This is a genomic window from Crateriforma spongiae, from assembly GCF_012290005.1.
GTDB lineage: Bacteria > Planctomycetota > Planctomycetia > Pirellulales > Pirellulaceae > Crateriforma > Crateriforma spongiae.
The window spans coordinates 346,029-403,699 of sequence record NZ_JAAXMS010000006.1; the positions used below are offsets into that span (position 1 = coordinate 346,029).

Annotated in this window: 49 protein-coding genes and 1 pseudogene (2 of these 50 cut by a window edge); 23 read left to right on the forward strand and 27 right to left on the reverse strand. The window is 57.5% G+C overall.

All coding sequences use genetic code 11. The features are described from left to right. From HFP54_RS17755 to HFP54_RS17780, 6 genes are all read left to right on the forward strand, one after another. Positions 1-1,003 carry the 3' portion of an SCO family protein gene (locus HFP54_RS17755; protein WP_315853926.1) on the forward strand. It extends 5 nt beyond the left edge of the window, so the window shows 1,003 of its 1,008 coding nt (coding positions 6-1,008); its start codon lies beyond the left edge, outside the window; it ends in the stop codon at positions 1,001-1,003. Between the two features lie 114 nt (positions 1,004-1,117). After that, positions 1,118-2,188 carry a cytochrome c oxidase subunit II gene (locus tag HFP54_RS17760; RefSeq protein ID WP_146414542.1) on the forward strand — a complete coding sequence of 357 codons (1,071 nt, stop codon included), beginning with the start codon at positions 1,118-1,120 and terminating at the stop codon, positions 2,186-2,188. 71 nt (positions 2,189-2,259) lie between these two features. After that, positions 2,260-4,020, forward strand: coding sequence for a cytochrome c oxidase subunit I (locus HFP54_RS17765; RefSeq protein WP_145296511.1), 1,761 nt, complete (start codon positions 2,260-2,262; stop codon positions 4,018-4,020). 193 nt (positions 4,021-4,213) lie between these two features. After that, positions 4,214-5,437, forward strand: a complete 1,224-nt coding sequence (locus HFP54_RS17770) for a cytochrome c oxidase subunit 3 (protein WP_146414541.1) — start codon at positions 4,214-4,216, stop codon at positions 5,435-5,437. A 66-nt stretch (positions 5,438-5,503) separates the two neighbouring features. Beyond that, positions 5,504-5,866, forward strand: a complete 363-nt coding sequence (locus HFP54_RS17775; RefSeq protein WP_145296516.1) for a cytochrome C oxidase subunit IV family protein — start codon at positions 5,504-5,506, stop codon at positions 5,864-5,866. A 250-nt stretch (positions 5,867-6,116) separates the two neighbouring features. Continuing rightward, positions 6,117-6,788, forward strand: a complete 672-nt coding sequence (locus HFP54_RS17780; protein WP_168566188.1) for a 3-keto-disaccharide hydrolase — start codon at positions 6,117-6,119, stop codon at positions 6,786-6,788. 182 nt (positions 6,789-6,970) lie between these two features. On the opposite strand, the gene HFP54_RS17785 is transcribed toward HFP54_RS17780, so the two are convergent. From HFP54_RS17785 to HFP54_RS17795, 3 genes are all read right to left on the reverse strand, one after another. Beyond that, complete coding sequence (locus tag HFP54_RS17785; protein WP_168566189.1) at positions 6,971-7,750, reverse strand: sulfotransferase family 2 domain-containing protein; 780 nt, start codon at positions 7,748-7,750, stop codon at positions 6,971-6,973. 261 nt (positions 7,751-8,011) lie between these two features. Continuing rightward, the gene (locus HFP54_RS17790; protein ID WP_146414533.1) at positions 8,012-8,449 is read right to left on the reverse strand and encodes a Dps family protein; all 438 of its coding nucleotides are present in this window, start codon (positions 8,447-8,449) and stop codon (positions 8,012-8,014) included. A 170-nt stretch (positions 8,450-8,619) separates the two neighbouring features. Then, positions 8,620-10,134, reverse strand: coding sequence for a nucleoside hydrolase-like domain-containing protein (locus HFP54_RS17795; protein WP_168566190.1), 1,515 nt, complete (start codon positions 10,132-10,134; stop codon positions 8,620-8,622). A 231-nt stretch (positions 10,135-10,365) separates the two neighbouring features. Here HFP54_RS17795 and HFP54_RS17800 point away from each other — a divergent pair, with 231 nt between their 5' ends. Then, positions 10,366-11,817, forward strand: coding sequence for a sulfatase (locus HFP54_RS17800; protein ID WP_168566191.1), 1,452 nt, complete (start codon positions 10,366-10,368; stop codon positions 11,815-11,817). 75 nt (positions 11,818-11,892) lie between these two features. Here HFP54_RS17800 and HFP54_RS17805 read toward each other — a convergent pair whose 3' ends face one another. Next, positions 11,893-12,369: a hypothetical protein gene (locus HFP54_RS17805; RefSeq protein ID WP_146414530.1), complete on the reverse strand. Its 477-nt coding sequence runs from the start codon at positions 12,367-12,369 to the stop codon at positions 11,893-11,895. A 379-nt stretch (positions 12,370-12,748) separates the two neighbouring features. Then, on the reverse strand, positions 12,749-13,759 hold the full coding sequence (ahr, locus tag HFP54_RS17810; RefSeq protein WP_146414529.1) for an NADPH-dependent aldehyde reductase Ahr: 1,011 nt from the start codon (positions 13,757-13,759) through the stop codon (positions 12,749-12,751). Positions 13,760-14,032: 273 nt separating this feature from the next. Here ahr and HFP54_RS17815 point away from each other — a divergent pair, with 273 nt between their 5' ends. Continuing rightward, positions 14,033-15,691 (forward strand): arylsulfatase, encoded by a 1,659-nt coding sequence (locus HFP54_RS17815; protein ID WP_206036278.1) that lies wholly within the window; start codon positions 14,033-14,035, stop codon positions 15,689-15,691. A 51-nt stretch (positions 15,692-15,742) separates the two neighbouring features. Here HFP54_RS17815 and HFP54_RS17820 read toward each other — a convergent pair whose 3' ends face one another. From HFP54_RS17820 to HFP54_RS17830, 3 genes are all read right to left on the reverse strand, one after another. Then, entirely contained in the window at positions 15,743-16,393 is a 651-nt protein-coding gene (locus HFP54_RS17820) for a DUF502 domain-containing protein (protein ID WP_168566192.1), read from the reverse strand. A gap of 102 nt (positions 16,394-16,495) precedes the next feature. Then, positions 16,496-17,884, reverse strand: a complete 1,389-nt coding sequence (locus tag HFP54_RS17825) for a Gfo/Idh/MocA family protein (protein ID WP_168566193.1) — start codon at positions 17,882-17,884, stop codon at positions 16,496-16,498. Positions 17,885-18,008: 124 nt separating this feature from the next. Continuing rightward, positions 18,009-18,980 carry a formylglycine-generating enzyme family protein gene (locus HFP54_RS17830; RefSeq protein WP_235951987.1) on the reverse strand — a complete coding sequence of 324 codons (972 nt, stop codon included), beginning with the start codon at positions 18,978-18,980 and terminating at the stop codon, positions 18,009-18,011. A gap of 649 nt (positions 18,981-19,629) precedes the next feature. Between HFP54_RS17830 and HFP54_RS17835 the strand changes: the two genes are divergently transcribed. Together HFP54_RS17835 and HFP54_RS17840 are read left to right on the forward strand one after the other, a co-directional pair. Beyond that, complete coding sequence (locus HFP54_RS17835) at positions 19,630-21,204, forward strand: sulfatase family protein (protein WP_235951988.1); 1,575 nt, start codon at positions 19,630-19,632, stop codon at positions 21,202-21,204. 100 nt (positions 21,205-21,304) lie between these two features. Beyond that, positions 21,305-22,267 carry a D-2-hydroxyacid dehydrogenase gene (locus tag HFP54_RS17840; protein ID WP_168566194.1) on the forward strand — a complete coding sequence of 321 codons (963 nt, stop codon included), beginning with the start codon at positions 21,305-21,307 and terminating at the stop codon, positions 22,265-22,267. A 25-nt stretch (positions 22,268-22,292) separates the two neighbouring features. On the opposite strand, the gene HFP54_RS17845 is transcribed toward HFP54_RS17840, so the two are convergent. From HFP54_RS17845 to HFP54_RS17855, 3 genes are all read right to left on the reverse strand, one after another. Then, on the reverse strand, positions 22,293-23,213 hold the full coding sequence (locus HFP54_RS17845; RefSeq protein WP_168566195.1) for a TerC family protein: 921 nt from the start codon (positions 23,211-23,213) through the stop codon (positions 22,293-22,295). A 182-nt stretch (positions 23,214-23,395) separates the two neighbouring features. Then, entirely contained in the window at positions 23,396-24,151 is a 756-nt protein-coding gene (locus HFP54_RS17850) for a TSUP family transporter (RefSeq protein ID WP_168566196.1), read from the reverse strand. Between the two features lie 93 nt (positions 24,152-24,244). Further along, on the reverse strand, positions 24,245-25,402 hold the full coding sequence (locus HFP54_RS17855; RefSeq protein ID WP_168566197.1) for an ABC transporter ATP-binding protein: 1,158 nt from the start codon (positions 25,400-25,402) through the stop codon (positions 24,245-24,247). A 179-nt stretch (positions 25,403-25,581) separates the two neighbouring features. Between HFP54_RS17855 and msrB the strand changes: the two genes are divergently transcribed. The 3 genes from msrB (at position 25,582) to HFP54_RS17870 (ending at position 29,920) form a co-directional block, all read left to right on the forward strand. Further along, a complete protein-coding gene (gene msrB / locus HFP54_RS17860) occupies positions 25,582-26,238 on the forward strand; it encodes a peptide-methionine (R)-S-oxide reductase MsrB (protein WP_146414521.1) in 657 nt (218 codons plus the stop codon). Between the two features lie 213 nt (positions 26,239-26,451). Further along, positions 26,452-27,339, forward strand: coding sequence for a hypothetical protein (locus HFP54_RS17865; protein WP_168566198.1), 888 nt, complete (start codon positions 26,452-26,454; stop codon positions 27,337-27,339). Positions 27,340-27,751: 412 nt separating this feature from the next. Beyond that, positions 27,752-29,920 carry a TolC family protein gene (locus HFP54_RS17870; RefSeq protein WP_168566199.1) on the forward strand — a complete coding sequence of 723 codons (2,169 nt, stop codon included), beginning with the start codon at positions 27,752-27,754 and terminating at the stop codon, positions 29,918-29,920. Positions 29,921-30,049: 129 nt separating this feature from the next. Here HFP54_RS17870 and HFP54_RS17875 read toward each other — a convergent pair whose 3' ends face one another. Together HFP54_RS17875 and HFP54_RS17880 are read right to left on the reverse strand one after the other, a co-directional pair. After that, positions 30,050-33,265, reverse strand: a complete 3,216-nt coding sequence (locus tag HFP54_RS17875; RefSeq protein ID WP_235951989.1) for a DUF5060 domain-containing protein — start codon at positions 33,263-33,265, stop codon at positions 30,050-30,052. A 67-nt stretch (positions 33,266-33,332) separates the two neighbouring features. Next, positions 33,333-34,553, reverse strand: coding sequence for an exonuclease/endonuclease/phosphatase family protein (locus HFP54_RS17880; RefSeq protein WP_168566200.1), 1,221 nt, complete (start codon positions 34,551-34,553; stop codon positions 33,333-33,335). A gap of 416 nt (positions 34,554-34,969) precedes the next feature. Between HFP54_RS17880 and odhB the strand changes: the two genes are divergently transcribed. Both odhB and HFP54_RS17890 read left to right on the forward strand, forming a co-directional pair. Next, positions 34,970-36,319 carry a 2-oxoglutarate dehydrogenase complex dihydrolipoyllysine-residue succinyltransferase gene (odhB, locus tag HFP54_RS17885; protein WP_146414517.1) on the forward strand — a complete coding sequence of 450 codons (1,350 nt, stop codon included), beginning with the start codon at positions 34,970-34,972 and terminating at the stop codon, positions 36,317-36,319. Then, entirely contained in the window at positions 36,319-37,164 is an 846-nt protein-coding gene (locus HFP54_RS17890; RefSeq protein WP_168566201.1) for a DUF1559 family PulG-like putative transporter, read from the forward strand. The genes odhB and HFP54_RS17890 overlap by 1 nt, the downstream gene beginning before the upstream one ends. An 85-nt stretch (positions 37,165-37,249) precedes the next feature. Here the strand turns inward: HFP54_RS17890 and HFP54_RS17895 are convergent, their stop codons facing one another. Continuing rightward, the gene (locus tag HFP54_RS17895; protein ID WP_146414515.1) at positions 37,250-37,702 is read right to left on the reverse strand and encodes a hypothetical protein; all 453 of its coding nucleotides are present in this window, start codon (positions 37,700-37,702) and stop codon (positions 37,250-37,252) included. Between the two features lie 13 nt (positions 37,703-37,715). After that, entirely contained in the window at positions 37,716-39,299 is a 1,584-nt protein-coding gene (locus HFP54_RS17900; RefSeq protein WP_168566202.1) for a hypothetical protein, read from the reverse strand. A 428-nt stretch (positions 39,300-39,727) separates the two neighbouring features. Here HFP54_RS17900 and HFP54_RS17905 point away from each other — a divergent pair, with 428 nt between their 5' ends. Together HFP54_RS17905 and HFP54_RS17910 are read left to right on the forward strand one after the other, a co-directional pair. Continuing rightward, positions 39,728-40,006: a hypothetical protein gene (locus HFP54_RS17905; RefSeq protein WP_235951990.1), complete on the forward strand. Its 279-nt coding sequence runs from the start codon at positions 39,728-39,730 to the stop codon at positions 40,004-40,006. Further along, entirely contained in the window at positions 40,007-40,819 is an 813-nt protein-coding gene (locus HFP54_RS17910) for a TatD family hydrolase (RefSeq protein ID WP_146414513.1), read from the forward strand. Here HFP54_RS17910 and HFP54_RS17915 read toward each other — a convergent pair. Together HFP54_RS17915 and HFP54_RS17920 are read right to left on the reverse strand one after the other, a co-directional pair. After that, positions 40,803-41,660, reverse strand: a complete 858-nt coding sequence (locus HFP54_RS17915; protein ID WP_146414512.1) for an aminotransferase class IV — start codon at positions 41,658-41,660, stop codon at positions 40,803-40,805. The two genes, HFP54_RS17910 and HFP54_RS17915, sit on opposite strands and share 17 nt — an antisense overlap. Positions 41,661-41,675: 15 nt before the next feature. Then, entirely contained in the window at positions 41,676-42,719 is a 1,044-nt protein-coding gene (locus HFP54_RS17920; RefSeq protein WP_168566203.1) for a hypothetical protein, read from the reverse strand. Positions 42,720-42,938: 219 nt separating this feature from the next. On the opposite strand from HFP54_RS17920, the gene HFP54_RS17925 reads away from it, so the two are divergent. Beyond that, positions 42,939-43,577 (forward strand): hypothetical protein, encoded by a 639-nt coding sequence (locus HFP54_RS17925; protein ID WP_146414510.1) that lies wholly within the window; start codon positions 42,939-42,941, stop codon positions 43,575-43,577. Positions 43,578-43,878: 301 nt separating this feature from the next. After that, the gene (locus HFP54_RS17930; protein ID WP_168566204.1) at positions 43,879-44,892 is read left to right on the forward strand and encodes a transglutaminase-like domain-containing protein; all 1,014 of its coding nucleotides are present in this window, start codon (positions 43,879-43,881) and stop codon (positions 44,890-44,892) included. Positions 44,893-44,934: 42 nt separating this feature from the next. Here HFP54_RS17930 and HFP54_RS17935 read toward each other — a convergent pair whose 3' ends face one another. Continuing rightward, complete coding sequence (locus tag HFP54_RS17935; RefSeq protein WP_168566205.1) at positions 44,935-46,527, reverse strand: hypothetical protein; 1,593 nt, start codon at positions 46,525-46,527, stop codon at positions 44,935-44,937. Positions 46,528-46,783: 256 nt separating this feature from the next. Here HFP54_RS17935 and HFP54_RS17940 point away from each other — a divergent pair, with 256 nt between their 5' ends. Continuing rightward, entirely contained in the window at positions 46,784-47,590 is an 807-nt protein-coding gene (locus HFP54_RS17940) for an ATP-binding protein (RefSeq protein ID WP_168566206.1), read from the forward strand. Here HFP54_RS17940 and HFP54_RS17945 read toward each other — a convergent pair. Beyond that, positions 47,541-48,212: a response regulator transcription factor gene (locus HFP54_RS17945; protein ID WP_165701178.1), complete on the reverse strand. Its 672-nt coding sequence runs from the start codon at positions 48,210-48,212 to the stop codon at positions 47,541-47,543. The genes HFP54_RS17940 and HFP54_RS17945 overlap by 50 nt on opposite strands. 529 nt (positions 48,213-48,741) lie before the next feature. On the opposite strand from HFP54_RS17945, the gene HFP54_RS17950 reads away from it, so the two are divergent. Then, positions 48,742-48,939, forward strand: a complete 198-nt coding sequence (locus HFP54_RS17950; RefSeq protein WP_168566207.1) for a YciI family protein — start codon at positions 48,742-48,744, stop codon at positions 48,937-48,939. Between the two features lie 2 nt (positions 48,940-48,941). Further along, complete coding sequence (locus tag HFP54_RS17955) at positions 48,942-49,397, forward strand: VOC family protein (RefSeq protein ID WP_197137717.1); 456 nt, start codon at positions 48,942-48,944, stop codon at positions 49,395-49,397. Between the two features lie 140 nt (positions 49,398-49,537). Here the strand turns inward: HFP54_RS17955 and HFP54_RS17960 are convergent, their stop codons facing one another. From HFP54_RS17960 to HFP54_RS26450, 3 genes and pseudogenes are all read right to left on the reverse strand, one after another. After that, on the reverse strand, positions 49,538-50,527 hold the full coding sequence (locus HFP54_RS17960; protein WP_168566208.1) for an alpha/beta fold hydrolase: 990 nt from the start codon (positions 50,525-50,527) through the stop codon (positions 49,538-49,540). 76 nt (positions 50,528-50,603) lie between these two features. Beyond that, positions 50,604-51,017 (reverse strand): nuclear transport factor 2 family protein, encoded by a 414-nt coding sequence (locus HFP54_RS17965; protein ID WP_390657752.1) that lies wholly within the window; start codon positions 51,015-51,017, stop codon positions 50,604-50,606. 36 nt (positions 51,018-51,053) lie between these two features. Then, positions 51,054-51,200, reverse strand: a pseudogene (locus HFP54_RS26450) (Cys-every-fifth RiPP peptide CefA); the annotation flags it as partial. A 278-nt stretch (positions 51,201-51,478) separates the two neighbouring features. Between HFP54_RS26450 and HFP54_RS17970 the strand changes: the two are divergent. Beyond that, on the forward strand, positions 51,479-53,101 hold the full coding sequence (locus HFP54_RS17970; RefSeq protein ID WP_168566210.1) for a sigma-54-dependent Fis family transcriptional regulator: 1,623 nt from the start codon (positions 51,479-51,481) through the stop codon (positions 53,099-53,101). Positions 53,102-53,128: 27 nt separating this feature from the next. Here the strand turns inward: HFP54_RS17970 and HFP54_RS17975 are convergent, their stop codons facing one another. The 5 genes from HFP54_RS17975 to HFP54_RS17995 all read right to left on the reverse strand — a co-directional run. Continuing rightward, positions 53,129-53,581 (reverse strand): hypothetical protein, encoded by a 453-nt coding sequence (locus HFP54_RS17975; protein WP_168566211.1) that lies wholly within the window; start codon positions 53,579-53,581, stop codon positions 53,129-53,131. A gap of 140 nt (positions 53,582-53,721) precedes the next feature. Continuing rightward, positions 53,722-54,138: a globin family protein gene (locus HFP54_RS17980; protein WP_146414500.1), complete on the reverse strand. Its 417-nt coding sequence runs from the start codon at positions 54,136-54,138 to the stop codon at positions 53,722-53,724. A 66-nt stretch (positions 54,139-54,204) separates the two neighbouring features. After that, positions 54,205-54,834, reverse strand: coding sequence for a Tll0287-like domain-containing protein (locus HFP54_RS17985; RefSeq protein WP_197137714.1), 630 nt, complete (start codon positions 54,832-54,834; stop codon positions 54,205-54,207). Between the two features lie 24 nt (positions 54,835-54,858). Further along, positions 54,859-56,286, reverse strand: a complete 1,428-nt coding sequence (locus HFP54_RS17990) for an ammonia-forming cytochrome c nitrite reductase subunit c552 (RefSeq protein ID WP_168566212.1) — start codon at positions 56,284-56,286, stop codon at positions 54,859-54,861. A 4-nt stretch (positions 56,287-56,290) separates the two neighbouring features. Further along, on the reverse strand, positions 56,291-57,671 hold the 3' portion of the coding sequence (locus tag HFP54_RS17995) for an FAD-dependent oxidoreductase (RefSeq protein ID WP_235951991.1). The gene runs 698 nt beyond the window's last position; the window shows 1,381 of its 2,079 coding nt (coding positions 699-2,079); the start codon falls outside the window, past its right edge — the gene reads right to left on this strand; its stop codon occupies positions 56,291-56,293.

Genomic DNA, 57,671 nt, shown 5'->3' on the forward strand with positions numbered 1-57,671 from the left:
TGTAAAGCTTCCCCAACAACGAATCGGCAATCTCGGCGACACGCCGGGGCGACGCGCACGACAGGTTTCGTGCGCCCGGCCGGGCTTCATCGCGGCCTGGGCCGCGATGATCGTGTTGCTGGGGGTGGTCATGTTCGTTGGGACCGCGTCCGCCCAACCGCTGCAAAGCGGCGAAGGGGTGTCGCTGAACAACTCGATTCCTCGCGAGGTTCGTTCGGTCACCGTGACGCAAAAGCTGGGTGAAAACATCCCCGCCGACGTCGTGATGACGGACTCGTCAGGAAAGTCCCTCTCGACCGGCGACCTGTTGGATGGTGAAATCCCGCTGTTGATCACGCTGAATTACAGCGACTGTCCGATGCTGTGCAACGTCCAGTTGAATGCTTTGGTTCAGTCGCTTGACGAACTGGAATTGAAGATCGGCAAAGACTTTCGGCTCCTCTCGCTCAGCATTGATCCGACCGAACCAACCGAAAAGGTCGCGCAGACCAAAGACCGTTATCTGCAGGAGGTGCCCCGTCAAAGCGGTGCCGCCGAAGGATGGCGGTTCTGTACCGCCCAGCAGGAACAGATCACCAAATTGGCCGATGCCCTTGGGTTCAGTTACGTCTACGACGAGCAATCCGGTGAATACTACCACCCGGCCATGTTGGCTTATGTCAGCCCCGATGGCGTCATCGTCCGTTATTCGCTGGACGTCGGTTTTCCGGTCGACCAGTTGAAGCTGTCGATCGTCGAAGCGGGCCAAGGCAAGGTCGGATCGGCCGTCGACCAGTTCGTGCTGTGGTGTTACAGCTACGACCCGAACAAGAACAGTTATGTCCCGCAAGCTTGGAAACTGATGCGGCTGGGCGGTTTTGTGACCGTCGGCGCGTTGGTGACGGCCCTGTTGCCGTTTTGGGTGGGACGACGTCGCCGCCCCGCCGGTGACCCGGCGAATGCATCCAGCGTTCCCCACGGTTCGCAACCCGATTCCGATTCCGACTCCGACGCGGCAAATTGACGCACAAGCCCCGCCGGACCATTGAATTATTTGGCGTCAGACGTGATCGTCGCACGATAGCAACGCGGTTCAATTTGTCGCACCGCCACGCAACCAACCCCATTCCGAAAAGAAATGTTGGACCACAATCAACTGCCGCTGGCTGATGTCAACAAAAGCCTCTGGTTCCCCGAGCAAGCGTCGTCGTTTGCCGAAGGTGTGGACTGGGTCTATGACACGATTCTTTACATCAGCCTCGTTTTCTTCGTCGGCATCGTGATCGCCTTGGTTTGGTTTGCGATCAAGTACCACAAGAAGAAGGGCGAACCGGCCGAAAGCCAGACTTCGCACCACACGCCTTTGGAATTGTTGTGGTCGATCGGTCCGTCATTCCTGTTGGTCTACATGTTCGTCGTCGGTGCGATCAGCTACCTGGACATGCGGACTCCGCCCGAAGGATCGTACGAGATCGGCGTCGAGGCCTACAAATGGGGCTGGACGATGGATTACGGCGGCGGGACCTACCACCCCGAACTGCACCTGTTGTTGGATGAGCCCACCAAGCTGTCGATGCGCAGCAGCGACGTGATCCACAGCCTGTTTATCCCGGCCTTCCGAGCCAAGAAGGACATCGTGCCGGGGCGATACAACTACATGTGGTTCAAGCCGACCGTCGCCAGCGAAAAGGTGTCCGACGAGGAACTGGCCAAGGCCAAGAAGGCAACCGGTACCGACGCTTGGGACTACGACGAGTATCAATTCACGCCCGACGGTTATCGCTTCTTCGATCTTTACTGTGCGGAATACTGTGGCAAAAGTCACAGCGAAATGCAGACGGTCGTGGTCGTTCACGAAACCCAAGAAGAACTGGACGCCTGGATCAAAGAAAAGGCATCGCGTCCTGACGATGTGGCACCCGAAGCTTGGGGAAAGACGCTCTACAACCAACGCGGTTGTGCCAGCTGTCACTCCATCGACGGCAGCAAGCGTGTCGGTCCGTCGTTCAAGGATTTGGCCGGTTCCACGCACGCGTTGGCCGACGGATCCAGTGTGACGGTTGACCCGAACTACATCCGTGAATCGATCCTGGAACCCAAGGCGAAGGTGGTCGCAGGCTACAACCCTGTGATGCCCAGCTACAAAGGCCAACTGAGTGACGACGATATCGATTCGATCATCGCTTATCTGAAAACCCTGGCTGAGTGACGAAAATCGTTACCCCGCCCGATAACCATTCATCGTATTTGTTTAAACCGTTTATCGAGGTCCGCTGAAGTATGTCTGCCGGCACCCTGCCCAGTAACGTTCGCGATCCGGGATTCCCGACCGAGCGTGAAAACTATCTGACCAACAGCAAAGGGTTCCTCAGCTGGTTCTGCACGTTGGATCACAAACGGATCGGCGTGATGTACCTGATTGGTACCGTCACCGCGTTTTTGATCGGCGGTTTGCTGGCCCTGGGAATTCGCTTGCACCTGTTCAGCCCCGAAGGATGGCTGTTCACCGACAACTGGTTGGGATCGTCCGTCGACAAGAACACGATCTACAACCAGGTGTTCACCCTGCACGGGGCGATCATGGTGTTCTTGTTCATCATCCCCAGTATTCCAGCTGCCCTGGGAAACTTTCTAGTTCCGGTGATGTTGGGGGCCAAGGACGTCGCGTTCCCGCGGCTGAACCTCAGCAGCTTTTACCTATGGATGTTTGGCGCCCTGTTCTTCATCGGCGCTTTGCTTTCCAGCGGTTTGGATACCGGTTGGACGTTCTATACCCCGTACAGCACGACCACCGACAGCAGCGTCATCCTGGCGACGTTGGGGGCTTTCATTCTTGGATTCAGTTCGATCTTCACCGGGTTGAACTTCATCGTGACCATCAACACGATGCGTCCGCCGGGAATGACTTGGTTCAAAATGCCGTTGTTCCTGTGGGCCACCTACGCGACCAGCATCATCCAGGTCCTGGCGACGCCGGTTCTGGGGATCACGCTGTTGTTGCTGATCGCCGAACGCGTCATGCAAATCGGGATCTTTGATCCGGAATTCAACGGCGACCCGGTCACCTATCAACACTTCTTTTGGTTCTACAGCCACCCCGCCGTTTACATCATGATCTTGCCGGCCTTCGGCGTGATCAGTGAATTGATCAGCGTTCACAGCCACAAGCACATCTTCGGCTATCGCTTCATCGCTTATTCGTCGATCGCGATCGCCTTGCTGGGCTTCTTGGTCTGGGGGCACCACATGTTCACGGCCGGCATGAGCTCGCTGACCACGATCATTTTCAGTGCGTTGACCTTTACCGTTTCGGTCCCCTCGGCCATCAAGGTCTTCAACTGGCTGGCGACGATGTACAAGGGCTCGATCAGCCTGACGACGCCAATGTGCTACGCCCTTTCGTTCATCTTCCTGTTCACGATCGGTGGTCTGACCGGATTGTTCCTTGGAACGCTGGCGACAGACTTGCACCTGCACGATACCTACTTCGTCGTCGCACACTTCCACTACGTGATGGTCGGCGGAACACTGATCGCCTTCCTGGGCGGTGTGTTCCACTGGTGGCCCAAGATGTTCGGACGCTTGTACAACGAATGGGGCGGACGTTTGTCCGCGGCGATCGTCTTCATCGGTTTCAACCTGACGTTCCTTCCTCAGTTCGTGCTCGGAAGCCGCGGGATGCCACGTCGTTATGCAACGTACGATCCGGAATTCGCGTACCTGCACCAGATGAGCACCATTGGCGCGTTGATCTTGGGTATCGGATTGTTGATCGCATTGGTGGTGCTGATCGCATCGCTGGTCAACGGCAAGCGATCGCCGGCGAACCCCTGGGGAGCCGCGACGTTGGAGTTCGCGTGCACCAGCCCGCCGCCGTACTACAACTTTGAACGTGCTCCCGTCGTGGGGGACCCCTATGATTTCCACGACATTTTCTGGGACGCCGAAAACGAACGTTACGTGACGGCCGAGCCGGAGCGAGAGATCGTTCCGCAGACCGTACCGGAAGAATCACCGGCCCACGCGGGTGGTCAGAACTGATCATTGATCGACGCGGTCCTATCCGCGTCTTAAACATGGGCCGCAGCGATCCGTCCGTGGTTGTTGTGGTCCGCTTCGTAGCCGGCTTGACCGGTCGTGCGAAAACACTTGCATTGGCTATAACTTTCGATCATCGCTGCGGATCAAGACGACCGCATCCTACAAATGTCGACGACCATCGACGCGAAAAGGCATGTCAACCACTGATGTTCAAACGACGGAGACCGGTGCTTCAGCGTCCGCGTCGTCCGATTCGACCCACGGGCATGATCACGATCACCCGTCGTTCCTGGCTCACCACTTCGACACGCCCGAGCAGCAGTTCGACAGTGGAAAGTTGGGCATGTGGCTGTTTTTGGTCACGGAAGTCCTGTTTTTCAGCGGGATGTTCTGTGCCTATGCGATCTTTCGGATGTTGCGGCCGGAGGTCTTTGAAGGCTGCAGCCAGTTCCTGAACACCAAGCTGGGCGCGATCAACACGGGCGTCCTGCTGTTCAGTTCGCTGACCATGGCGTGGGCCGTTCGATGTGCCCAAACGGAAGAGTACAAGAAGCTGACCGCCCTGCTGGCCACGACGCTGTCCTGTGCGATGGTTTTCTTGGGCGTGAAGTCGATCGAGTACTCGCACAAGTGGGGCATGGGTCTGAACCCGGCCGGTCTGTTCACTTACGACCCGGCCAACCCTCATCCCGGCGGTCACCCCAACTATTTGTTGTGGCTGTGCATTCCGTTCATCGCGATCACGATCGGCGTGGCCATCTGGTTGGTCGTTTCGTTTTTGAAGAAGAACACGTTCCAGTTTGAATGTGCCAAGCCGCTGTTGGTCGTCTGCCTCAGCTTCTTCGCCGGCGTCGGGCTGGGAACGATCTTGGAAAGCGGCGAATCTGCCGAACACCACGCCGCCGCCGGTGATCACGGCGACGGGGATGCCCACGCGGAACATGGTGATGGCGACCACGCGGACCACGCAGTGGCGGATCATGATGCCGATGTGGATTCGGCCGTTGCCGCAATGGAAGATTCGGGCGATCTGGTTGCTCTGGAAACCCTGGCGGCCGACGAATCCAACACCGGGCTTCAAAACCAACTGGACGCCCGACGTCGACAGTACGAAGTTGCCGGCAGTTCCGTGGTCAGCGACGTTGACGAAGTGGACGGTACGATCGAGAAGGCGACACAGAACGTGTTCACGCCTCGGACCGCCGGAGTCTTCTTCAGCATCTATTACTGTATGACTGGCATCCACGCGATTCACATCTTGGCGGGGATCGGTGTTTTGGTTTGGTTGCTGGTGCGTTCGATTCGCCAGGACTTCAATCGTCAATACTTTGGCCCGGTGGATTACGTCGGACTGTATTGGCACTTGGTCGACTTGATTTGGATTTACCTGTTCCCGTTGCTGTACTTGATCCGCTAATCCGCAGGTCAAAAACACCGGTCTCTCATTTCTTTTTGACGTTCGATTTCACTAAGCGACTTCATCATGTCAGGTCACGGACACAGCGACGACGGAACCGATTTTGCGCACCCGATCCCGCTGCCACTGCTTTTCGGTGTTTTCTTTGCGTTGGTGTTTTTGACCATCGTCACCGTGGCACAGGCCAGCTTCGATCTGGGCAGTCTGGATGTGGCGGTCGTGATGGCCATCGCGACGATCAAAGCGATCTTGGTCGCGTTGTTCTTCATGCACCTAGCATTCGACAAACCCTTTAACATCATCGTGTTCGTCGGCTCGTTTGTTTTTGTCGGACTGTTTGTGATTTTCACGCTCAGCGATAGTCAGTTGACGTCGGATTCTTTCGAACCAAAGATCGACGAACCGGTCGTCGCCGAAGCATCGATGTGATTGTCGGGCCGCGCCGAACGATCGGAGGTTTCTGAATCGTCGCAGGTGTCGCCTAGTCCGCCGGTTCTGCGGGCCGTTGTCGATCGACCGGCCAGCACTTGAGTACAATACGAAGCGTCACTTTGCGAAATGCAGAGTGACGTTTTTTCGTGGACACGTCCGATCGATTCGTCTGGTCGAAATCCGCGACGCCTTCCACCGATCCATCCTTCCTGCACCTTTCTCCCACCTGTAACGTTTGGAACCCATCATGCCCGTTGTGCGTTTGACTTGCTTGTTTGCTTTGGCCGTCTGTTCTTTCACCACCGCGTTTGGCGAATCAACCGCAACGAAATCCGGCTGGACCGTGCTGTTCGATGGGGCCAACACCGACGCGTTTCGGAATTACCAGTCCGACACGATCTCATCGGGATGGAAGATTCAGGATGGCGCTTTGGTGCGTGCCGAAAAAGGTGCCGGTGACATCATCACCAAGGAAAAGTTTGGCGCATTTGAGTTGGAACTGGAGTACAAGATCTCACCCGAAGGCAATAGCGGCGTGATGTTTCATGTCACCGAAGACAACCCGAAGCCGTGGCAAAGTGGGCCGGAGATTCAGGTGCAAGACAACACCGCAGGCCATGATCCGCAAAAAGCCGGGTGGTTGTACCAGTTGTACAAAGCCGACGTTGATGCCACGAAACCGGCCGGACAATGGAACCAGCTTCGGATTTTGATCACGCCCGAAAAGTGCGCTCACTACGTTAACGGCGTGAAGTACTTCGAATATGTCAAAGGCAGCGATGACTGGGATCAGCGCGTCGCAAAAAGCAAGTTCTCGAAATTCGAAGGCTTTGGTGAAGCGACCAGCGGCCACATCGCATTGCAAGACCACGGCGACGAAGTGGCCTATCGGAACATTCGCGTCCGCAAATTGGATTGACGTTTCCGCTTGATCTTGATCCTTTGTTGATCAGATATCTGTTTGTCGGCTTTGATGCCGGCGCCGCCGCCAGATTCAATCGGGCATCGGCGCCGGCATTTTTTGATATGACGAAGCTTTGTGTGGATGGGCTTCGATGAAGCCTGTGACGCTATGCTGGCGCGAACGCTTCAAGACAGCGACTATGAAGCTGCGCTGCCGTGGCTTGATGGATTCGACAATCCGGGGCTGTTCCCTGTCCCGTTCGATGTGCCGGTTGCCCGTTCTTGGGGATAGCCAAAATTTCGATAGTCGCGTCGGTAGATCGAGTGAACCTTTGCCAGGGCATGTGCACCCAGTTCGGGGATTGGTGTGGTGTCTTGCCGATTGAATCCATGCAACGACGCCGAAATCCCAAGTCGCTTGCCGATCGGTTCAAAGCCGTCGGGAAGCGATTCAACTTTCACGACATCGTCCACCATCAACTTGTCCGCGTCGGTGCACAAGAAAAAGCTTTGTGGGACGAAGTGCACCCAGCGATAGGCAAAGGCTTGGTCAAGAACGTTGCAAACGAAGTCTTCGAACGATCCAGACGCGGCCCGAATAACATCGCCGCATTTTGCATCGGCGCGACCTTTGCCACCGGATAGCACATATCGGTAGGCGGAAAACAGGCGAGTCAACGGCGATCGGACGAGCGAAAACTTGTAGTAGTTCTCGAATCGCAGTGGGTCGTAACGTTGGTACACGAAATACGGGTAGTGACCGATGATGTCGGTTCCGAAAACCAGTCGCCCAATACTTGATCCCGCCGCTTTGGGGACGTGAATGAAGATCACTTTCTTTGCGACGGACCGCGGGTGATAAACCGATGCGATTCCAGTCCGTTCCCGAACACGAAGCGACCAGCCGAGCGGCAGGAATCTTGGCAATCGATAGCGATGGCGTAGGAACGATGCTTGGCGAAACTGCGATGGAGTCATGCGCCTATCGTAAAAGCGCGTTCACTGATCAGAAAGGTCCCGGCGATCCAGTCGATCGCCTGTGCATCCGATACGGCTGCGCAAACTTCATCGGGGTAGCCACTGGTATGACTTGGTCAGTGGACACCCTGTTTCGGAAAGCGAAAGATGCCGGCGTCACTGCGGGAGCATCCCGTGGGCGACGTCGGCATCATTCGTTGGGCAGAGCGGTGGTGGAGCGATTCCTAGCTTTGTAGTCAAACCATTGATCGCTCGACGGAATTACTCCAGATAGCTCTTCAACATCCAAACCGTTTTTTCGTGCACTTGGATGCGAGCGATCATCAAGTCTTCCGATTCGGAGTCGTCCGCGTCGCCGGCGACATCGCGTGCGGCTTTTAAATCGGTCAGCAGTTTGTCGTAGCATTTGATCAAGTGGCGAACCATGTCATCGGCGGACGCATCTTCGGCCACTTCATCGATGGCTGCCAGCTTTGCAAGGTTGGCCAAACCGCCGGGGGCCAATGCCCCGATCGAACGGATACGTTCGGCGATTTCATCAACCGCTTCGAACATCTCGGTGTATTGTTCTTCGAACGCATTGTGCAGCCCAAAAAACGAACGTCCGCGAACGTTCCAGTGGCACAGATGCGTTTGTCCCATCACCGCGTAGGTGTCGGCGACCACGCGGCGAAGCGATTCAACCAGTTTTTCACTCATCAGAAATTCTCTTGGCGACAACGGCATACATATCGATGAATCGGATAGACGTATTGTCGACGTTCCGATTCGATTTCACTCATCATGGCAATGTCGCTTTGAATCATTCAACCGCTGCGGCATGTTGACGCGGACGGGCGAGCAAAGGGCCGGTCACGGTTTAATTCGTCCTAGGTGCCGACCTGAATGACGATGCGTCGATAGTCGGTCAGCGGATATGGTCGGCCCGTGTCGGTGATTTCAAGAACCAAGTGAATGGTGTGGCCGTTGGCGTCTTGCGGAACATCGAAGCTTGGCGTTGCTGTTTCGTCGTCGCGGATCGCAGGCAATTCGCCCGCGTAGGATCCCGCTTCGGGATAGAACCACCAGCGAAACTGCAGCGGATCTCCGTCGGGATCGGTGGACATTGTGGCGTCAAGCGATAGTTGTTGTCCCGCCGTACCGCCGCGAAACACAATGGTGTCGCCGGCGTCATCGCCAACTGCGGCGACAGGATGATGGTTGGCTTGGTCGTAGGAACGAACACACCAGTCCAATCGTGCGGCAAAATCGTTCCACGTCGCCCGACGGAACCTCCACACGGGTGCAAAGATTCCGCTGAAATCTTCACCGGTTTCCGGATCCATCCAGTGATCCTCCGCTTCGGCATAGACCTTGAAGGGACGACCGGTTTGTTCGTCGTCTCGTACGCTGCGGTGTTTGGACCAATAGTTGGATGCCTTTTCGGGTTCAAACCGTCCCGACCAGCCGCCCCAATTCACGTGATCGACGGAAAAGAGTCCTTTGTTAACCAAGCCCAACCACGGCACCGTTCCACCGCCTTCGAGGAAGGAGAGGCGGCCGCCGGCAAACTGACGCAGTGGCCAAGCGACACCCAGCGGCCCGTTGTCTGATTTGATGTGATCGAGCGCCCAGTGGTGTTGCCCCAGACCCGAGTATTCGTAGGGTTTCCAGATGTGAGGTCCCAGCGATTGGCGTGACCCGCGATTGTCTTTCTTGCCATCGCCGCCCGGACCGCCATAGGCATAGGTTTGATAGTTGCTGCGGATCCAGTGGATGTCGGGAAACTCGGCACAGATCCATGCACCGGAGTTGTCCTGGGCTCCATTTTCAAAGACTCGCAATCGCGATACGAAATCCGCGACTTCTGCGGCGGTGTGACTGGCCCGAAAGTCGATCAATGCTTGGGCCAGGGTGTTGGATCCCGCATTGACGACCACCCAAAGTGGTCTCCGGTCGTCCTTGGTCACCGCGTCAATGATCCGCTTTGAACCGGCGGTCGATTTGCCGGGGCCCGTGTCTTCGATTCCATAGCCGGTCTGACCCGATGCGACGACCGACCGCAGATGATCAGGATCTGCCCATCCGTCGGCATGCTTCTTCAGGTTGGGAAGCGCCTTTTCGTACGCGTCGATGATCTGGTGGAACAGTTCGGGGTGAAGTCTTTGGCGATAGGCCGTCGGGGAACCCGGATGCAGGTACTTCCCGGTGACGGCGATCAAACCCTCCACGTCGAACTCGTTGCAGCAGGCCATCAAATGGACGATCTGCTGTTCTTCGTCCGGTTCGTTGCCCATGTCGGCCAGGACTAGCATCCGGGCGCGTCCGGCGGTGGTGGTTTCGGCAGCGGACGAAGGTTCGCCCAGATAAGATATCAACAACAACGCAGCGCAGATCATTCTCATGATCGAATTCTTTGAAGGAACTGAAGCAACGCGGTGCCTGCGACCGCCATCACGAGTGGCTAGCGTAGCGGATTTTTTGGCCTGGCATTGGTCGATACCGGGCGACGCGGCTGCGTATGGGATGGGGTGTGACATCCTATGCCGTTACTGCCGGTCAACCGATTCCGATGTGGCGTGGATGGTGAATTGATTGGTGTCGTCCGTTTCCGTTTGTGGAAAGATTTGTGTCTTATGAGAATGCTTGGCACCATCTGTTTGCTGGTTGTCGCCACTGTGACGATGGAGAATCGGGTAGTTGCGAAGGATCGGCCCAACATCATTGTCTTTCTGGTCGACGACATGGGTTGGACGGACAGTTCGGTCTATGGCAGCACCTTTTACGAAACGCCGAATCTGTCACGCTTGGCCGGCCAGGGCATGCGGATGACCCAAGCGTACGCACAACCCTTGTGTTCGCCGTCACGGGCCGCGTTGTTGACCGGAAAGTATCCGGCCAGGATCGGGATGCATCAGGCGATCACCGGGCAAAGCAAGCCACATCCGATCGTTCCCGCGGCGGCGAATCCGCGGCAGAGCGTGGTGTGGCCGCAAAGCCGATCGCACTTGCCCCTGGCGGAGCGAACCATCGCCGAAGTCCTGCGAGAGGTTGGCTATCAGACTTGCTTTTTGGGCAAATGGCATTTGGGAGCGTCACCACGTTTCTGGCCCCAACAGCAAGGCTTTGAAACCGTGATCGGCGTTGGCGGTGCCGGACCCAGCGGCGGCTATTTCGCGCCCAACAACATTCCCGCGTTGCAACCCGGTCCGGACGGCGAATACATCTGTGAACGCTTGACCGACGAAGCGTGTTCGCTGATCAGTCGGCGCGGCGAAGATCCGTTGTTCTTGTATCTGTCACACTTCAACGTTCATTCGCCCTACGAAGCGCCTGCCGAACAGATCGAACGTTTTGCGGCGAAGATGGATCCGGAAAACAAACACCAAAATCCCGTGATGGCTGCGATGCTGTATGCAATGGATCAAAGCCTTGGGAAGATCATGAAGCGGTTGGACGACGAAGGGATTGCGGATGATACGTGGTTGTTCTTTTTGTCGGACAACGGCGGGATTCACTGGCACAACATGAAAGGCCAGTATGCCCAGCGTTATCCCGTTCCGGTCACATCCAATGCACCGCTGCGCGGTGGTAAAGCTTGTTTCTATGAAGGCGGCATTCGTGTGCCGATGGTTGTTCGCAAGCCTGGCAAAATTGCCGCGGGGTCGGTTTGCGATGTGCCTGTCCATATGATCGATCTGTATCCGACGATCTGCCAGATCGCCGGCGCGGATGTGTCTCGGGAACTTTCGGTTGACGGGGTCAGTTTGCTGCCGATCTTGACCGAAACTGGTTCGCTGGATCGTTCACGTCTGTTCTGTCACTTTCCCCGATCCAAAACGTTGGCCGGAACGGTGGGCGGATCGTTCGTTCGAGATGGAGATTACAAGCTGATTCGCTTGTGGTTCGGCGGTGATAAAGGTATGCACGCCTATGAACTGTACAACCTGAAACAAGACGTGGGTGAACAGTCGAACCTGGCCGAACAAATGCCACAGAAGGTGGCGGAGATGGCGGAAGTCCTCGATGGTTGGCTGGACATGACGGGCGCTTTGGTGCCGCATCCCAACCCGTCGTCCAAACGCTAGCCCCTGGTGATTCGGGGCCGGTGATGTGATCGCGTCACCCCAAGGAACTGTCATCGGTGGCGTCGATCTGACGCACTAGTACGGTTGGCGTCCGTATTCGTCATAACGGCCGCCGTCGCGAGGCGGTGCGGGTTCGTTGTTCCAAGGCGGACGCCGATTGGAATAGGTTTCGCCGCTGTATCGATCGTCGCGGTAAGCCGTTCCCTGATAATCACGATCCCAGCTGGATCGATCGTCTTGCCAAGACTGTGCCGTGCGGTCGTCGTTCCAGCGGTCGTCTTGGTACGCTTGGTTGCGATCGTCGAATCCCGAATCGGGTTGCGACCGCCATTGGTCGGTCCAGCTCGCTTCGTCGCCCTGACCACCTTCACCGTTTTCGGTGCGGTGCTTGTCCAGGTATTCGCGGCCGCGTTCGCGCAGCTTGCTCAGGTCGCTTTTGATTTCACTGGTGTCGAATTTGATGCCGGTATCCTCACCGTCTTTTTCGATGGTGAACCAGCCGGCCGTGGAGGCTCCGACAACCAGCAGACCGATGATGAAAAGGTTGCGCATTCCTGGGTCCGTGCATGCGACGTGAAGAGACATTCCGTTACGTCGTCATCCTAGAAAACCCACGCCAGATGGGGAAGAGTGATTTGTCGGCCGGCGATGGGGCACTGGAGTTGACCCGCGTGGTCTGAAGACCACATCGGCAACCTCGTCTCCGGTGCAAAAACCGGTATTTCTCCTGTTTTTGCAAGGCCGGGATGCTCGTGCGAAACCAAAACAGACTGCGGATCCGCTGGAGAACACGGTCCCGTCGATGGATGAGACATTTCCGAAAGGCGAATGCTAGCGATTCCGCCGCCCCTACCGGCCGTCTCTGTTTCACGCCAGTTTCAGCCAGGCCGTGCATCCACCAGATCGGGCATCCGCGTTTCATGATGCGTCATCAATCGCGGTCGAGCACGATCCGGTATCGGGCGTTGCCTTCGCGCAGGTGCTCCATCGCATCGTTGACCTTGCTCATCGGAAAATGCTCGGTCACCGGAGTGATTTGGTGCCGCTGTGCGAAATCCAACATCGTGCGAATCGTCGCGGGGCTGCCCACGGGCGAGGCTCCTGCGGACAAGTCGCCAAAGATCATCGGCATCAGGTCCAGTTCCACCGGATCAGTGACGGCACCCAAAAAATGCAGGCGGCCGTCGGGACGCAAGGTTTTCAAGAATAGTGACCAATTCAGGTTCACGTTCACGGTCGACAGCAGCATGTCGAACTGACCCGCGGCGGCTTCGATTGCGTCGTCGTCACGGGAGTTGATCGTTTCGTGCGCCCCCAACTTCTTGGCCTCGTCCATCTTGGGACCGCTGGAGGTAAATGCAGTCACATGGCATCCCCAAGCGTTGGCAAACATCAACGCCATGTGTCCAAGGCCCCCGATACCGATGACACCAACGCGTGAGGTCGGCGAAAGCTGTTTGGTCAGCATGGGGTTGAACACCGTCACACCGCCACACAGCATCGGGCCGACTTCCGCGGCATCCAAGTCGTCGGGGATCTTGGTGACCGCCGCCGCTTGGGCCCGGACCCGATCGGCAAATCCGCCGTGGTGTCCGACGATGGTTCCCACAGCGTTTGCACATCGGTTGTGGTGTCCCTGCATGCATTGATCGCAGGTCATGCAGTACTGCGAATGCCAGCCCAGACCTACACGATCGCCGGGGCTGACATACGTCACCGATTCGCCCACGGCGTCGATCGTTCCGGTCACTTCATGGCCGGGCACCAGTGGATAGGCACTGATGCCCCAGTCGTTGTCCAGCATGCTGACGTCGCTGTGACAGATGCCGCATGATTCAACTTTGATATCGACTTGGTCGGGTTCAAGGTCGCCCAACTCGTATTCAAACGGTTCCAATTCTCCTTTGGCCTCGGTCGCGGCATAGGCATGAACAGTTGGCATGGTCAAAGGTCTCTCTTGTTCGGGTGGTGTTGCAGTTGGCGGTGGTCGTGCTGCTGTCATGTTAGAATTACCGTCAATCGCTGGAGCCCGCACCTGTCACGTTGATTCAACGTTGGGGTGTCATCGCCTGGCTCATCGGTCCGTTGTGCAAACGGTCACAGTTCCTCGTTACCGGGCGTTCGGTGATGGGTCGGCGACCCATTTGGTTGGCCACTTGCCATGAAATGGTCGCAATGCGATCAACGTTTTCATCCTCCGATGTTCACCGGATCAATGAAAAAATTCTCAACGAAATGGACGGTTTGGTTTTGTGGATGGCTTTTCCCGCTTGCGCTGTTGCACGTCTTGGGCATGCAATCCGTGTCGGCCGGCGACCCATCACGGCCGAACATTGTGTTGATCATGGCCGATGACATGGGGTTTTCGGATATCGGATGTTACGGCGGTGAAATCCAAACGCCGAACATCGATCGCTTGGCCGCCGGCGGAATCCGATTCACACAGTTCTATAACACCGGGCGTTGTTGCCCGACACGAGCGTCACTGATGACCGGGCTGTATCCGCATGAAGCGGGACTGGGGCACATGGTCTATCGTGATCGCGGCGCCGGTTATCACCCCTATTTGAATCGCCAGACCGTCACGATCGCTGAAGTACTGAAGGACGCCGGCTATCGCACGATGATGGCGGGCAAATGGCACGTCGGGCATGAAAAGGGACAGTGGCCGACCGATCGCGGATTCGAACACTTCTATGGCATTCACATACACGTCGACAGCTATTTCAAAGTGCTGCCGGGGTGCCCGGTCTATCACAACGATCGTCTGGTGATTGATGCGACCGAAGCACCACCCAACACGTTGCATCCCGATCAGCCTTGGTACACCACCGATGTGTTCACCGATTGGTCGCTTAAGTTCTTGGATGACGCGGCCGATGATGAGCGACCGTTCTTCTTGTACACGGCTTACAATTCGCCGCACTGGCCGTTGGAAGCACCCGATGAAAACATCAGCAAGTGCGAGGGGCGATACGACGAGGGTTGGGATCAATTGCGTCGCGAAAAACTGGAACGCATGATCCAGATGGGCGTCGTTGATGCGGACACCACATTGCCCGATAGCCAATGCCCCGCTTGGGCAGATCTGTCGGCGTCGGACCAAACCGAATCGGCGTTTCGACGCGAGATCTATGCGGCCCAGATCGAACGGATGGATCAAAACATCGGACGGATCATCGAGAAATTGGATCAGGCCGGCCGACTGGACAATACGCTGATTCTGTTCCTCTCGGACAACGGGTGCTGTGCCGAAGGTGGCATGTTCGGCTATCGCTGGAATGAAAATACCAAGGGCAACCATGATCAATGGCGAAACCAGAGTGGCCGCAGCAGCAGCATGGGCGAAGCTTGGTCCAATGCCTCCAACACGCCGTTCCGATTGCACAAACGCTGGGTACACGAAGGCGGTATCGCGACGCCGCTGATCGCCCATTGGCCCGACGGTATCGACCAGCCTGACCGTTGGTGCCGGCGACCGGGGCACGTCGTCGATGTTCTGGTCACCTGCGTCGATGTCGCCGGTGCCAAGTATCCAACGCAATTCGACGGCGAAGCGATCAAGCCGACGCCGGGTATCAGCCTGAAATCAGCCTTTGGATCGGTCGATGATTCATCGACCGATTCGCGTCCGCTGTTCTGGGAACACGAATCACACGCCGCGGTTCGGCAAGGCAAATGGAAACTGGTGACGCTGAATGCGACCGACGTCGATGCTTGGGAGTTGTACGACATCGTCCGTGATCGGACCGAGCAAAACGATGTCGCACCATCGCATCCTAAGGTGGTCCAAAGATTACGTGACCAATGGACCCGCTGGGCGAGACAAGCCAACGTGCTGCCATGGCCGAAGGATCGTACCGAGAAAAACTAAGGCTCCGCTGGCAAATCGAATGGCGATGCCGCCGGCTAGACGCCGGTGATTTCAGGCAGTTGATTCGGTCGATTCGGCTTGACCAGCTTGGCTGGCTTTCCAAGCATCACGCAACAGCGGATAGCTGTCACGTCCCAAGCGTTCGAAGGTGGCCAGGAATTCGCCCAGGTCGACGTCGATGTTGGTGACCTGTTCCGATTTCAGGAAGCCAAACGTCCCGCTCCACGGATCCGGTGATCCGGGGAAATAGACGGTGACACGACCATCGTCGCTGCGTTCGATTTCCAGCCCGGGTCGATAGACGCCCATGTGATCGATCAACACAGGCTTCATTCGATCACGGCCCAGTTCGCCGCCGATGCCGCCGGCCACTTGGTCTTTGTAGATCGAGTACCGCGGAAAGATCATGATCAGATGCTTTTCCACGATCCCGCTGAATTTCTTGCCGATGGCCAACTGGGCGGCGACGCCGGCGCCAAAGCACAGGATGATCAGTACCGCGATGGCGGCCATCAGCAGCACGGTGTAACCGTGGACCGTGCGGATTTCGAAGGTCTCGTTCAGGAACTGAGCGATCCAGTAGACGATCGATCCGACTTGGCCGAGCAGGTAGCCGACGACGATCAGAGGCAACAGAAAGACGATGCCGCCGATCGCCGTGGACCGTAAAAATCCGAACTGTCGTTCGACGTGTTCACGCATAGGAATTGGTGTTTACCGAAAAGGGTGAAGACGCCGGAGCCCTTGGCGTCGATGCCCTATTCTGACGTAAAACACAGCAATGTGCCTATGTCGGTTCCGCGTTTAGGCTTCGATCACGTATTCGAATTTCTTGTTGATCCCCGGCTTGGGAATCGGATACAAGCCGTCCGCATCGGGCATGACGGGGGCCGGGCCGTCCATCGTCATCTTGTCTGCATCGGGGGCAAACATTTGCGGACATTCACGCATTTGTTCGATGGTGATTTCTTGGCCGGTGTGTGCCGCCATGCGTCCCATGCTGGTCACCAAGCTGGCTTCGACGCCACGCGGGACTTCGTTGTATGGCTTGTCGTTGACAATCGCATCGACGAAATCTTCCCACTCCAAATCGTACGGGCTCAGCTTCGGGGTGTCGTATTCCCAGATGCGCTGGCGGCGATTCTGTTCTTGATCCTTGTATGAGCTGACGCCGCGTGGCGAGTGACCAAATTTGCTGACGAACGCCGATCCCTTGGTGCCGTGAACCACGCTGGACATTTCGTTTTGGCAGCCCAGCATGTTGCGGCCGTCGAAGAACAGTTTGGTGCCGTCGGGATAGGTGTATTCGACCGAATAGGTGTCAAAGTTCTGGTCGACGTACAGTTCGCCGTCTTCGTTGTGGCGATAGTGACGCCCGCCGACGGCGTGGGCCTTGATCGGAAACGCGTTCTTCATCCATGACGTCTCATCGATCTGGTGAATGTAGAAATCGCTGAAGCTGCCGCCGCTGGCCCATAAGAAACTGTGGAAGCGTTCGATTTGCCATTCGACTTCGGATTTGTGTTCGGGCTTCTTTGTGGAGAAGCAGGATCCGATGACGCCCTGCATTCGGTAGGCACGCATCGCAATGATGTCACCAATTTCGCCGTCTTGGATGCGTTGGTGCAATTGTTGGCGACCACGGCAGTGGCGAATCATCAGGCCGACCGCGCACTTCAGGTTTTTCTCGTCAGCCTTCTTGGACAGTTCCAGCATGCGTTTGGCGCTGGGGCCGTCGGCGATCAGCGGCTTTTCCATGAAAACATGGAGACCCTTTTCGATCGCTTTTTGGAAGTGGACCCAGCGGAACGCCAGCGGGGTGGCGAACACGGCGATGTCGCCCGGGTTCAATGCGTCCAAGGCTTTTTCGTAGGCGTCGAAACCGACGTGTCGCCGATCCTTGGGCACGTTGACCTTGTCGGGCGTTTCGCGGAATTCATTGTTCAATGCCGAAAGGCTGATTTCCAAGCGATTTTCAAAGACGTCGGCCATCGCCACCAACTTGGTCGGGCCGTTGCCGACACGCAGCGCGTTGCTGGCCGCGCCGGTACCGCGTCCACCGCAACCGATCAGTGCCACTTGAAGGGTGTCATTGGTGGCTTGGCCATAAACCTTGGGGACGGCCATCGCGCCGACGGCGGCGGTGGTTCCGGCGGCACTGCGAATGAAATCACGACGGGGCAGATCGGTCATGGTAAGAAAACCTGATGGAAATGGGTGGGGAAACGAAACAAGGTGGGATTCGTTGACGCCGGTGGGCGACCGCGCCGGCCGCATCGACGTCGCGGGTGAAGTGATCGTGCAGGGGAAGTGCTCGCTAGCGGGCATCGGTGGCGCTATTCCAAAACGCGTCCATTGTTTTGACGTCGGGAACCTGCATCGGACGAACGACTCGGAACCCGACCCATAGGGCGTCGGTGTGGTACCAGATGCTGCGGGGCAACTGCGGGTCTTGATCTTTCCAGGACGGATCGCTGCCGCGGCGATAGGCGGATCGCAATTGTTCGGGATCGTCGTACCAGCTGCCGCCACGAACACTGCGGGGATACAGCTTGATCGGCCGCACGATCGGGTTGGTGGTGTTGTCCGCGATGCGATCAAAGTAATCGTCTTCGTATTGGTCGGCGGTCCATTCCATGACGTTGCCGTGCATGTCGTGCAGACCGAACGGGTTGGGTTTCAGCTGGCCGACCTGTTGATACTTGTCATCGCTGTTGTCATAGAACCACGCATAGTCTTCCATCGCGTCGGCATCGAACGAATAGGGGCCGGTGGTTCCCGCGCGACAGGCGTATTCCCATTCGGCTTCGGTGGGCAGCCGATAAAAGTGACCCGTCTGGGCGCTCAACCATTGGCAATACTTGTTGGCCGCGTGCTGGGTCATGCTGATCGCCGGGTAACCGGTCTGCCCCATGCCGAAACTCATTTCGGTGTACGGCGGTGTCGGCTGGCTGACGCCATCAACGATGTCGTCGGTGGCCGGGTCGTAATCCTTGCGGGCACCATTTTTTTCACGCGGTGCTTGAGTGATCATGTACGGTTCGTATTCGTCCCAAGTCACTTCGCACTTGCCCATCCAAAACGGTGACACCGTGACCTGTTGCTGGGGGCCTTCGTTGTCTTCGCGGTCTTCTTCGTCTTCGGGACTGCCCATCATGAAGCTGCCGCCGGGGACCGCCACCATTTCAAACTCGACTCCGGTGCGAGGAATGGTTTGGCGATAGTTTTTAAAATCGTCTTGGCTGACCTCGCCCGACGTTTCAAGAATCTGTTGATGAATCTTGGTCAAGAGTTCAGCGTTATCGGGCGACGTCGTTGCCGTTTGCGCACCGGCGGGATTGCACAGTGATGTCACGGACAGGATGCACAAAAACGCAAAAGCAACAGGAGCCGAACACCGCAGTGGACTGGATCCGATGCGTCGAAGGACACACCGGCGGCAGGATGGGCGGGAGGAAATTGCCGATCGGCGAATCGGAGGCATGGGCGTGTAGCGTGAAGATGGAAAGGTAGGTGGAAATCTGGGCTCGATATGACGGCGTCGTCTACGCAGCCGGACGGGAGTTTCGCGACCAATGGAAACCCGGCGCGTAAGCGAGGAACGAACCGGCGAAAAACGCGGTCTCTCGCTTACACGTCGGGCTACTAAATTCAAAAAAAAATCTGTCCGCCTGCCTCGGAACCAAGGTGGCAACAGTGTAACCCAAAACTTGCTTGGATACTGTCAACGATCCGACGAGGTGTTCGTGATGAGCCTATACTGCGGATCGCTGACAGCCGACGCAATTCTGGATGCCGCCCCGGCGTGCCATGGGTGCTGCGTCGACTTGTCACAGCAACGAAAACTTGATGGGTTCGGCGATCGACCGGCGGCGCTTTTCCTACGCCCCTGTGCCGATTCCGCCGTGCCCGTGTCTTCATGAAAGGACAGCAACGTGATGGGATTGCAACGAGTTCCCCGGTGGGTGAAACCGGTGTGCGTGATCTTGGGGATGGCCTTGGGCATCGGGGGCGCCTCGGTCGCCTGTGCCGAACGTCCCAACATTGTCTTCATCTTTACCGATGACCACTGCCAACAGGCGTTGAGTGCGTATGACGATTCGCGGACCACGACGCCGAATTTGGATCGGATCGCCAAAGGCGGTATGCGTTTCGACCGTTGCTACGTCACGAATTCGATTTGTGGTCCCAGCCGGGCGGTGATTCAAACGGGCAAGTACAGCCATGTGAACGGATTCAAGACCAACCGCGACACGTTCAATGGCGACCAGCAGACGTTCCCCAAGCTGTTGCAGGCGGTCGGGTATCAAACGGCGGTGATCGGCAAGTGGCACTTGAAATCCACGCCGCAGGGATACGACTATTACGACGTGCTTCAGGGACAAGGGCCGTATTACAACCCGCCGATGTTGACCGCCGGTCCGGATGGCCAGCCCGTCAAGCGTGAACACACCGGTTACACCACCGACATCATCACCGAAAAAACGGTCCGTTGGTTGAAGGAAGGTCGTGATCCCGATCGTCCGTTCATGGTCATGTTCCAGCACAAGGCACCTCACCGAAACTGGATGCCGGGACCGAAGTATCTGAATTGGCTGGATGACGTCACGATTCCGGAACCGGAAACAATGTGGGACGATTATTCCGGGCGGACCCGATCGGCCGCCGCACAGGCGATGACCATGGCTCGTCACCTGAATGATCGCGATTTGAAGTTGGCCGGGTCAGGCATCTTGAATGCCCAGCAGCGAAAGGTTTGGGACGCGGCGTACGGGCCCAAGAATGAGGCTTATTTGAAGGCTCGTGAATCGATGACCGAGAAGGAAATCGTGCAGTGGAAGTATCAGCGTTATGTGAAGGATTACTTGCGATGCGTTCGCAGTGTCGATGATGGCGTGGGTGTGGTGCTGGACTATTTGGATGACGCCGGTTTGGCCGACAACACCGTCGTTATCTACAGCAGCGACCAGGGGTGGTATTTGGGCGAACACGGTTGGTTCGACAAACGCTGGATGTACGAAGAATCGCTGAAAACGCCGCTGATGATTCGTTGGCCCGGCGTGACACAGGCGGGCAGCACTAATGACGACATCGTCAGCAATCTGGACTTTGCCGAAACCTTCCTGGACTTGGCCGGTGTCCCGGTGCCCGATGAGATGCAGGGCCGGTCATTGGTGCCGCTGCTGCGTGGCCAAACGCCTGCGGATTGGCGAAAGGACTTCTATTACCACTACTACGAAAATCCCGGCGCGCATAACGTGGCTCGTCACTGCGGTGTGACCGACGGTCGTTACAAGCTGATTCACTTTTATGCGCTGGAAGGCAAACCGATCGACGACTGGGAATTGTTCGATCTGCAAAAAGATCCGAACGAACTATCCAGCATCGCCGATGACCCCGAGTATGCCTCCGTTCGCAGCCGAATGACCGAGCGGTTGACGCAGATGCAGGAAATGTATCAAGTTCCCAAAGACACGATCCAACCGGTCAAGCGTCGCAGGGCGCGAAACTGATTCGCGGCAGGTTTGCAACCGTGGCGAATTAGAGTCGCGGCGATCATGCATTGGCCGGTCGGTCGTAATCCACCATCACGATGCGAACTGGCTGGCCGAGATGAAGATTGTCGTAACTGATGCCCACACCGCGAACCCCGGTGACCTTTCTTGGGACGCACTATCGACCATGGGCGATGTGCAGGTTTATCCTCGCACCGCCGTCGATGAAATCATACCGCGTTGCCAAGACGCCGATGTGGTGCTGACCAACAAAGTGCCACTGAATGCCGAGACACTGGCGGCGTTGCCACAACTGCGATACATCGGCGTCACCGCGACGGGCACGAACATCATCGACTTGGAAGCCGCGTCGCAGCGTGGCATCGTGGTGACCAACGTTCCGGATTACAGTTCCCGTTCGGTTGCCCAGCATGTCTTTGCCATGGTGTTGGAACTGGCCAACCAAGTCGGACGCCACAACGACGCGGTGCAAGACGGGCAATGGCAACGATGTCCGGATTTCAGCTTTACGACTGGCCCGCTGATCGAATTGGCGGGATCGACGATGGGCATCATCGGGTTTGGTTCGATCGGACGGTGTACCGCCGCGATCGCCCGGGCGTTGGGGATGAATGTCTTGGCGTACTCTCGCACGCCGCCGAAGCCGGATCCCAATGATCCCGATGCGTTCACACCGGTCGGATTGGATGATTTGCTTGGGCAAAGCGATGTCGTTTCGTTGCATTGTCCATTGACGCCACAGACGCATCATTTGATCAACGCACAACGGTTGTCGACGATGAAGTCGTCGGCGTGGCTGGTCAACACATCGCGGGGACCGGTGATCGACGAAGACGCGTTGGCATCGGCGCTGCGAAACGGTGTCATCGGTGCCGCGGCCCTGGACGTATTGGACAGCGAACCGATGAAGCCGGACCATCCGCTGATGGGCCTGGACCGTTGCATCATCACGCCCCACGTCGCCTGGGCCACGGTCCAAGCGCGCCGACGCTTGATTGACACGGTGACCGCCAACGTTCGCCAATGGATCGATGGCGATGCCGTCAATGTCGTCAACTGATCGAAGGTGCTTACTGGGCCGGTGCTTACTGGGCCGCGGAGGTCAGTGAACCTGTTTCGCCTTCGCCCTGACTGGGACGAATTCGTTTGGTCTTCATGCGTAGATTCAGAAATTCGACGCACAGAGAAAACGCCATCGCAAAGTAGACGTAGCCTTTGTTGATCGGTTCGCCGATCGCGTCGCTTAGCAATACCACGCTGATCAGGATCAAAAACGACAACGCCAGCATTTTCACCGTCGGGTGCTGTTGAACAAAATCGCTGATCTGATTCGCAAAGATGATCATGATGCCGACGCTGATGATCACGGCGGTGACCATGATTTCGATGTGCGATGCCATGCCGACGGCCGTGATCACGCTGTCGAGCGAAAAGATCACGTCCATGAACGCGATCCGAAACAGGACCCCGCCGACGGTGATCTTGCCTGATCCAGATGCGGGCGGATCGATGCCGTCGGCCGAACCCCCGGTGTCACCCGGCAAATTCCCAATTTCGTGTTCCAGTTCGCCGCCTTCGATCTTGTGGTGAATCTCGCGGACCGCGGTGTACATCAGGAACAGGCCGCCGACCAACAGGATCAGATCGCGACCGGAAACCTGATTGACTTCTTCGTGTTCGGCCAGCCATTGGCCAAGGCCGCCAAAGGAAACGTAATCGCTTAGCGTGATCAAGGCGTCTTCCAGGCCCATCAGCCAGCCGATCATCATCAACAGCAAAATCCGCATCCCCATCGCCAGGAACAGCCCGAACCGACGCGCGAAGGACCGTTTGTCCTGGGGAAGCCGACCGGTGATGATTGCGATGAAGACAATGTTGTCGATTCCCAAGACGATTTCCATCGCCGTCAACGCGAACAAGGCGATGGCCGATTCCATCGACACCAGTGGGGCATCACTGGCGATTTGGACACCGGACGCCAGCCAGGAAACGCTTGCGAAATCCATTGACAGAAAATCCCACATGAATCGACTCGATGCACCGGAGTGTGACGTGATTGGGCCGCTCTAATGGGCCGCAGACAGGATGAATTTAGCAAACGCTGCGTGGATGCGGATCGACGGTTGCACTAGCCCCGTCGCAAGCCAGATATCCGATTGTCAGTGGCCGAGTTTACGGTCCTCGGTTTTCACCGCAGCCACGGCGACGCCAGCCCCGACACGCCCAACATCAACAACAGCCCCAGCGTCAGCAGTCGCAAACGCTGGCGTCCCAGTCGCGTGCCGAATCGCAGCCCCAAATTGGTCACCACGATCAGCCAGGGCGTCAATGCGGCCGCCGCAATTCCCGGGCCGATGATTCGGTCGCCGAAAAACAAATACAGAACCGTCAACGCGGGGGCCAAGCTGATCAGATACATCCCGAACAGAAAACCGCGGATTTGACGCGTGTCCCAGTCGTGGGCCTGGACCCAGAACACCATCGCCGGGCCACCCATGCCGACGACGCCCTGAAAAAAGCCCGACAGTGGAAACGCCAGGAACGCCCAGCCGGGGTGAAGACGAGCCCGCGGGACAGGACGAAAATAGATCGTCGCCAAGGTGGCCGTCAGGACGAATCCGCCGACGATCTGGCGAAGCGTCGTGATCGACACCGATTCCAGATTTTGAAGCGTCCAGACGCCCAAGGGCAAAAACACCAATCGTCCCAGCCCCGGCCAAGCAATTTGTTTAGGCGTCAAACAGTCACGGAATTTCCAAACGCCCCAAGCATTCTGAGGGATCGTCGCGACCAATAATGCCGTTTGCGCTTCGGGGATGCTGTAACCGCACCACAGAAGGCTGGGGACGATCAATAGACCCGCGGCAAAACCGGCGGCGGACTGAACGAATACGCCGACCGAAAGGATCAACGCCAGCGGCAAGAATTCGGAAAGCGATTCCATGTCGCGAAGACTAACGCATCGTTCGTGATGACGTCAGCGGGACTGGACGATCGCGAATTTGCTATCGTGCGTGGGGGTGCCGTCATGCGAACATCAATGGGTGTCCTGACGCCATCCATCGGCGTCAAAAAAATGAACCGCGTCGTTGGCGAAGACCATCCGCACGGGGCGACCGGGCTCGGCCGATTTCGTCGCTTCGTCATGACCGGCGACGTTCAAGCGCAGAAGTGCTTCTGTATCGCCTTCGTCCGATCGGCCGTGCGTGTGAATCGGCAGCGATACCGTGAAGCGGTTGGATACACGACGAACCAGGTTTCCGACGATCGCCCATCGGTCCCCACCGATGCGTTGCAATGTTGGTCGAACGTTTGCCGGCATCGGCGTGGATGATGATTCGATGCACTCGACTGAAACCGCTTGGGGCAAGATGCAAACGGTCGGCGTGGTGTCCATGTCTTGGTCGGACAACTTATCGAGCTCGATCCGATTCGATCCGCTTTCGGACGCAGAGGCAAACGCAAACTCATTCAGACCCCACGGTGTCAAAAGCCGACAGGTCGCGCGGTGCTCGGGCTTGTCCAGCAACACCCCGGGGTCATCCTTTTGAACGATTCGGCCGTCATGCAAGACCGCGATGGAATCCGCGACTCGCACGGCTTCCTGTCCGTCATGCGTCACGTGCAGCGTCACCCCACCGCCGCGTTGATGGACCTTGGTCAAAAAATCTGCCAGCGTCTGTCGGTGCGACGCATCGATTCCCGACAAAGGTTCATCCAGCAATCGCACACCCGCATTGCGGATCAACGCTTTGGCCAGACCGACTCGTTTCAGTTCGCCACCGCTAAGCCCATCGGCGAACCGATCCAGTAGACCTTCGATGCGGGTGAACCGAACGATGTCGGAAAGTCGGGCCGAATCGCGAGCGTTCGTTTTGGCTCGACCGACCGACAGTTGTCGGGCGACCGACAGATGGGGATACAACGCATCGCCCTGAAACACCATTGCGACGTCTCGGCGATGGGGGGGCACACCGTCGACATCGACTCCGCCGATGCGAATGGTGCCCGCGTCGGGACGAAGCAACCCTGCGATCAACCGCAATAGCGTTGATTTTCCGGACCCGCTGTTGCCGACCAGACAGACGTATTGGCCGTCGGCAATGTCCAAATCGATGCCCGACAACAGCCCCGTCGCGGCGGGGATTGGATCTGGATAGTCGAATCGAACGGCGGAAAGCTGGACTTGTGGCATAAAATGTCAGTGTCGGGCGGAGTGATTCGGTCGTGGGCCATTTTTACGTGGCATTCCGACCCGCCGTTCGCCACGATGGATAGCGGCGGATCGCAACGCCAACTGGCACGTCATCCTTGTTCATTATTGGTGGACGGACGCATCGCGTTCGCACCGCCGACCGTTTTCGGAGAGATACGATGCAACGCAAATCGCTTTTCTCGATTTTGTCAGCCGCCGCCATTGTGGCCGTTTTGACGGGGGTTTGGGGATCGGTCGATTCCCGGGCGGTGTTGGCACAGGATTCCGATTCGTCGCGAAAGCAATCTGGTGCGGCGGAGGAAAAGGCCAAGCCGTATCGCCCGAAGTCCAAAGCACAACTGCGACGCGAACTGTCGCCGATCCAGTACAACGTCACCCAAAATGAAGGCACCGAACCGGCATTCCAGAACCGGTATTGGAACAACAAACGCGAAGGCCAGTACGAATGTGTCGTTTGTGGTCAACCTTTGTTTACCAGCAAGACGAAATTCAAATCGGGAACCGGATGGCCCAGCTTCTTTGCACCGCTTAGCCCCGATTCGGTGGGGACCAAAAAGGATTGGAAGCTGTTCTACACCCGCGTGGAAGTCCACTGCAGTCGCTGCAAGGCTCACCTGGGACACGTGTTCGAAGACGGTCCACGGCCGACCGGTTTACGTTACTGCATGAACAGTGCTTCGCTGAATTTTGTCGATCAAGCGACGCTGGATCGACGCAAGGCTGAACAGGAAGCGGCCAAGAAAAAGGCGGCCGAGTCTGAAGATGCGGAGTCCACCGAGACGTCCGACGAAGCATCCGCTGCGGACGCCGAATAGCAGGCACAAGCGATTCGGGTACCTTTGTTCGTTGGTCGACCGGTGGTGACGCAACGCTTGTTCGGGCTGTTCGGGTTATGCGGCGAAAGCATGCATGGACTGTTTTCAGCAGATGGATTGGTCGAAGGTCTTTTAACGAGTGGGTGCCCGTGTGATTTTGGGCATCTGTTCGATGCGATCTGACGAGCCGATCCGCCGTGCAAGGAAGCACTTATGCGTGTCCGTAACGAAAACGAAACTCCATCCTGTTTACAACGCACAGACGGGTCGCGTGTCGATGACCAACCGATGCAGCGTCGCCGTCGTTTGTGGCGTGCCTTGGTTTTGAAAAGTCTGGGCGGTTTGACGCTGGCCGTCGGCATCGGTTGTTGTTCGCTTGCCGGGGCGGCCGAACCGAGCGGTGCGTTTGCGGCCAATCTGATGGAACCCGCCAATGCGTTTTCCACCGCATGGTTGAACGAACTGGATCCGCCGGATTCGTCGGCGGATGACGTCGATCCGCTGGATGACTTTGACGATCCGGCGGAGGATTACGGATCGGATGACCCGGGCAAAATCGATGAAGACGACATGGACGGTCGGCTGAGCAAGTCGATCTATGGTGACCGCAATGCTCGCGTACCTTCGGTCGAGGGCGGCCGGTTCTTGTTGCCCAAGTTGGAAGCCCCCACGACGGACATGACCGAAATCGGCAACGGGCGTCTGCCGGACAACTTCCGTGGTAACGCACCGACGCCTGTGATGGCGTTGCCCGAAAGTTTGTTCGATCGCGGCTTGCCAGCCTCGTGGACGGTCAAACACTGGGCCGCGCCGAACACGTTTTCTTTGCCGCGGTACTTCGAAGATCGAATGCTGGAACGCCACGGTCACGAGCGGTTCCCCTGTGCGACTCCTTTGATCAGTGGTGCCAGGTTCTTTGCGACGATTCCGATGCTGCCGTACCTTGCGACCGTTCGACCGCCGTGCGATTGCGAATACACAATGGGCTATTACAGGGTCGGCAGCTGTGCACCGCGTATGTTGCAACGTCCACCTTATGAAAAGCGTGCGGTGATTGCCGAAGCCGCCGCGATCGCCGGTGCGGCAGTGGCTTTGCCCTAGCTTTCTTCGACCGACGAATCCAATCGAATCATCGCCTCGCCGCAAAGGTCATCCCCTTTGCGGCGTTTCTCGTGCGCTGACGCCAGAATCGCGATTGTGAACGCGTGTCATCTCATCGCCCGCCGCTTGGGTTCGATCTGATCGGCCAGACGTCGGGTCGATCGTTGCATAACCGTCAAAGCTTGACTGCTTTGACAGGTGGCCGAATATGCCGGTTATGCCTTGTATCGGGCTTGTTCGGTGTGAGTACGGTTGTTCGCCGCGCTTCGGGCGCCGGTCGTTCCAGAAATGCGGTGTGTATGTCCGATGACGGTGCTGACGACGGTAGCGGAAAATTCGTCCCGAGCGATATTCGGATGTCCGTCGTCTGTACCGCAGCACCACAAGCGTTCCTGATCGAGGCGACCTCGCTATGTCAGACACGACATCCCCGCACAGCTCTGCCGATGCATCGACGAAGCGTCGCAGTCGACGCTTTGAACGAAAGCGAGCCCTGGTTGCAGCCATGGTGATCGGGACCGTCGTGCAATCGATCGGGGGATGCGGCGTGTTTCGCCATCTGCCCGATGGGCCTCACGACACCAAGACGTCGTATCACGACAATTCGGCCCTGCGGATCGAATACCCCGAAGTTGCCCAGTGCGCGACGCCGACCAGCCAGGCCGCCCGCGCGGCATCGGCACCGGTCACTCTGGAAGACCCGTCGAAGATTCCCGCGCTGGAAATGACGTTGGATGAAGCGATCCGGCGGGCCATTTCGCAAAGCCCCGTCCTGCGTCGCACCGGCACCAACGCAGTCGTTTCGCCACAATCGGTATCGACCGTTTACGATCCGGCGATGGCCCACTCCGATCCGTTCTCAGGTGTCGAAGCGGCGTTGGCAGCGTTCGATGCCCAATACGCGCAGACGCTTAGTTGGAACAAGGTCGACACGCCTAACAACGTGGATCCCAACAACCCGATCGCGATCCAGTTCAGTCCACTGGCACTTCAAGCGACCCAATCGGTTTTCTCCAACGAGCTGTCCAAACGCACCGCACAGGGTGCCAGCTTTGCCTTGCGGCACAACGTCAACTATGACCGCAACAACCGGCCATTCAACTTCCTGCGAAGTTCCTTCATCGGGTATTTCGAAGCCGAGTATCGCCAACCTTTGATGCGTGGTGCGGGTACCCAGTTCAATCGCATCGTTGGCAACGGATCGGTTCCCGGTCAGTACAACGGTGTCTTGATCGCGCGGGTCAACGAAGACGTGTCGTTGGCTGAATTTGAACGCAACGTGATCGGTGTCGTGTCGGACGTGGAAGCCGCTTACTGGAACTTGGCCACAGCCTATCGGGTTTTGGAAGCCAACTTAAAGGGCCGCGAATCCGCGTTGCAGACGTTGCAGTTCCAACAAGTCCGATTGGAAGTCGGTACCGGACGCCGTGACGAAGAAGCCCAAGCAAGGTCGCAGTACTACCAATTCGATGCCCAAGTGCAAAACGCGCTTGGCGGCACCCAGGGTCTGTATGAACTGGAACGTGAACTGCGTTATCTGATCGGCATGCCGGCCAGCGATGGAACGCTGATCCGTCCGACCACCGATCCGATCGATGTTCGCGTTACGTTCGACTGGAACAGTGCGTTGTCCCAAGCCTTGCAGCGACGTGTCGAAATTCGCCGGCAACGTTTGCAAGTCAAACGACGTGAAATGGAACTTTATGCGGCACGGCTGAACAAGCGACCGCAATTGGATTTCCTGGGCATCTATCGTGTCCGCGGGTTGGGCGATCACTTGATCGGCAGTGAAGGCCACGGCAGTCTTGACAACCTGTACGGTGAAATCACCGGCGGCCAGTTCGAAGAATGGCAAATGGGCATGGAGTTGTCGTTGCCGGTCGGATTGCGAGCGGCCAGTGCGGCGATCGCCAACGCCAAGTTGACATTGCAACGCGAACGAGCATTGTTGGCCGACGCCGAATTGCGTGTCAGCCACGAACTGACTGCGGCGACGCGTGCGTTGGACGTGACGTATCAGTTGGTCGAAACCAACTACAACCGCTACTTGGCCGATTTGCGTCAGGTCGAAGTGTTGCGTCGTCGTTATCTGGACGGCACCGACAACATCAACTTCCTGCTGCAAGCACAACGCCAGGTCGTCACCAGCGAACAACAGTTCTATCAAGCCTTGGCCGCGTACAACCTGGCCATCCGCGACGTCCACGGCAACAAGGGGTCGCTGTTGGCGTACAACCAGATCCAATTGGGCGAAGGCCCTTGGTGCCCCGATGCCTATCGTGATGCGTACGAAGTCGGACGATTCTTGAAACCGCGCCACCAACCCGAAAAGGTCCATGTGCCGCGACCGGTTTCGTCCGGACCGTTTGATCCGTCGGCGATTCAATCCACCGGCATGCCGGTGACGTCCGAGGTCTACCAGTCGATGCCGCCGTCAGAAGGTGGAAACGAAGGGCCGGTGAAGAAGGACGATGACGGCATCATGCCAGCGCCCAAGGACGATCCCGAGAACAACAAGACCGGCGAAAATGAAACCGTCGCCGGCGTGGTTCCGATCTTGGTCCCGGACGTGCGTCGCTGACACGAACGGTGGCACCGACGACGGACAAAAAAAAGCGGCCGAATGCTGGAAGCATCCGGCCGCCTACTCTAGATCATTCATACAGTCGCGATGCGGTGACCGATCATCGCATCACGGTCGCCCGACGACTTACTTGCGTCGCACGACCAGCAACCAGTCGTCGGCGGACTTTTCACCGGCGGCAGGCGACTTCAGCGTGACCTTGGATCCGCCTTGCACGGTGGTGCCGTCGTAGTTGACGTCACCGCCCTTGCGAGGATCAAACACGCCGACTTCGAATTCGCCATCGACACCGGACAAATCCAACTCGGTTTCGCCGACGGTCGCCAGGAAGACCAGATAAAGATTGCCAGGGTTGGCCAGGCAGTACTTTGCATTGGCTTCGTTGCTGCCGTTGGTCAGGTTGTTTCCGATCACCTCATCCGAAGGCATCAGTTCCTGAATCGCGATTTGGTTGTCTTTGAAGAATTCCAAAGCGATACGGCAATAGTCCCAGCTGCGATCACGTGAACGCCAGTCTTCGCAAACCAAGTCGTTCTGGGTGTACTTGTAACCGAAGTAGTATTCCACGCCGGCGCCGCCACCCATCAGGTGTCCCCACAGGGTTTGACGTCGCACGTCATGCTCGGTATACGTCATTTTGCCGGAATTGTCGCGGCCGTCGTAGCCTTCGTAACCCAGGTCGGGGCACTGGCCGTGGGCGGCGGTTCCCGATTCATCAAAGGCGACGACCCAAGGCTTGCCGGCGGCGGTGGATTCACGCACCCATTTGACGGTTTGCCAGTGGGTGTCTTTGATTCCGCTGTTTTGCAGCGACAGGCCGGTCAACTTGGATTTGTCACCGATCAACGGACGGTATTGTTTGTCCTGTTGGTTTGGGAACGTGTGCAAGACGACGTTGTGGTCGTACGCATCCAACGCGTCGATGTAATTGATCATGTCTTGCAGTTGCTGGGTGGATTGAGTGTTTTCTTCACCCAGGTTCCAGTTCAGCGCCAGGTTGTGGCCGTATCGAGCGATCAGTTCGCGGCAATACAGTTTTCGCTGATCGCCAAGGTTGCCGCCGTCCAGCGACTCGGGGACCGAGTTGGCCGAACCGTTGTGGCCGCGATGATGATCGTCGATTTCCGTTTCCTGCATCTTGAAGTGCAGGTACATGTTTCGGTCGGTGCCGTGGTCGAACACGATGCCCCATTGATCCAACTTGCTGCAGTCATAATGCATCTTGTCGTTGCGATCGATGAAGGGCCAAACGTTGTCGCCATCGCCACCGGCGTTGTACGTCAAGAAAGAGAATGCGTTGCATCCTTTGCCGGACAAGTAATTGATCGCACCGATCAAGCCTTTGCCCTTACCGTCGGCCCAGGTCGGGTCGCCGTCTTGCCAATCGCGGATGTGGGCCTGGTAGGTCTTCAGCGGCACACGATCCTTCTTACCGGCGATCGTGTTGTCAAATTCGGCATAGCCCAGCAAGGTTTCCGGAGCGTCGGCACCCGCCTTCAAAAAGAATTCTTTGCTGTCGGCGTGTTGCAGGTAACGCTGGCCGACGTATTGCAGACGTCCCTTGGAACGGAAGCTGTCTTTGTCGGCGCTGCTGGCGGCGATTTTCAACGTTCCCGATTGGCCATCAAAAGGCGAAACGGTTTCTGCATCCGCATCACGATCGAGCGCGGCGCCGTCACCGCGACGGAACGAGACCTTGTAGGTCCAGCGACCCGGACGATCGGGGGCAAAGTGGGCACGCCACTGATTGCCTTGGTCGGCCGACGTATTCGCGGCGTCACCGTCGGCGGCAAAGTAGCCGGGGATCACATAGGTGGTTCCATCGTCGTGGTGCAGCGTGACCGTCATGTCCATGTCGGTGAACGGGTTGGGTTCGTTGTCCTGTTCGTGGGCGAACGGACCGTTCATCGTCAGGGTGACCTTATGCCAGGCTTCCAAGGTTCCGGAAACCGCGATCGAACCGTCACCGTCGGCGCCACGCGGTTGAATCAGCGGTTTTGTGCTGACCGGGGTGGTCGGGCTGGTGGCGGGCTTGGCGGATTTTGCCGGTTCGTTCTTGGCAACCGCGGCGGCTTTCAAGAAAGGTTGTGCGGCGGCCAGGGTTGCGTCATCGGCCGGTTCGAAACTGACCGCGGCCCAGCGGGCGCGACTGTATTCTTGCCCGTCTTTCGAAGCGATCGTTGCTTTGACCTTGATCACATCACCTTCGGTCAAGTCGACCGATTTCCAAGTTTTGTTGTATCGCGAACCGGCTTCGAACATTTTGTCGCTTAGCGGACATTGGTGCTGGCCGATCGTCCGGTCGTCGGCCATCACTTGGTACGTCGATTCGCCATCGCTTTCGCCGACCGCTTCCAAGGTGACGTGATACTTTCCGGAGGGGAAAGGAAACGTCTTGCCCGCCAAACCGGACTTGTTGCGATCGGGATTCACCGCAGCCCATTTGCCGTTGTGCAGATAAAACCCGGTGCCGTCCAGTGTGAACGACGACGCGGTCATCGCCAGCGACTTGGCCGCGTCTTGATGGCCACCGTTTTGCTGGTGCGTGTTGGCATCGGCGCTCGGTTGAGGCGCGTCGTTGGCCGCCGCGGGGGCTTCGACATAAGCGAACGTCGGCGGTTGGGGGCCGGCGTGGACAACCGGCGCGGGACCGACGTCATCGGGACGCTGGAAATCGCGGTTCTGGGTCAGGATGAACTTGTCAAATTCAAACCCGTCTTCACGCATGCTGAAATGCACCGTGTGAACGCCGGCGGTCGGGACATCCAAGAAGATCTTGTAGGGTTCACCGCAGTGTTGTTTCTCGGTGCGTTGCTTGCTTTCCCAGTGCCACGTGCGTTTGCCCGCGCACCATTGCATGCGTTTGCCGCTGTCGGGCCAATTGCCGTCCAGTCCGACGTGAATCCCGTTGTCTTCGCTGCCGGTCGAATGGGCGCGGACCCAAACGTAATAGCGACCCGGATTTTGGAAGTTGATTTTGTAGCTGACCACGGCCAATTCGCCGGGCGTGCTGGAAAAGTTGGTGCCCTTGATCAGTTTTTCGCCGTGATTGCGTCGGCTGTCGGGCAAGATTTCTAAGTACGCGCCGTTGCTGGCGCCGCCGACATGGGGCGGGTCGCCGTCGGGCGAAAACTTCGGCTGGGTTTCCGAAGTGGTCAGATAGAAAGCGCGTGTATCGACTTTTTGTTGGTCAAAAAAGTGTTCCGCTTCGACCGCAGCGATGCCGTCGCTTTCCGCGAAAACGGTTTGCGCGCTGGTGATCGGCGTTTTCGCCTGGGACGTCCCAGCCATGCCGACAATGATCGCCAACGTGGCGATTGTGGGGGAAAGATTCAGTTTCATCGATCGTTTACGTGTAGTGCCTAGGAATTGAGTATTTAACCCGGGCACAATGTAATTCAAATCGACGTTAAAGGTGGCCACCCTCCACCGCAGTAAATTCGCCATACACGGGCAGGTGCGGCGAAATGGCTTCTGCTTCGCTGAGCGAAAGATTGTAGACCCTCAGGAAATTCAGCGGACCGCCGCGGCCCAAGTATTCGCTGGTCGATGAGGGACGCACCAGAATGTTGGACGTCTGATGATTGGCGAACACATCGGTCGGGCTGCTATGCACGACGGCTTGCAACCGTCCGCCGGCGACGCTGGGGATCAGGTACGCATCGTCGGCTTGGAACAGACCCGCCAAGACGATGTCGTCTTCGCCACGACCGTCTTCGGCGACGGCTTTCAAAATGCCCGACAACAAAGCAACCTCGTCACGCGCCCGCGTCAGTTCGATCCGCACGTTGACCATGGAAAACGTCCAGGCTTCCGACGGGGACGGTTCGGCCGCACGGAACCAGGCGACCAGTGGATCATGCGACATCGCACCGGACGGATCGGACACGGTGTAGGTCTGCGTGCGATCCGCCTGGACACGGCTGGTGTCAAAGATGAAGCCCATCTGTTCGCCCAGCAACGGATCGGCTGCGGCGGCGGAATTAGGATTCGACAGGATGAAGTCATATCGCGAGGCGCCGCTGATTTCACTTTGTCCTTCGTTGACCGCATCGATCAAACGGGGGATGACGTCACGTTCGATCGAGCTGACTTGTTGGAACGCGATCACGTCGAATTGACGCAAGATCCGGATCACGTTTTTCCGAATCATCGGGTCCCGCAACTTGGTCGGTCCGAATCCGCCCATCGCCCATGACGCGATCCGCAGATTGCGAAAGGCGTGGGTGGGGACCGCGGCGCGGTTCGGGGTGGCCACGGGCACATTGGCTTTAGCGAACGTGTTGCGAATGACCGACGTGTCACTGTCGAAATCGGGGCCGGCGGTGGAGTCATCTTTATCGGACTTTCCCGCCAGACCGTCACCGTTCCACCATGACGTGAATGGATTGGGCTGTGATGCCGCCGGCACGACGCTGGCCGTCTGCATTCCGGTCCCCGGGGTCAAAGGATCGGATCGGTTGGCGGCAAAGCTGACGCGGTCCGCATCGACGGCATCGCCGGATTTGGGTCGCACCGACACGCGATCCAGCCCGGACACTTCGTAATGTTTGATGAAATACCATCCGCCGCCGACGACGACCAGCAGAGCGATGCCGGTCTGGATCAAATATCCACGGTGTTCAGACATCGCGATGGGGACTCCGGCAAACGATCGAAGGAACCTTCCTTTGGAATCAGGTGACTCGTTTCTATGGAATCGGACCGTCACACCGTGATGCTTTGGGCGCATGTGGATTGCCCAGGCCGCCTGGTGAAATTGGGGTGCAGAAGATCCAGCACCTAGGGATCGAACCAGATTTAACGCTTCACCGAATCAACACGAATGACCGCGAATTGCCGGCGGCGCCGGCCTGACACCACCACGTCGTATCGGTATTCTTAGTGGGGTGGCTGCGACGACTTGGTCGGTCCCGGACGCCGAAACGGCGCCGATGATCCACGTTGCCCCACAGACGAACCATGGCCGGTCGGTGGTCTTCCCCGGCGGCAATGTCGCGTCGGCATCCCACGTTCCGCCCTCTAGAACGGAAGTCAGAAACGATCGTGAGCGATCTTGTTAGCGTCGAAGTCCCCACCGTGGGCGAATCCATTTCCGAAGTCCAGATCGGCCAGTGGCTGAAATCCGAAGGCGACCACGTGGCCGCCGGCGAAGACCTGGTGGAAATTGAAACGGAAAAGGCGTCCGTTCAAATCCCGGCGCCAGTGGCCGGTGTGCTGACGTCGATTCAGAAGAAAGAGGAAGAATTTGCGACCGTCGGTGAAGTCATCGCGTCCATCCAGCCCGGCGAAGCTCCCGCCGGCGGTGGTGGCGGCAAATCGGCATCGTCTCAGTCCGCCGCACCGACACCCGCCCCGGCAGCCCCCAGTCCCGCACCTGCCTCGTCGGCACCCGCCGGCAAGGGCGGCGGTTTCGTGATGCCGGCCGCTCAGCGTTTGTTGGACGAACACGGCCTGCGTGGTGACCAAGTCCCCGCAACTGGGCCGGGCGGTCGATTGCTGAAGGAAGACGTGGTGGCTTACATCCGATCGCGACCTTCCGATCCCGCCCCGTCGGCTGCCCCCGCAACGACCCGGCCAGGTGGACCGACCACTGCGGCGTCGACCACGCCGGCGGCATTCCAACCGCCCGCCGCCCCCATGACGCCGGCCCAACGTCCGACGATCGACGGATCGTTGATGACCAGTTCGCTGCACCGGGGCGAAGAAGTCAAACCGATGAGCATGTTGCGGCGGACCATCGCGGCACGCTTGGTCGAAGCCCAACAAACCGCTGCCCTGTTGACGACGTTCAACGAAATCAACATGCAGCCGGTGATGGACATCCGCAATAAGTACAAGCAGAGCTTCCACGAAAAGCACGGCGTCAAGCTGGGCTTCATGTCCTTCTTTGCCAAAGCGTCTGTCGAAGCCCTGCGACGATTCCCGGCCGTCAATGCGGAGATCCGTGACGCGAACATCGTCTACAAGAATTACCAAGACATTGGTATCGCAATCGGTGGCGGCAAAGGACTTGTGGTACCGATTTTGCGTAACGTTGAACGCATGTCGTTCGCGGAAATCGAACGGTCCATTGGGGACTATGCTCGGCAAGCCGGCGAAAATCGGTTGCAGCCGGCTGATCTGATGGGCGGAACGTTCACCATCAGCAACGGCGGTATCTATGGTTCGCTGTTAAGCACCCCGATCGTTAATCCGCCACAAAGCGGGATTTTGGGTCTGCATGCGATCCAAGAACGACCGGTCGCCGAAGACGGCCAAGTTGTGATCCGCCCGATGATGTATGTCGCGTTGACCTACGACCATCGAATCGTCGATGGTCGCGAAGCGGTCGGTTTTCTGACGACAATCAAAGAAGTGATCGAAGATCCCGCAAGAATGTTCTTAGAGGTGTGATGAAGTCGACAAGCACGCAATCGGAATCGTGGCCGCCAATACGAGGCGGCCGTTCGGTGGGCGAAGTCGTTTTCGTGCTGTTCTTGATCGCGTTGATTGTCGCCCTGGCGATTCCATGGATGCTGCAGTCGCGACAACGGTCGCGACGCATCATTTGTCAGACGCACTTGCAACGGATCGCCACGGCGCTGGGGTCGTACCATTCGACGTTCGGACATTATCCGTCAGGGACTTTCGACGAATCATCGGCGGTTTGTAATGACCCCACCGGGTTTCACCATAACTGGTTGACCGGGCTGATCGCCCGAATGGACCATCCGGAATTGGCCGAATCGATCGATCGTTCGGCCAGCATTTACTCGTCGTCCAACGCGGCGGTGCTGCAGACCATCGTTCCAGAACTGCGTTGCCCCGCTTTTGACGGGTTGCCCGATAATGTGACCAGCTATGCGGGCAATCAGGGTTCGGTCGAAACCCCCATCGCGCCCGACAACAATGGCGTTTTGATGGCCAACGTTTTTCTGGACGCCGATGATGTGCGTGACGGTTTGGAATACACGGTCTTCGTCGGCGAAAAATTGCCTCTGCCGGACGACCACGGCTGGGCCAGCGGCACCCGGTCGTCGATTCGCAACGGTGGGCATTCGATCAACGTGTCGAAAACTTTGGTTCCCGGCGACGACGTCACCACGACGTTGGGCGTCGTCGGCGGCTTTGGCAGCGATCACGTGGACGGAGCGCACGTGCTGTTGGGCAGCGGACGTTGGTCCTTTGTCGCCGACAACATCGACCTGACCACGCTGCGTCAGATGACCGACCGAGCCGACGCGCAGGTGCCAGAGTGATCAGCTTGGCGTGATCAGCGTCAGCGTGATGGGCTTCATTGCGATTGGCTTCAGCGCGAACCGGATGATGGCGATCGCTTTCCGCTTAGGCTTCGGCGACAAACAAGCGTCGCCGAATGTCGGCCAAGACGGGTTGGTCCTTATCACCCAGACCCGACTTTCGCTGGACCAAACGCACCGCGGCATCGAACGCATCGACCGACACCATGATCGCCGCAGGATGTTTCATCCCTGCAGCTTCGGTCAAATGATCGATCAATTGCATCGACTTGCGATCCAAACGATGGGCGTGCCCCAAGTCCAGCAACAACTGGTGCGGCGAATTTTCGGGGGCGGTTTGGCGGCGAAATGCCTGGTAGATCACCAGCGCCGCGGCAATCGCGATCACCGGGATCGCCAGAAACCACAGTTCGCCGTGCCACTCCGATTCAACCTTTTGTTCGCGGAACTGAAGGCTGACGTCACGCATGACGGTTTCGGCCAGTGGTAACGTGGCTTCGGTAACCGAGCTTGCCTTGGAAAAAATGGTGGACCACATGTTCATCTTCGCCCTAGTTCAGGTTCAGCTCGCTAAGGTCGGACACATTTGCCGGAAATTCCGTGTCCGTTTCCTTTCGCTTTTCCAAAGAACGGCGTGCGGCGTCGCGTGCACTGCTTTCCGGCAGATCTGCCATTTCAATCAGCAAGTTCAACGTTGCTTCGCCCGTTCCATCGGCCATCACTTCGGCGGCCACGCGACGGGCTTCTTGGTGATCATTGCGAACAATGTGTTTCATCGAATCGCTCAGCAAATCAATCGCCGCGAACGCATCGACGGCCAGCAACGCGTCCAGCCGATTTTGAAGCACGGGGTGACGCAGCGAATCGCTGACGTGTTGGATCGCTTGATTGTCGACCATCATCACCACACGTCCCAGGATCCGACGGCTGCGTTGGCCCAGTGTGTTCATGACCGGCAGCATTGCCGCGGCATGCAACGGACGCAGGACCTCACGCGCCGCTTCGCCGATCCGCTGGTCGGGATGATCCAGCATCTCGATCAAGTTCATCAACAACCGGGCTTTGCGGTGCTGTTGGATCTGCGCCGGATCATCACTGCTGACGTGTTTGGCCGCTTCCAACCACGATTCGGCGGCCTGGGGTTCCGTTCGTTTCAATGCGGTCAGCACGGCTGGGATTACGGATTCGCCGCAATGTTGCAATGCATCACACGCCAATGTCAGGGTGTCTTCCCAGTCGCCGCTGCCATAGGACCAGACATAGATCAGGGCGGCTTGGTGCGAATCGGACAGTTGATCCGATTCGCTGAACGCTTGACGACAGCACCGCGGAATGCCCAGCTGTTTCAAGTTGCTGATCGTGTTGGGTGTCGGATCAGTTCCCACGCACGTTAGGAACGATGACTGGAATGTTTCGTCCGTACGATCTTGGATCGCACCGGCCAATACATCCCCCAAGTCGCGTCGACGAACGCCGGCGGCCAGCAAATCGATCAAGCTGCGATCGGTCGCCTTGACCAAACAGTCGGTCAGCAACTCGGCGATCCCCGAATCGTCTTTCATGCATCGACGCAGTTCGCTGTCGGACCAAGTCGATGCCAACAGAAACGCCTCCACCATGGTGTGGTTTCGGTGCATCGAGAAGCGACGGGCACTAGCGGCCAAACGAGTCACAAAGGCCGACCGGCCGAGAACGTTGACCTGTCCCGATCGTGCCGCATCCCCAAGCTGTTGAGCAATCGAGCGAATCGTGTCGGCGGCGGCATGACGAATCGCGTGGGATTTGCCGTTTTCTGCCAAGCGAGCAATCGTGTCGGTCAGGTCGACCAATTGCAGTGTCTTGCAAGCCCGCAAAGCCGGCAGCACCACGTCGGCATCGCCTGACAGACGTTCAGCGATGAACGTTCGAAACCACTTGGCATGCGGAACAAGTCGTTCTTGTTGTTCCGATGTCAATGACGGCCAATGCAACGCCAAGCATCGGCCAGATCGTTCACAGCGTCGCCGCAGCAAAGCGTCAACGGCGCGTCGATGAGCGTCCGGATCGCCGCTGCAAAGGGCCGACGCCAGCACGTCGACGGCCGCAGCGTTGGCGGTTTCGGCTAGAAATTCATAGGTCAGTGATAACCCGGGCATCGTACAGCACCCCCCTAAACGCCACGTTCCGATGTCGTTTGATCTTGCGACGGATGACGAACGCGACGACCAGCGGAGATGGGAATCCGGCGTTGCGGACAACGGATCGTTGTCGAGTTCCCCTTCCCGACAACCATCACAAAACGTTCAATTCACGGGATAGCGACCAGGCCGCACCCGTACAGGAAACGTAGCTTTCGTTCTGACAAACGTGTCATCGGATGGCTCACAGATCGGTATCGGCGCGGCGGTGGGCGACGGACAACCCTTACATTCGTTGTGATCGCTACAAACGACGGCGATGGTCATGCGTGCGGATGATCGCGCGACCGCAGTGGTTTATAATTCGGGTTTCCCCAAACATTCGGTCGCTTGGCCGAAATCAACGCCTCGGTTCGGGGAGCCACCATCATGATTGAGTCGCAACGATGCCATCATCCGACGTGACATTGTCCCAACAAGACGCCCAAACGATCCTGAACGAAAGCTATCTGGAAGTCCGCTCCAAGATGCTGGAAATTGCCGCTGCGCTGGATCGGATGCAGTCGGCACCCGGCGGTGACGGGCTTGGCGATTCGGACAAAAGAATCCAGTTGGATCAAGCCATCGAGATCTTGGCGTCGGATGATCCCGATCGTGCGGCCCGACTGCAGTTTCTGTTCAGCCGACCCTACGATGCCCAGTGGCGAGAGAAAATGGAACTGTAAATGGACTACATCGACCCCCATATTCACATGGTTTCGCGGATCACCGACGACTATGAAACGTTGGCCCGCATGGGATGTGTCGCGATCAGCGAACCGGCGTTCTGGGCCGGCTTTGATCGTGGCACCGTCGACGGTTTTCGAGACTATTTTCGTCAATTGACCGAGGTCGAACCGCGTCGTGCCGCCCAATACGGCATTCAGCATTACACGTGGCTGTGCATCAACGCCAAAGAAGCCGAAAACGTGTCGTTGTCGCGCGACGTGATCCAGATGATTCCCGAATTTCTGGATCAGCCCAACGTGTTGGGGATCGGCGAAATCGGATTGAACAAGAACACCAAGAATGAAGCCACGGTGTTCTTGGAACACTTGGACTTGGCCGCCAAGTACAACCAACCGATCTTGATCCACACGCCGCACCTGGAAGACAAATACCAGGGGACGCGAATGATCTTGGACATGTTGCAATCCGACACGCGATTGGATGCCGATCGCGTGTTGGTCGATCATGTCGAAGAACACACGATCGACGAAGTCTTGGATCGTGGATTTTGGGCCGGCATGACGTTGTACCCGGTCACCAAGTGCACGCCGCAACGCGCCGCCGACATGATCGAACGCACCGGCGGTGAACGGTTGTTGGCCAACTCGGCCGGTGATTGGGGGCCCAGCAAGCCGACCGCCGTGCCGGACTTGATCTTTGAATTACGACGACGCGGCCACAGCGAATCGTTGATCCGCAAAGTGGTTTACGAGAATCCGCTGGAGTTCTTTTCACGCAGCAAGAACTTCAACTTCAATCCGCGGGCATGACCCGTCGGTCGAATTCTGCTTTGATGCGTCTGTAAACGCTGTCGTGGTCGCAGTGCTTTTGGCAACCGTCGACTTCACCGGCATACCACACGCCGGCGTCGGTCCCCATCAACAGCACTTCGTCCGCATCACGCATTTGCTGTGGGGTGATCGGGGCCAGGGTCCAGCCGATGCCCAAATCGCCCGCGATGGATTCGACCACGGCTTGGGTCACGCCATGCAAAATGCGATCTTTGGGTGGTGAACATAGTGTGCCCTGCGAAAGAATCGCCAGGTTACAGGTGCTGGTTTCGGTGATCGAACCGTCGCCGTCCAACAACACGCCGGCGGCATCCGGTTGCCTGCGTTTGGCTTGCTGGTCCGCCAAGTAGTAGTGCAATCGACATCGTGTTTTGATTTGTCGTGACCAACTGCTGGGCGGTGGTTGGGTCACGTCGGTGATGACCAGGGGTTGTCCGGACTGTGCCCAGCGTTGATGCCGTTGGTGATCCAGGCTTTGGATCTGCAAGATGCATGTCGGCGATCTCGATTCACCGCCGGGGGTCGCCAGCCACGTGATGCCGACATCGCCATGGACGGCCATCGTCGCACGGTTCCGCTCGATCAGTTCGTCAAACAATGCGATGAACGATTCTTTGGACGGCAGCGACGCAATGCCCAATGCTTCAACGGTGTCCCACCACCGTTGAAGGTGGCGGTCGGTTTGAAACGGTTGTCCGTGATACGTGCGAAGCCTTTCGACCGCGGTCACGCCTTGGCGGAACCCCAAATCGGTGCTGTCGATTCGCGGCGGCGGTGTGTCGTACCAGCGACCGTTTTGAAAGTATTCGCCCAGGATCATGGGATCGAATTCACATCACGGGTTGGGGAACAGGCAATGGTCGATCACCGTTTGCATCGTCGGGCCGGCACCGCAATTGGACGTGTAATAGTCCATTTCGCTGTGATGCCGGCCGACCACCGCGGCACAGTCCCGGGCTCGGACCGGCAAACGAGTCCCGTCATGGCGTGGTGCGAAACGTGACGGACCACTGTAACCCAAGGCATCGGCGTTTCGGATGCGATCCAACCGCCAGTAATTCTTCAACACAACATCGCGTCGGTTGTACAGCAAATGGATGGAATCCAGGTTCTGGGTTGCCAATCGGTGATAGCCTCTTTCGGCCAACCAATCGTCTTCCAACGCCGGCGCGACCAAGCCGATGTCGATTGCCGCACCGGTCACTTTTTCGCCGGGTAATTGTCGTCGCCCCAGCGTGCCGCCGGCCATCGCATGCAGCGCGCCTGTGATCACGCGACCGCCAAAGCTGTATCCGATCATCGACGTCGGCTGGCTGGCTTTCACGTGTTCTCGCAGCAGCCAAGCCAGATACAGACCCTGTGTATCGGTCCGCGCGGCTTTGATGCGCACGTCATTCAGGCCGAATCCTTGGCGTTCGCTGGGCCAACTCCACAAGACCCAGTCGATCGAACCGCCGAATTGTCCGGTGCAGTGTTGGTAACGCCGAACGCTGCGGTACACCGCCAATGTGCGTTCGATGGCTTTGGCCGATGAATCCACACGATTGCCATGCACGTAAACCACCGTCGGACGATCGCTTTGACGGCTGGCCAAGTACATGTCCAACGATGATGGATGGATCCGGCCACAGGTGTCCAGCTGATAGACACGAAAGTTGGGTGATTCCAACGGTGCCGCACAAACGCTGGTTTGCATTCCGCGGGTGCTGAACATCCACAAACGGTCTTGGGGTATGCCCAGTGAACCGATTCGTGACGTTGATTGCAGGGTTTCAGACGAAGGGATCGATGCGTCGACCGTGATCGGCGGAAGATCAGGACTGGCGGCGATGCCGGTCAAGCCGAACGTGATTGACGCTACGAGTGAAAGACAAGCCACTCGTTGAATTCCCAGGATCGATCGACGCGTCCGACAACACGTCGTCAAGCTGTTGCGCTGCGGTGGAGTCATATGGATACAGGACGTAGCGGGGAAGGCTGTGGAGGTAGGACATCAAAATGTTGCTGAAAAAAAACGATGTTGCGTTTGCACAACACTCCAGGCGACCTAGTTTTGTGCGGTCCTTCATCGGGATCAACGAATAGGCTCGGTTTGTTAATGAAGGAAAAGATGATGATGATCCGCAAAGTAATGATTGTGCTGGTTCTGTTGACCGTTTCCACGTCATCGGGATGCAGTGGGCTACGCAACTTCTTCTTTGGACGTGGTGCCCGCTGCGGTTTGTGCAACACGATCGGCTCGTGCACCAACCGACTGTTGGGCGGATGTCGATCGAGGACACAACAGATATGCCCGCCGGCCGCTCAGGTTGCTCCGCCCGTTTACGCACCGGCGCCCACCTATGCCCCGGCTCCAACGTACGCTCCGGCGCCCACCTACGCACCGGCCCCGACTTATGCTCCCACGCCGGTCGTGACCGCCCCGACGTATTGTGAACCGCAGTGCCCGCCGGCTGCCGTGATGCCTGCACCGACGTGCAGCAGTTGCTATGGATCACCGACTCTGGAATCCGGCTGTGGCTGTGGTTCGTCCACCGGGGCGTACGTCGATCCTTATGGAACGCCGATGGTGTACGACGGACAAGTGATCGGCGATGGCGTCATGGGCAGCGGTGTGATGGGCGGCGACGGGTTCCAGCCCCGCTACAACAGTCAAATGTCGCCTGTTCAAGATTTCATGAACGATATGTATGACGAACACGGCGATCGCATCGTCGACCGCCAAATCGTCCAGTAGCGTTCGCACGACACAGGGTCTTGGAACGTCCGCCCTTGAGTTCAGCGTTTGGTCGGCCCGGAACGTTGAACGCAAAAGTGAACGTCGGGTAATGCCGAAATCCATCCGCTGGATAAAAAGCAGTGGCCTGAAAAGACGAACGCTTGGAATCGTTCACCGACTAGACTGGAATCGTATCGCCGTCGTTCGACGAGCCCGTGCGGCGGCGATGCGTGACCGGTCTGTTTTTCTAGGGCCACCATCGGTGACCCGTATCCGAACAAGTTGAATTCTTCCCCTTCCTGCCACCCGAATCGACATCATGCCGCTTGATCGTCGCCAGTTTTGTTCACAATCGTTGGCCGGATTGACGGCCGTCTCCGCCGCCACGACGCTCGGATACCATCGCGATGCCGTGGCGCAAAGTCGTCGATCGCGACGCGGCGATCAGGAATCCGAAGGCACGCCGCGTGTTTCGTTTGATTTGCCGCAAACCCATCGATGGCGGATGGGGCTGTCACTGAAGACCGGTTCGACGTGTCAAAACGTGATTGCGACGTTTCCGATTCCGGTCAACTGGCCCGAACAAGAAGTCCGATTGGTCGCCAAAAACATCGATAATCCGATGACCCGCTGGATCACACGTCCGGCGCCCGGTGGAACGACCCAAGTGGTCGCGTCGGTGGCCAAGGTGGCGGCCAGCAGCGAGACCGAAATCATGTTCGAATTCGATGTGAAGAAGCATCGAATCGTTGCACCGGAGGTCACCGATGATCTGGTGATTCCCACGCGACCGTCGCGGGACATCAAGCTGTACTTGGGAACCAGTCCCGAGATCGATCATACACACCGGACGATCCGCGCGGCCTATGCCGAATTGTCAGCGGAACCCTATGACAATGCGTGGCAGTTGGTCGAACGCATGTACGACTATGTGCGGGACAATGTGCGTTACGTCAACGGACCGATCCAACGTGCTTCGTTGGCATTGGAAAATGGATACGGCGATTGCGAAGAGATGACCAGTCTGGTCGTTGCTTTGTGCCGCAACGCCAAAATTCCCGCGCGAATGGTTTGGGTGCCCGAACACTGTTACCCGGAATTCTATCTGGAAGATGCCGATGGCGACGGGCACTGGTTCCCCTGCCAAGCCGCGGGAACTCGGCAATTCGGTGGCATCGAAGAATACCGTCCGGTTCTACAGAAAGGCGATCGCTTTCGTGTCCCGGAAAAACGCGGCAAGCCTCAGCGTTATCTGACGGAATTCTTCACCTGCGAAGTCAAAGGACGCAGCGATCCAAATCCGACGTTCGTGTTGGAACAGGTCGACGTTTGATCGAATGCCGGGTGCGGACGTTTCGGTCCATCCGGCTGGCCGCTACAGGACGATGGTCGCGCCCAACACAAGGCTGTCCTGGGCAACGTCGCGATCGCTGACCGTGGTGATGTCGATCAGCGGCGCGAATCCCGTGCTGCGGACATACTCAGCCGACACACGCATGTGGTGCGACAGTTGTTTTTGGTAACCCAACACCAGTTGTCGGTTGAATTCAAACTCGGTGCCTGGGCCGCCCTGATCACCATCGCTGTAACTGAATGACCAGACGGAAAACCCCGGTCCACGGTGGGGCCAGTACGCGGCTTCCAACCGATACGCTTGGACCATCGATCCGGTCACCGGCCACGCTTCGGTCGTCGAAACCCATTCGCCCGCCAGCGTGACCGCCATGAATTCGAATTGGCCGAACAGATTCCATGCGCTGTTGTTGTCGTCACCGAATTGGTTGGCATCCAGGTGTTCGGCGGTGAATCCATCGTAGATGGTCCCTAGCAGAAAACCGCTGCCAAGTTGGATGCGTCCCAGTTCGATATCGCCGTGACGAAAACGGACGTTGGCGGCGAAGTTGTTCAGCTTTCCACGCGATGTCGAATCGGCCACGCGGATCCCTCGACCACCGTTGATCGCGGCAACCGTGACGTGCCACCGGTCATCAAAGTACCCCAGGCCTACGCCTTCGGCCAACGCGGAAAAGTAGTGCCAAACGACGGACTGGGTGAACGGGCTGAGTGTTCCAAGGTCGCCAAAACCGATGTTCTTTTTTCCCAAGTACAGGTACCAGGGGCTCTGCCGAAAATCGCCAAACACGGCGTACGCTTGGCGAACTTGCAGACTGCCTTGCCGGTGATCCGGGAACGTGAATACGTCGGAGAAAAGCCACTCCCCGTACACATGGGCCATCGGTGTGACGTGGGCCGTGACATGACCGTTGGCCTGCAACAGTCGCGCGTCGGTCGCGCTGTCGCCAGAAAAGTCGGTGGGGAATCGACCCAGATACGGAAACTTGTCCGTCGTGTTGGTGGTCGCCGCCAACAAAGACAGTCGGGCTTGTCCGCCGACGTACACCGCCGGTGTGAATGCGTCGCGATGACATGCGTGACGCAGGATCATCTGTTCTTTGTCTGTCTGTCGGTTTTGAAAGTCCAACAACGGATCGGAAAAATCGGTGTCCAGGTTTAGCCATGGCCGTCGACCCTGCATGATCACCGACGTCGTCGGTGATTGGGGATACACGACGTTGCCTGGAACGTCGAACACAGGACTTGGCTCATCAAACGCAGGGCCGATGATTTCAGACGCATCAGATTCGATCACCATGTCCGGCGCGGGACTCTGGAAAACGGATGACTCTTGCACGCCATCGGCCTCGGCCGAAGCGTTCAATTGGCTGCCGATCACCGTTTCGTTGCCAAGCACCATTTCCCTGCCCGGCGGGACCACCTCGGGCGAAGACCACAGCGGTGCGTCCAGGTTGGCAGCATCCGATCTGATGTCGTTGGGGCTGGGAAGTGTCCAAGTTTCCTGCGCCGTCGTCGTGAAACCGAAAGCGCACACGCCTATCCAGGTCACAACGTACCGCTGGACGTGATGAGCTAATGGAGTGACGTGGCGACCGGGACGAAAGGCGGGCATGAGGCAGTGGCAAGCGGGCAAAGCGGCACAGGTGTGGTGTCAATCGCGTCCGTTCTGGTCCTATCGGCCGAAGCGATCTTGTTAAACGCGGTGACTTTTCCGGCTGCTTAAACTTTGCCCAAAATGCCGAGATTCAATTTGCCGTCTTTGCCAGACGCTGGGTCTTTGGCACGCTCGCAAAGCATCGGCCATCGGATGGGGTAAACTGCATCGGACACCGACGACCCGAATCGCAAACCTCCACTGACGCAAATCTATGAATCCAGGTCCCGGTATGGACGGCTCCGATAAAAAGAGCTCCGGTACGCCACCTCAAGATGGCGTGACGATCGACCCGAAAGATCTGCGTCGGATGCTGCATGATTTGCGGGGGCCGGTCCGGCACGTCCGCGGGTTCCATAGCATTGCCGCCGAAGCTTGGCAGCGAATTGCCGACGATGACCTGCGACAGAAACATGGCGACGATGTTACCGACATCGAAGACAGTCTGAACGTGATCCAGCGGGCCGGCCGGTCGATGGACGAATTGCTGGATGCGATCCGTTCGTGGTGCATGGCCATCATGCCGCCCGATCCGGGGACGATGGTCGGCGAAAAACCGCTGACCGAAATCTTACGTCAAGTTTGGGACGATGTTTGTCGGCAGCACAGCATCGACGACGCCAGGCTGGACGTCCACGCCGGTGTCGATCCGGAGGTGGATTTCGATTCGTTCGAAAAGATGTTGCACCAAGTGTTGGACAACGCGGTCCGTTATCGCGACGAAAAACGGACACTGGAAATTACCGTTGGTGTGAAGCCGACCGCCGAAGGATGGACGTGCCTGATTCAAGACAACGGCGTGGGGTTCCCGCCGCAGCTGGCGCCGCGATTGTTGCGGCCCTTTGAACGTGGTTCAGCAGCCAACCCGATGCGTCCCGGAATGGGGCTGGCCATCGCCGACGCTTTGGCGAAGCGTCAGAATTGCGGCCTGGTGTTGTGCGGTGAAGTCGGCGGCGGTGCCGCCGTGGAAATCACACACCCGATGCTTCGCCCGCACTCGGACGGCCCCGATCTGGATTGACCGTCAGCAACAGCTTGAACAGTTCGACTTCGTTTTGAACGTCCAACTTTTCAAACAATTTGCCCCGGTGCTTGGACGCGGTCTGGACAGAAATGCCAAGGCTCTGGCCGATCTCCTTCAGCGTCTTTCCGGCCGCCAGCAATTCCATGACCTCGCGTTCGCGAGGGGAAATGCGGTCCAAGTTGATCAGGGATTGTTCACGGATCCGGCTGACGTGTTCCGTGTCTTCGCTATGGCGCAAAGCTTTCTGGATCACTTGCACCAGCTCGTGCGGGTTAAAGCTCTTCTCGATGAAATCGAAGACCCCGCTTTTGAACGCTTCACGACAGGTCGCCGCATCCGCGTGCGCGGTGACGACGATGATCGGAATCGAACTGCCGCGGCTGGCCAATTCGCGGTGCAATTCCAGCCCGCTCATTTGTGGCATCATCAAGTCGACGACGATGCAACCTTTGGCCCCAAGGTCGGCGAGCTGTAAAAATTCAGTGGGCGAAGCAAACGTGCGTACCTTCAATCCGATGGATTCGCACAGTTTCCGCAACAGCAACAAGTCGTCAGGGTAATCGTCGATCAGATAGACCACCGACTCGGCGGTACGCCCGTTCGATGTCGTCGCTGGCATTGTGTCCGTCATACGTACAACGCTCGAATGTCAGAAAAGGATTCAAAGAGGAGGCTCAGTTTAACGTGTTTTTTACATGCCGCGTGCTTTAAGTCGGACATAAGGGCTCAGATTTTCGAATTACGCCCGTGGTCCAACCGCTGGACACTGGACATCCCAAAAAGTCTGACGCGCCACTGAGGCTCCACTTCCATTCACGTTCGGTTCAGTTTACCCGTTTCATGCGATCAATCGGAGACGAGTCGTCGTGATTTTTGATTTCAAGGTGTGCTGCAGTGACAAGTCGGTCGTCGTCTCTGCGTTTTGAAACCCTCGGGTTTCGTTTGTCTTCCGCTGTGTGGCGTGATTCATTCCCCCCCCCGTTTGTGCTGTGGCCGAAATCGAAGTCGCGGTCGAAAAAATCTTCCGACAAGATTCTCGTCGCGTCTTCGCCACTTTGGCGCGGTGCTTGGGCGATTTCGATTTGGCCGAGGAAGCGTCGACTGACCGAAATCTCCCCGGCAGCCATCGAACTTTCGAATGGCATTCGATGCTCGACGAATCCGTCCAGAAATTGACCAACGAAGCGGTACGGTGGGTTCGTCGCTGTCCGCGTCCGATGGCGGAAGACACTCACATCGAGATTCGACGTCTCTTTAAAATCGAAGACTTCGCCGACGTCGACCCCGACGGTGGCATCGCACAGAAAGAATGCCAGCTTCGCGAAACTCTGCAAAAGGAAGACTGATTGTGACCCCCAACGTGTCGACCTATTTGTTCTTCGACGGCCACTGCGAAGAAGCACTGCGGTTCTACGAGTCCCGACTGGACGCGGAGATCCTGTTCGTCATGCGGTTCAAAGACAACCCGGAACCCAATCCCGATTGTCCAATTCCCGCAGGTTTCGACGACAAGATCATGCATGCGTCGGTTCGCATCGGAAACACCGTTGTGATGGCATCCGATGGTGCAAGCATGGCTGAAGATGCTTCGGTCGGAATGAACGGGTTTCGTATGGTTTACACCACCGATGACCCGGAACGCATCCGCCAAGTCTTTGACCACCTGGCCGATGGTGGCAAACCTGAGATGCCTCCGGTCAAAACGTTCTGGTCGCCGTCCTATGGCATGGTCACCGACAGATTCGGCGTGCCGTGGATGGTGATGTGCGTCGATCCCGAACAAAAGCACGCCCAGGTCGATTAGGTGAATCGGGCGGATGGCAGTTCAGATGATCTGGTGCCACAGAGACGTCTCTTCATCGATCCCGCTGACGCGATGAGTACCGCGTTGATCCGATTCAAGTTTCGGCCGCAAGACTTTGCGACCGTTCGGTCAAGGGGCGTTCACTGAACCGCCGAGACATGACGAGTCAGGAAGTCACGCATCAATTGGGCGATCCTTTCGCCGCGATCTTCCAGGGCAAAATGGCCGGTGTCCAGCAAATGCAGTTCGGCGTCGGGCAAGTCACGCTGATAGGGTGTGGCTCCCGATGCGGGGAAGATTTCATCGTTCTTTCCCCACACAATCAACGTCGGCGGTTGATGCTTTCGCAGATAGGCTTGCCATGCCGGGTAACGTTTTGGGTTACTGCCGTAGTCATAAAACAGTTGCAATTGAATCGCTTGGTTTCCGGGACGGTCCAGCAACGGTTGATCGACCCGCCAGTTATCGGGACTGATTTTCGACACATCGCGGACACCGTGGGTGTACTGCCACCGTGTGCCGTCCAACTTCAAGAACTCCTTCAACGGCTCTGCCGTCGTTTCGTTGCGATCTTTCCAGTAGGCCCGAAGCGGATCCCAGAACGTGCCCAGACCTTCTTCGTAAGCATTCCCGTTTTGGATGACCAGTGACTGAACCCGATCGGGATGCCGTACGGCCAATCGGAAACCGACCGGAGCACCGTAGTCCATCAAGTACAAGCTGTATCGCTTGATTTCACGTTGATCCAACCAATGACCGATCACATCCGCCAAGCGATCGAACGTGTAATCGAACTGGTCGACCGAAGGCATGGAACTGTTGCCAAAACCGGGATAGTCCGGCGCGATCACGTGAAAGCGATCAGACAGTCCTGGGATCAGGTTGCGGAACATGTGTGACGACGTCGGGAAACCGTGCAGCAACACGATCGTCGGCGCGTCGGCCGGTCCCGATTCGCGATAAAAGATCTCCAGTTCGTCGACCGTGTCGGTGCGATGGTGCACTGTCGTCGTCGTGTCCGACCGATCGGCCGCTCGAACGGTCGTGCGGGGCTCCGACCCGACGACGGCGGGTGAAGCAAGAAGCGTCAGGGTCAATAGAGCCAATGCTCCGGTGTAACGGTATGTCATTTAAGTGGGCTTGTTTTTGAATGTGGTTGTGTGTTGATTCAATCGTTGTCAGGTTTTGGAAAAGACCGCGTGTGTGTTAGTTCGTCGCGGCGTCAACCAGGCGTCGTTCGGTCGGCTCAATCGCAACGTCATTGGCACTCATGTCACGACGTTGCATCAGACCGTCGTCGTCGAATTCCCAGTGTTCATTGCCATGCGTGCGAAACCATTGCCCGGTGGCATCGTGCCATTCGTATTCAAAACGGACAGAGATCCGGTTTTCGGTGAAGCTCCATAGTTCCTTCTCCAATCGGTAATCCAGTTCGCGTTGCCATTTGTCCGTCAGGAATTCCGTGATCGCTTCGCGTCCGACAAAGAACTGGTCTCGATTTCGCCATTGGGAATCGACGCTGTAGGCGCGAGCAACGCGGTGCGGGTCACGGCTGTTCCAAGCGTCTTCGGCCGCCTGGACCTTGGCCAAAGCCGACTTGCGATCGAACGGAGGCCGGATGTCCGTCGGAAGGACGGCCGCGGTTGCACAGCTGTCGGTTGCACAGCTGTCGGTGGTGCAGCTGTCGGTGGTGCAGCTGTCGGTGGTGCAGCTGTCGGTGGTGCAGCTGTCGGTGGTGCAGCTGTCGGTGGTGCAGCTGTCGGTGGTGCAGCTGTCGGTGGTGCAGGTGGTTTCGTGATTCATGGCGTCGTTTCGTCTTTCTAATCAAGCGTTCGTGTTGAAATCGGACCCTCCAAAACCTTGGGATTTCCGTGCATGGCTTTTCATGAACGGCCGCTAGATCTCGGCGATCTCGTTGCGTGTCCGCTTAGGCACAAACCATGCCGAAATCTCGTGGTTTTTCGTAAGCCGTTGTAAGTAAAGGGGTTAAGTTGTTTTGTGGTGCAGTCCGAAAAAACGTGAGAAATCACGAATCGTGAAAAGTCATTTGCAGGGCATGAAAAGTCACTATTCTGTCGCAGATGAAACCGCCACCTGAATTAAGTTGTGATGACGCCGAATCGTTTCAAGCGTTGCTGCTGGAAATGGCTCGACAACGAGATATCGATTCGCTGCTGCGATTGATCGTCGGACGGCTATGCCGAACCTCCAGCATCGCCCTGGCACGTCTGTGGCTGATCCAGCCTGGCGATATTTGCCAGCGATGTGTTTTTGCCGATGAATGCCCCGACCGGTCGCAGTGTTTGCATTTGGTCGCGAGCGACGGCGTTTCACAGTCGACCGGATCTCGTTGGGATCGTCTGGACGGGCGGTTTCAACGTTTTCCGATCGGCATTCGCAAAGTCGGGCACATCGCGGCAACCGGCGACGTCGTGGAAGTGACCGACATCAGCGAAGGGTCTCCTTGGATCGTGCGACCGGAATGGGCCACCTCCGAAGGAATTCGTGGGTTTGTCGGGCAACCGTTGGTGCACCAGTCGGACGTTCTTGGCGTCTTGGGTGTCTTCTTGCGTGCCCCGGTCTGGGCGGCAGGACGTTCTTGGTTGCGAATCATCGCCGACCATGCGGCGGTTACGATCGCAAACACCCGAGCATTGCAGCGGATCGAACACTTGACCCAACAGTTGGAATTGGAAAACGAGTATCTGAAAGACGAGATCTGCTCATCGTTACAGTTCGGCGAGATCGTTGGGCAAAGTGCGGCACTGCAAAAGGTCTTGCAGCAAGTCGCGTTGGTGGCCCCGACCGACAGTAACGTCTTGATCCTTGGCGAATCAGGCGTTGGCAAAGAGCTGATCGCTCGTGCGATTCATCAACAAAGCCCGCGGCACGATCGCCCGCTGATCAAAGTCAACTGCGCATCGATTCCGCGTGACCTTTTTGAAAGCGAATTCTTTGGCCACACCCAAGGCGCGTTCACCGGTGCGGTCCGGGATCGTGTGGGACGGTTTGAATTGGCCGATGGCGGAACGCTGTTCTTGGACGAAATTGGCGAAGTCCCGCTGGAGATGCAAAGCAAACTATTACGTGTGTTACAGGAAGGCACCTACGAACGCATTGGTGAAGAACAGACGCGTCAGGCCGATGTTCGAATTGTTGCGGCAACGAATCGCGACCTACCAAAAGAGGCGGCCGAAAAGAAATTTCGCGAAGACCTGTATTATCGACTCAGCGTGTTTCCGATCGAAGTCATGCCGCTGCGGCAACGGGTCGAAGACATCCCCTTGCTGGCATCCCACTTTCTGCAGACGTGTGCCCGCCAGATCGGAGTCGACCAACCGACGTTGAAACAGCGACACGTGCGTGAACTGATGGCGTATCGGTGGCCGGGCAATATCCGGGAACTGCAAAACGTCATTGAGCGTGCGGTGATCCGTTCGCAAACCGGACCGCTGCGGTTTGACTTGCCACAGACGTTGGACCAGCGTGCGGCGATGGTCTCGTCACCGACACCGGAACGGGCTGATACCTTGATGACCGACGAAGAAATGCGGCGGATCGAACGTCAAAACATGATTGACGTGTTGGAGGCCCATCGGTGGAAGATTTCCGGCGACCAGGGAGCCGCCCAATTCCTGGGGTTGCATCCCGCAACGCTCTCATCACGGATGCGATCGATGGGGATTCGCCGTCCCAGAAAGTGACGCCGAACGCACCCTTTGTCGTGGCCCCTATCGATGACGTGCGTGACAGGAATTGCAATTGACGGCACGGCGGAATCGGGGCAACGCTTCATCGCCCTGTTGCAACACCGCTTCAGCGGCGTCGGCCAATTCGCCGGCTCGCGTTTGAAAATCCAAAGGGTCACCTTTGGGCGGCACTTGTGATGCCAAGTGCCGATACATACGCACGACTAACCGCCCCAGATCCGGATCGACCGGCGGTTTCAGCCATTCTCGATAGGCCTTTGATTCGTGGACCCTTTGCATCACGTCGCCGATAGAAAGCGACTCGATCTGTTCACTGGTTAGCGGCGACAGACCGTAGGTGGCCAAACCGGATTCAATCATTGCCTGACCCGTCGCGTTGGCATTCGCATGGTCCGACGGGCTGGCAACCATTTGGTCGGCCTCGGTTTGTGCAACCGCCGACGGCGTTTCGGCTAAGTCAGGAACGGGTGGCAACGACGATTCGTTGCACCCGATCAAAATCAAGGCGGGCGCGCCGATCAACAGGGGGCACCGGATCCACGGGCGCGATGGCGCAAGACAACCAGGGCGCCGCGGGGCACGCATCCGGTGGGAACGAATCATCCGGATTGCGTTCATGCGGCTTGCTCGTGTGCCGCATCCAGCATGACGGTACTAAGCGTCACGTAGGTTTCGGTCCAAGCCTCTTTGACGTCGGCAGTAAAGGCTTCACCAAGTCCCTGCTCAAGCGTCCAAAGTAGGGCCTGGCCGACGGTCTGGTAACTTTGATCGGGCACGCCGTATTCAACGTGTCGTCTTCCCAGGTCTTTTAGTGCGGGAAGCAAGGAATCAAGCTTCGTTAGCGATGCGACGGCCAGGCTGAGCGTTGCCATTAACTTTTTGCCTTGTTCTTTCATGTCGCCTTTGAACAAAGGTTTCAAGCTCGGGTCCAACTCAAACAATTTGCCGTAGAACAGTTCGGCGGCCTGTTCGGAGATCGGTTTGACTTGTTCCCAAGATGATTGGACAAGTTCGATTTGAACGGGAGTCATGGTTTCTATCCGTATGGTGAGTCAAATAATGGCTGCGATGGAAATCAACGTTAGAGATGGTGAAAGTTAGGGCAGCGGGATTCGAACCAAAACGCCACCCATGACGTCGTCTTTTTCGAACTCGGGGTAATCGTCGCCGCGGTTGGGGTGGTCGTTGTGACACGTCCAACAAGCCTCAGCAACGGCGCGATCCGGGTATACGGCGACGAAGTAGTTGGTATCACCCAGGACTTCTTCCCCGTAAAAGTTTTCACCTGGGTTTTCGACGATGTATTGCAACGCTTCTTTTTCCAAGTCGGTCTTGGCTTGGTGTTGTTCGTTCAAAGGCCACGACGATCGCAACGCATAGGTGAAGCCGGCTTCCTTGTTTTCGTCGACCAATTCGGCACCCATTCGAAACATCTGGGCGGGCAAAGGAATGGCATCGTCGGAATCTTCCCAGTACTCATCAGCGGTGACGACGGATTCCTGTTTCTTTAAGTTTGTCACGACGTGGGTCGCATACACGGTGCGGTCGGCCATCATCACTGCATGCACGCCATCGGCGAATTGTTGCGGTGTGATCGTTGGTCCGCTGGAACTGCTGCTGGCTTCGCTGGAACCGCATCCTGTAATCGATAAGGTGCCAACAACGACTGCCGATAGGCCGGCGACCGCAAAGAAGACTCGCTGAATTGTCATACTTTGAAAACTCATTCAGAAAAGGTGAAGAACAGGAAATTAACGTGAACTCGATTTCTTACGGCGTTGTTGTCGGTTTCGACGCTGTTCGAACCATTCGTGCGCCATTTCGACACTGGTCACGGTCTTCTCAGGAGCCCGATCGAAACAGGTTTTGGCCAGTTCCGGATCGGCGACCGCGTTGAATGAGAACTCCAAACCATGGCAGCGTTGACAGACTTCACGGACCATGGTTTCGACCGGTCGAAGGACGCTGTTCTGGTTGTGATTGACGAAAGAGTTGTCGCCGGTCGCCACACGGGGCATGTGGCATGTGCCGCACGTGACACCGAGCCCGGCATCAATTTCGCCGCTGAGTTCCTGACGCCACAGTTCGGCGTGGGATGAATCCAGGTACGCCAGCGAATGGTCATCGTTGTGACATCCCAGGCAAGCGTCGACCGCCGCGTGTTGGATGTCGTCGACGTGTGCGGCATGACAGCTGTTGCAATTCAGTTGTCGATGGGCTGCATCGGAACGCATCGGCAGTCGCGCCATGGCTACTTGCATTTCGGGCAAGCCGACGGCCAGCCGCATTCCGTGTTTGCCTTGCAGAAACGTTTCGGATTGCCGTGCGTGGCACTGGCGGCAGGTGTCCAACGCGACGTGATCGTTCCAAGCGGTACTGGATCCTGCCGGCGTCTTGGCGTCACGAATCGCGTTGGCATCTCCCGCTTCGCTCTGGTGGCATTGCTTGCAGTTCACTCCTGCGGAAAAGTGGGCGCTGGATGACCATTGTCGAACAATTTGCGGATCGGCATCGTTGATGTCCGGTACAACCTGCGTTCGCGTTTTTTGTGTTTGGTCGTCACCGGTTTGCTGAGATGTCAACAAGATCAGCGTGGCATCATCCAAGATGTCTGCTTCGCCGTGGTGTTTGTCCAAGTACTTTTCGTACAACGCACGGTTGTCATGGTAGTTGTGGCACCCCGTGGTCGCGCAACTGTCGTAACGCATGCCTTCGTGGCTCGGACGGCTTTCGGCAACGTCTTGATGACAGTGCCAGCAATAGTCGCTGGGAACGGTCAGTCCCATCGCCAACGTTCTTTCGGCGACGTGTTCGCGGTGACAGGAAAGACAACTTTGGGCATCCAGGATCTTCAGCAAGTCGGCGTGAACGGGATCGTTAAATTTGGACGCCGGGTGGGTGTCGTTGGCAGTGTCCAAGTCGGTTTCGTGGCATCGCAAACAGGCATCTTGCATCAGGTTGGACGTGCTTGATTCGTCGTTGCCGCCATTGGTTAGGTGGCATTGGTCGCAAGCCAATTCAATTTGATAGTGGCCGTGGGTTGTTTCGCCTGGCAAAAAAATGCGCCGGGCGACGGTGGTGCTGGGTGCGACCAGGGCGTATGTGGCAACACCGGCGATGGCCATATTCATGACCATCCAGACGGCGATTTTCGGTGACGCAAGGGCAGGCAGCTTCATGTCGTCAGTCGCGAAACCAATAGAACGATACGACATGAATGGCGATCAAAATCGGCAGGGGCCACGCCAATAGAAAGTGCAGTTTGGAAAACCAGGATCGCCATTTTTTCCATCGCAACGCGCTCGGTCCGCCTTGTCGGCTTTCCATCGCGGTGACCAGTCCGGCCAGCGCTCCGACCGTTGCGACCGATAAAAACGTGACCCCAAGAACCGCGTTGAAGTTTTCACCCAAACGCAGCCCCGTGTGCGCGATCAGCCCGGCCACGGTCAACGTCCCGATGGCCGAGTGAACCCAACGCCACAGGCGGTAATCGCCGAATTGAAACTTTGGGATTCGCTTACGCAACGAAAACGCTTGGCCGATCACCAACGCGCCTAGCAATGAGAACCCAGTGATTTGCCTTGCCAGATCGTCACGCCACCACCAGTCGATCAGGCGGCGATCCGACTGGACGCTTTCGGCGAAAGCGATTGCCGGGCCGAAGCACCAGATCGCCAGCAAGGCCAACGCCAACGCGGACACCCACAACAGTGGACGCCCGCCTTGATCCACGGACGATTCCGCGGGGCATCCCGCCAGTTCCGACACCAAATTTGCGCAGCTTCCACAAGCCGTCGACGCACCGCAGGCTTCCGCGATTCGCTTTGGTTGATCGCATCCCTGCTTGATCAGTTCCCCGACGGTTCCTTTGGTCACGTTCAAACAGTTGCATATCACACTGTCGTCCGGCCAGTGATGAACCGACAAAGCCGAATCATCGCGCCATGGTGAACCGCTTTTCACAAACCTTGTTCGTTGCGTCGGCCACATCCGCTGGTGTTTCGATGTCGCCAGACGGACTTGGGGCAACTGTTCCCATTGACCGACACAGGACGCACCGACGATGCGCCCCTGATCCAACAGGATCGCACGAAATCCGGAATCATCGGAGTGGTTCAGGACGACGCCCCCGCGTGAATCACCGATTTGTCTTCCAAACGTCGCGACTTGAACACCCAAAAGTTTCAGTTCCGCAGACTCATCGGCACCCTCAAAGCTTGTGTCTTCACCAACCAGGTGTTGCGCCAGCACATCGGCCATCCGGTAACACGGTGCGACCAAGCCGTAAACGTGATCACGAAAGCGAACGCATTCCCCGATCGCATGAATCTTTGGGTCGCTCGTGCAAAGATGTCGATCGACGACGATGCCACCGCGAGCGCCCGTTTCCAGTCCGGCATCTTTGCCAAGTTGATCGTTCGGACGGACCCCCGCGGCGATGATGACCAAATCGGCGACCATCGGATCACGGTTGCTGAAGGCTATCTGCAGACGCTGATTGTCCGTCGTCGTGATCGAATCGGTGCGGCAAGTGACATGCACATCGACGCCGATCGATTCCACG

What these genes read in the sequence shown, in the direction of transcription:
- HFP54_RS17760 (WP_146414542.1), top strand. Translation starts at nt 1,118, where the DNA reads ATGTTGGACCACAATCAACTGCCGCTGGCTGATGTCAACAAAAGCCTC.
- HFP54_RS17765 (WP_145296511.1), top strand. Translation starts at nt 2,260, where the DNA reads ATGTCTGCCGGCACCCTGCCCAGTAACGTTCGCGATCCGGGATTCCCG.
- HFP54_RS17770 (WP_146414541.1), top strand. Translation starts at nt 4,214, where the DNA reads ATGTCAACCACTGATGTTCAAACGACGGAGACCGGTGCTTCAGCGTCC.
- HFP54_RS17775 (WP_145296516.1), top strand. Translation starts at nt 5,504, where the DNA reads ATGTCAGGTCACGGACACAGCGACGACGGAACCGATTTTGCGCACCCG.
- HFP54_RS17780 (WP_168566188.1), top strand. Translation starts at nt 6,117, where the DNA reads ATGCCCGTTGTGCGTTTGACTTGCTTGTTTGCTTTGGCCGTCTGTTCT.
- HFP54_RS17785 (WP_168566189.1), bottom strand. Translation starts at nt 7,750, where the DNA reads ATGACTCCATCGCAGTTTCGCCAAGCATCGTTCCTACGCCATCGCTAT.
- HFP54_RS17790 (WP_146414533.1), bottom strand. Translation starts at nt 8,449, where the DNA reads ATGAGTGAAAAACTGGTTGAATCGCTTCGCCGCGTGGTCGCCGACACC.
- HFP54_RS17795 (WP_168566190.1), bottom strand. Translation starts at nt 10,134, where the DNA reads ATGAGAATGATCTGCGCTGCGTTGTTGTTGATATCTTATCTGGGCGAA.
- HFP54_RS17800 (WP_168566191.1), top strand. Translation starts at nt 10,366, where the DNA reads ATGAGAATGCTTGGCACCATCTGTTTGCTGGTTGTCGCCACTGTGACG.
- HFP54_RS17805 (WP_146414530.1), bottom strand. Translation starts at nt 12,369, where the DNA reads ATGCGCAACCTTTTCATCATCGGTCTGCTGGTTGTCGGAGCCTCCACG.
- ahr (WP_146414529.1), bottom strand. Translation starts at nt 13,759, where the DNA reads ATGCCAACTGTTCATGCCTATGCCGCGACCGAGGCCAAAGGAGAATTG.
- HFP54_RS17815 (WP_206036278.1), top strand. Translation starts at nt 14,033, where the DNA reads ATGAAAAAATTCTCAACGAAATGGACGGTTTGGTTTTGTGGATGGCTT.
- HFP54_RS17820 (WP_168566192.1), bottom strand. Translation starts at nt 16,393, where the DNA reads ATGCGTGAACACGTCGAACGACAGTTCGGATTTTTACGGTCCACGGCG.
- HFP54_RS17825 (WP_168566193.1), bottom strand. Translation starts at nt 17,884, where the DNA reads ATGACCGATCTGCCCCGTCGTGATTTCATTCGCAGTGCCGCCGGAACC.
- HFP54_RS17835 (WP_235951988.1), top strand. Translation starts at nt 19,630, where the DNA reads ATGGGATTGCAACGAGTTCCCCGGTGGGTGAAACCGGTGTGCGTGATC.
- HFP54_RS17840 (WP_168566194.1), top strand. Translation starts at nt 21,305, where the DNA reads ATGAAGATTGTCGTAACTGATGCCCACACCGCGAACCCCGGTGACCTT.
- HFP54_RS17845 (WP_168566195.1), bottom strand. Translation starts at nt 23,213, where the DNA reads ATGGATTTCGCAAGCGTTTCCTGGCTGGCGTCCGGTGTCCAAATCGCC.
- HFP54_RS17850 (WP_168566196.1), bottom strand. Translation starts at nt 24,151, where the DNA reads ATGGAATCGCTTTCCGAATTCTTGCCGCTGGCGTTGATCCTTTCGGTC.
- HFP54_RS17855 (WP_168566197.1), bottom strand. Translation starts at nt 25,402, where the DNA reads ATGCCACAAGTCCAGCTTTCCGCCGTTCGATTCGACTATCCAGATCCA.
- msrB (WP_146414521.1), top strand. Translation starts at nt 25,582, where the DNA reads ATGCAACGCAAATCGCTTTTCTCGATTTTGTCAGCCGCCGCCATTGTG.
- HFP54_RS17865 (WP_168566198.1), top strand. Translation starts at nt 26,452, where the DNA reads ATGCGTGTCCGTAACGAAAACGAAACTCCATCCTGTTTACAACGCACA.
- HFP54_RS17870 (WP_168566199.1), top strand. Translation starts at nt 27,752, where the DNA reads ATGTCAGACACGACATCCCCGCACAGCTCTGCCGATGCATCGACGAAG.
- HFP54_RS17875 (WP_235951989.1), bottom strand. Translation starts at nt 33,265, where the DNA reads ATGAAACTGAATCTTTCCCCCACAATCGCCACGTTGGCGATCATTGTC.
- HFP54_RS17880 (WP_168566200.1), bottom strand. Translation starts at nt 34,553, where the DNA reads ATGTCTGAACACCGTGGATATTTGATCCAGACCGGCATCGCTCTGCTG.
- HFP54_RS17890 (WP_168566201.1), top strand. Translation starts at nt 36,319, where the DNA reads ATGAAGTCGACAAGCACGCAATCGGAATCGTGGCCGCCAATACGAGGC.
- HFP54_RS17895 (WP_146414515.1), bottom strand. Translation starts at nt 37,702, where the DNA reads ATGTGGTCCACCATTTTTTCCAAGGCAAGCTCGGTTACCGAAGCCACG.
- HFP54_RS17900 (WP_168566202.1), bottom strand. Translation starts at nt 39,299, where the DNA reads ATGCCCGGGTTATCACTGACCTATGAATTTCTAGCCGAAACCGCCAAC.
- HFP54_RS17905 (WP_235951990.1), top strand. Translation starts at nt 39,728, where the DNA reads ATGCCATCATCCGACGTGACATTGTCCCAACAAGACGCCCAAACGATC.
- HFP54_RS17910 (WP_146414513.1), top strand. Translation starts at nt 40,007, where the DNA reads ATGGACTACATCGACCCCCATATTCACATGGTTTCGCGGATCACCGAC.
- HFP54_RS17915 (WP_146414512.1), bottom strand. Translation starts at nt 41,660, where the DNA reads ATGATCCTGGGCGAATACTTTCAAAACGGTCGCTGGTACGACACACCG.
- HFP54_RS17925 (WP_146414510.1), top strand. Translation starts at nt 42,939, where the DNA reads ATGAAGGAAAAGATGATGATGATCCGCAAAGTAATGATTGTGCTGGTT.
- HFP54_RS17930 (WP_168566204.1), top strand. Translation starts at nt 43,879, where the DNA reads ATGCCGCTTGATCGTCGCCAGTTTTGTTCACAATCGTTGGCCGGATTG.
- HFP54_RS17935 (WP_168566205.1), bottom strand. Translation starts at nt 46,527, where the DNA reads ATGCCCGCCTTTCGTCCCGGTCGCCACGTCACTCCATTAGCTCATCAC.
- HFP54_RS17940 (WP_168566206.1), top strand. Translation starts at nt 46,784, where the DNA reads ATGAATCCAGGTCCCGGTATGGACGGCTCCGATAAAAAGAGCTCCGGT.
- HFP54_RS17945 (WP_165701178.1), bottom strand. Translation starts at nt 48,212, where the DNA reads ATGCCAGCGACGACATCGAACGGGCGTACCGCCGAGTCGGTGGTCTAT.
- HFP54_RS17950 (WP_168566207.1), top strand. Translation starts at nt 48,742, where the DNA reads ATGCTCGACGAATCCGTCCAGAAATTGACCAACGAAGCGGTACGGTGG.
- HFP54_RS17960 (WP_168566208.1), bottom strand. Translation starts at nt 50,527, where the DNA reads ATGACATACCGTTACACCGGAGCATTGGCTCTATTGACCCTGACGCTT.
- HFP54_RS17970 (WP_168566210.1), top strand. Translation starts at nt 51,479, where the DNA reads ATGAAACCGCCACCTGAATTAAGTTGTGATGACGCCGAATCGTTTCAA.
- HFP54_RS17980 (WP_146414500.1), bottom strand. Translation starts at nt 54,138, where the DNA reads ATGACTCCCGTTCAAATCGAACTTGTCCAATCATCTTGGGAACAAGTC.
- HFP54_RS17985 (WP_197137714.1), bottom strand. Translation starts at nt 54,834, where the DNA reads ATGAGTTTTCAAAGTATGACAATTCAGCGAGTCTTCTTTGCGGTCGCC.
- HFP54_RS17990 (WP_168566212.1), bottom strand. Translation starts at nt 56,286, where the DNA reads ATGAAGCTGCCTGCCCTTGCGTCACCGAAAATCGCCGTCTGGATGGTC.